Here is a 56,276-nt window from a genome sequence, read left to right as displayed (position 1 = left end):
GACAGGAGGTAGTCCCGTCGCCCTGGGTCGCCCCGCCTGCGCCCTCACCGTGAGCGGGCCGGATTGCCCACTACCTCCTGTCCTTAGGGACAGATCCCCTGGACATCCGGGAGGGCGCCCGGGTGGATCGGGAGATTTTCACGATCAACCAGGAGTTCGGGGCTAGCACGGTTGCACGGCCGCTCGGGGGATGCTGTCCTGTTCGGGGATCGGGGGAGGAGGTGGCGGCCGATGGAGGCCTTGGCGGGGACAGTCGGGCGGCCTCGATTGACGGCGTTGCTGGACGAGGGTGTGCAGCGCCGGCTGCTGTCAGTGGTGGCTGATGCCGGGTTCGGGAAGTCCACTCTGCTGAGCTCGTGGGCCGCCGAACGCCCCTGCGCGTGGCACACCGTCCGCGCGGAGGACGGTTCGCTGGCCGCCATGGTGTCGGCCCTGGTGACTGCCCTCCGTCGCCAGGTCCCCGCGCTCGAGTCCATCCCGGCCGAGCTGCAGAGCCCACGCGGCCCGGACGCCGACGCCGAGCAAGAGACCCGAGCCCTCGCGTACGCCGCTCTCCTCGCCGACGCCCTCACCGAGAACCTCGATGACGACCTCATCCTCGTCCTCGACGACCTGCACGAGCTGGACCCCGCCGCGCCCGCGACCAAGCTGATCGAGGGCCTGGTCCGCATCGCGCCATCGAGCCTGCACCTGGTCGTCGCCTCCCGCAGTCCCATGCCCTTCGGCATCGACCGGCTCCGCGGCCGTGGTCAGGTCCTCGAGATCGACGCGACCGCCCTAGCCTTCACAGTCGCCGAGACTCGCGACGTACTGGAACGTGTGCTGGGCGAAGGCACCGAGGAGCTGGCCGAGCCGCTGCAATCCGCGGTCCAGGGCTGGCCGGCCGCCGTACGCCTTGCGGTGGAAGCACTCCGGACTGCGCCGGCCGAGGAGCGCGGCACGCGGTTGCGCCGGGCGCTGCGATCGGACGGCCCGCTGTACGACTACCTGGCCGAGGAGGTCTTCGCCGCCGAACCTCCAGCGGTACGTCGGTTGGTCGCGGCAGTCGCTGTACTCCCACGGTTCGGATCTGCCCTCTGCAAGGCGATCGGCCTCACCGACAGCGCAGAGACCCTGCAGCAGCTCCGCATGCGCGGACTACTCGTCTCAACCGGTGATGCGGATGGCTACGAGCTCAACCCGCTGGTGAAGAACTTCGCCAACGACAGGCTGACCGTGGACCGCCGTGAGATGGCAGAACTCTCACTGCAAGCCGGCCGCTGGTTCGAGTCGGTCGGAGAACACAGAGACGCGCTCGCCTGCTATCAAGCCGTCGAACCGGCCAAAGCGGCCCGCATGCTCGCGGACCGTGGACATGGCATGGTCAGTGGCGGGCTGGCCGAGATCGTGGTCGCTGCGGTCGCATCGCTCCCGTCCGAGCTGCGTGACGCCGCCATGGACCAGTTGGAAGGTGAAGCCCGCCAGGTGTTGGGGGACTGGCAGGGCGCCGTGGAGTGCTTCGACCGCATCATCGAGCCCGACGGCGAGATCCCGGTCGCGATCGCCTGGCGCCTTGGCCTGATCCATCACCTGCGCGGTCAGACCGATGTAGCGATCGCCATGTATCAGCGCGGCCGGATCGACGGGCAGCAGCCGACAGACGAGGCACTGCTGCAGGCCTGGTGGGCCGGTGCGCACTGGCTGCGCGGCGAGTTCGATGAGTGCCGCGCACTGATCTCTGCCGCTCAAGAGTCGGCCAAGATGTCCGGAGACGACAGAGCGCTGGCCATCGTGCACACCGTCCTCGCGATGCTCGCCGCAGTGGACAGCGACCCACGCGGCAACTCCTCGCACTATCTACGCGCGCTCGAGCATGCCGAACGTGCGGGCGACCTGCTGCAAGCCATCCGCATCCGCGTCAATCGTGGGTCGCACCACATTGCCGAGGGCGACTACGGACCCGGACTGAAGGAGCTGGACGTCGCCATCGAGCTCGCCGATCGCGCCGGCTTCGCAGTGTTCCGCGCACTCGCTCTCAACAACCGTGGCGAGGCGCTACTGAGGTTGGGCCGACTGGACGAGGCAATCGGCGAACTGGAGGCGTCGCGAGCGCTCTACCAAAAGCTGGAGTCCAAACGCGTCGCCCAGCCGCTGTCCGTCCTCGGTGAGGTCTATCGGCAGCGTGGTGACCGCGCGATGGCACGGGCCTGTTTCGAGGAAGCCATCGCGATGGGTGAGGAGACCAAGGACATGCAGTCCCTAGTGCCGTCGCTGGCCGGACTGGCGCGCGTACTGGCGGTCGAGGAACCGCAGCGGGCCGCGAAGATGGCCGAGATGGCGGGACAAGCAGTTGCCTATGGCCCCGTTCTCGGACGCTCCGGCGCACTCGTCGCGCTCGGCTGGGTCACGTTGCAGGCCGGCAACCTGACTGAGGCCGCATCGGCCGCGGACGAGGCAGCCGCGCTCTGCCGGAAGCGCCGCGACCGCGCCGGTCTGGCTGACGCCCTGGAGCTGTACGCCGCGGCCGGAGGTGGCGAGGTCCTCCACGAGGTCCTGAACATCCGCAGCGCGCTGGGCGACCAGCTCGGCGAGGCGCGCGCCCAGCTGATGCTCGCCGGCCGCACCCAAGGCGCCGAAGGCCGTGACCTGGCACTGCGCGCACACCAGCAGTTCTTGGCCGCCGGCGCGACCCGGTACGCCGCAGCCGCACTCGCAGCCACCGACGAGACCGGCCCGGCTCCCGTCCGCATCGAGTGTCTGGGCGGCTTCCGCGTGCTCCGCAACGGCAAGGTGGTTCAGCTCGGCGAGTGGCCGTCCAAGAAGGCACGCGACCTGCTGAAGATCCTCATCGCCCGCCGCTGCCGGCCGGTCGCCCGCGTGCAGCTCCTCGACCTGCTCTGGCCCGATCAGGACGAGTCGGTCGCGTCACCCCGACTCTCCGTCGCCCTGTCGACAGTGCGCTCCGTACTCGACCCGGAGAAGAAGTACCCGGCCGACAACTTCGTCGGCGCGGACCGGGCCACCATCTGGCTCGACGGCGATCAAACCGCCGTGGATGTCGAGCTGTTCCTGCACGACGCGCGAGAGGGCCTCAACACCAGCGATCTCCGGTTGCTCCGGACGGCCGAGGCGGCGTACTCCGGTGACTTCCTGGAGGAGGACGTGTACGCCGACTGGGCCGCAGGGATGCGTGAAGAGGCGCGGGCGCTCTACGTCCGGGTGGCGCGCGTACTGGCCGAGCGGGGTCGGCGTGACCCCGATGCGGCCGCCGGATACCTGCTGCGGATCCTGCAGCGGGACCAGTACGACGAGCGCGCGCACCTCGGCCTGGTGGCTGCGTTCCAAGCCAGTGGTGCACACGGTGAAGCCCGGCGGGCGTACCGCACTTACGTGCAGCGGATGGCCGAGCTGGAGGTAGAGCCGGCGCCCTATCCAGCGGTGCCGGCCCGGCTTTAAGACTTTCTGAAGGTGCCGCCGCAGCATCTGATCATGACAGCGCCGGTGCACAACCCCGAGGTGGTTCGAGAGTTCGGGACGACAGATCATTCCGGTCGCGACTACCGCACCGAACCGGGTACTCCGATCAGGGCGTCCCTGGCCGGTGTGGTGGTGCAACTCCAGGCCGGACGGGTAGCGGTCGAGTCGAACGCGATCTGGCATCTGTACGACGGCCTGTCCGAGCTGGTGGTCAGTCAGGGGGAGACCGTGGAAACGGGGGACCGGCTCGGGGTGGCAGCGGGTACGCATCTGCACTACGAGGAACGGGTGGCGCCGTACCGGGCCGGTGACCACCGCAGTCCGCAGTTCGATCTGCACACCAACGCCCGGATGCGGGTAATGGCGCCGGACGGGTCGGCCGAGGAGGGAGCGGCCGAGCCGTCCGGCGCTACCGTTGAGCCGTGATCAAGACCGCGCGCCTGACCATCCTGCCGTTGCGGGTGGAGCACGCGACCGAAATGGTCCACGTCCTGGCCGATCCGGCCCTCTACACCTTCACCGGTGGTGAACCGCCGACCGTCGAAGCACTGGAGGCTCGTTACCGCCGTCAGCTAGCTGGTCCGGGCCGTCCGGACGAGCAGTGGCTCAACTGGGTGATCCGCCACGAGGACGAGCTCATCGGGTACGTGCAAGCGACAGTCACCGGTAGTACGGCGGAGATCGCTTGGGTGATCGGCACCGCCTGGCAGGGCCATGGCTGTGCAAAAGAGGCCGCAGTGGGACTGGTCGCCTGGCTGCACGAGCAAGGGGTCGAGCGGATCATCGCGCACGTCCACCCCGACCACACTGCGTCAGCGGCCGTCACCGCGGCCGCCGGTCTGACCCGGACCGATCACCTGGACGACGGCGAGTACCTCTGGAGTACAGAACAGGCCCGGCCGTAATCGGCCGGGCCTGCTCACGCTACTGGGTTCAGACGGGGCGAACGTTCTCCGCCTGCAGGCCCTTCGGGCCCTGCGCTACGTCGAACTCGACCTTCTGGTTCTCCTCGAGGGAGCGGAAGCCGTCCGTCGCGATCGCCGAGTAGTGCACGAACACGTCGGCGCCGCCGCCGTCCTGGGTGATGAAGCCGAAGCCCTTTTCGCCGTTGAACCACTTCACTGTTCCGCTGGCCATGATCTGCTCCTTCTGTGGGGCCTACGAGCCCGGCGGATGCCGGGTCCCGGGTTGCCGCAACCAGCCCTCCCAGATCGGACCAACGGTCCTGATATGAGAAAAACGCCCGCCGGATGTACAAATCCGCGGGCGCTTCAAAAACGAACGTGGAACTGCAAAACTGCAACCGCGGAAACCCTAGCACGCTCAGTCGGCCAGCAACCACCCACCGCCACGCTGTGTGTCGTAGTCGTCCGGTGTCCCGGACCAAGTGGCCAGGCATCCCGGCCGGCCACACTCACAGGCGAACGCGTACGGCGGCAGCTCGGCCAGCCCGATATCCGCCTGCCACAACCTCCCTTGCCGGCACGCGGCCAGGTTCTCGTACTGGCGCTGCCGCGCAAGCTCCTCACCCTCTTCGAGGCCCTGCAACGGACCCAGCGCATCCTCGACCGCATGAGTGATCGCTGCCCAGTCAGGATCGGCTGGCACCTCGATGACTGCCCGCCCGCGCTCGACCGCTTCACGTCGTACCAAATCAGCCAGTACGGCGTCCCGCGCCAACAGCCCTTCTAGTCGAGCCCGGCCCTCTGGATCCTCCGCCCGGGCCAGCCGCTCCTCGCGGGCACGTCTGGTCTGCTCCGCATCCGGAACCAACCACACCGCGGCCGGGATCTCGTCAGCCATCGACGGGAACAGCTGTGGTCCCTCCACCAGCGCAGGTACGTCGCCCAGCCCGCGCTCCCGCACATCCGCAGCCACCAACTCCAGCCGCGTCCGCGCGATCTCCACGAACGAAGCCGCAGCAGCCGCCGGACCCGCAGCCAGCTCCTCGGCCAACGGCCGCAGTGGTGGCATCCGTCCGACGTGCGCGTAGGTCCACAGATCAATCGCCTGCAGCGGCAAATCCTTCCGCCGCGCGAGCCCCCGCGCAATCGTCGACTTCCCCGCCCCCGGGGCCCCGCCAATCCACACCATCGCCGGCCAACTCATCTGCCCATCCTGCCAACACGCAAGGTCCAGAACGGGCGAGCGTTTGCCGGGGGTGTGATCTTGACCGCATTTAGGCTCCCGCCTACTGTATGCGGTATACCAAGCCTGCTCGGAAGGCGGTACCTTCATGAAGGTTGCTGTTCTCGGCGCCGGGGCGATCGGCGCGTACGTCGGCGCCGCGTTGCATCGCGGTGGGACCGAGGTGCATCTGATCGCCCGCGGCGCCCAGCTGGACGCGATCCGGACGAACGGCGTCCGCGTGCTCAGCCCGCGCGGTGACTTCGACGCGCGGACACCGGCCACCGACGACCCCGCCGAGGTTGGCCCGGTCGACTACGTCTTCCTCGGCCTGAAGGCGAACTCCTACGCGAGCGCCGGCCCGCTGATCGAACCGCTCCTGCACGACCGCACAGTCGTCGTGGCAGCGCAGAACGGCATCCCCTGGTGGTACTTCCACGGCCTCAAAGGTCCGTACGAAGGCCGCCGGATCGAGTCCGTCGATCCCGGCGGTTCGGTGACGCAGGTCCTGGATCTCGATCGGGCCGTCGGCTGCGTCGTCTACTGCTCGACCGAGTTGGAAGGCCCAGGCGTCGTACGGCATCTCGAAGGCACCCGGTTCTCGATCGGTGAACCGGGCGGCGGAGTCACAGCTCGGTGTACGGCGTTCAGCGACGCGATGATCGCCGGTGGGTTGAAGTGCCCGGTGGAGACGGATATCCGCAACGACATATGGATCAAGCTGCTCGGCAACGCCGCCTTCAATCCGATCAGTGCGCTGGCCCGCGCCACGATGGTGGAGATCGCCACGCATCAGGGCACCCGTGCGATGGTCCGGCTGATGATGGAGGAGTCATTGCAGATCGCCGCCGCGGTCGGTTCTCACCCGGAGATCTCCGTCGACAAGCGGATCAACGGCGCCGAGCGGGTCGGTGAGCACAAGACGTCGATGCTCCAGGACCTGGAGAAGGACAAGCCGCTCGAGCTCGACGTCATCCTCGCCGCGGTCGTCGAGCTGGCCGACCTCACCGGCACCAAGGCGCCCACCCTGCGTGCGGTCCACGCCGTCGCCGACCTCCTGTCCACCAAGATCGGCGCCCCTCCGGCAGTTGCGACCACCTGAGCCAGGTGGGTCCGGCCACAGCGACGTCGGACCCACCTGTTCCAACGACAGCCCACTCGCGTCGATCGCGCGGTGTTGACGTCAACATGTCTACACTGCGGGACACAGGCGAGGAGGGGACGATGCCCGCGGAGGATGCAGTACGACGGCGCCGAGGCGCGTCGATGGCCGATGTGGCCCGCTTGGCCGGAGTGTCAGGTCAGACCGTGTCACGCGTGGCCAACGACCGGAACAACGTCGACGCCGTCACCCGGGACCGGGTCCGGGCCGCCATGCGCGAGCTCGGCTACCGGCCGAACAGTGCCGCCCGCGCGCTCCGCAACGGCGAGTACCGCAGCATCGGCGTGATCGTCTTCGAGCTCTCCACCTTCGGTACGACGCGCACCCTCGATGCGATCGCCACCGCGGCCACCATCAGCGGCTACGCGATCAACCTGGTGCCCGTGCTCGATGTCAGCCAGCAGGCCGTGACGAACGCGTTCACCCGGCTGGGGGAGCAGGCCGTGGACGGCGTGATCATCCTGATCGAGGCGCACACGCTGGACTCGGCCGGCGTGCAGCTACCGGACGGACTGCCTGTCGTGGTGGTCGACTCCAGTGCGCACTACGACTACCCGATTGTCGACACCGACCAGGCCCAGGGTGCCCGGCTGGCCACGGAACACCTGCTGGAGCTGGGCCATGACACGGTCTGGCATCTCGGCGGCCCACCGACCTCGTTCGCGGCTCAGCGTCGGCGCCGTTCCTGGGAAGAGACTCTGACCGAGCACGGCCGCGACGTACCACCAGTGCTGGACGGCGACTGGACCGCCAGCTCAGGCTACGAAGCCGGCTGCCGCCTGGCCGCCGACGACAAGGTCACCGCCGTCTTCGTCGCCAACGACCAGATGGCTCTCGGCCTGCTCCGCGCCCTGCATGAGCACGGCCGCGCGGTGCCGGACGACGTCAGCGTGGTCGGCTTCGACGACATGGAAGAGGCGGCCCATTTCTGGCCGCCTCTCACCACCGTCCGGCAGACCTTCGCCGAGGTAGGCCGGATGAGCGTCGACTCCCTGATCGCCGAGATCCGGGCCGGCGAACACCACAACTCCCCGGTCGCCGTCCCCACCGAACTCATCGTCCGCCGCAGCACATCCGCACCACGTAAGAACTAAACAGCCACAGCCAGCACTGCGCGCATCAGCTCGGCGGTCTCGGTCGGGGTCTTGCCGACGCGTACGCCGGCTGCCTCGAGAGCCTCCTGTTTAGCGACAGCCGTGCCCGAGGAGCCGGAGACGATGGCGCCGGCGTGGCCCATCGTCTTGCCCTCGGGAGCGGTGAAGCCGGCGACGTAGCCGACGACGGGCTTGGTCACGTTCTCCCTGATGAACGCGGCCGCACGCTCCTCCGCGTCACCACCGATCTCACCGATCATCACAATGGCGTCGGTGTCGGGGTCGTCCTGGAACGCCTGCAGGGCGTCGATGTGTGTCGTACCGATGATCGGGTCACCGCCGATACCGATCGCGGTGGAGAATCCGAAGTCCCGCAGTTCGTACATCATCTGGTACGTCAGCGTTCCTGACTTGGAGACCAGGCCGATCCGGCCGGGGCCCGCGATGTCGGCGGGGATGATGCCGGCGTTGGCGCGACCAGGGCTGATGATGCCGGGACAGTTCGGGCCGATGACGCGCGTACCGGCGGCTTGGGCGTGCGCGAAGAACGCGGCGGTGTCGTGCACCGGCACGCCTTCGGTGATCACGACAACGAGCGGTACGCCAGCATCCACGGCCTCGATCACGGCACCGCGGGTGAAGCGCGGCGGGACGAAGACCACGGACACGTCGGCCTGGGCGGACTTGACCGCGTCGGCGCAGGAGTCGTAGACGGGGATCGAACGCTTCGCGAAGTCGACCGACTGGCCGCCCTTGCCCGGCGTCACGCCGCCGACGATATTGGTGCCGGCGGCAAGCATCCGGCTGGTGTGCTTCTGTCCCTCGGATCCCGTCATCCCTTGGACGATGACCCGGCTCTGCTCGGTCAGGAAGATTGCCATCTCACGCCTCTCAGTTCTGGGCGGCCAGCTCGGCCGCACGGGCCGCCGCGCCGTCCATCGTGTCCACCACGGTCACCAGCGGATGGTTGGCCTGGGCAAGGATCCTGCGGCCCTCGTCGACGTTGTTGCCGTCCAGCCGGACCACCAGCGGCTTGTCGGCCTGATCACCCAGCAGCGCGAGCGCCTGGACGATGCCGTTCGAGACCGCGTCGCAGGCGGTGATCCCGCCGAACACGTTCACGAACACACTGCGCACCTGGGCGTCGGACAGGATGACACCGAGCCCGTTCGCCATCACCTCGGCCGACGCGCCACCCCCGATGTCCAGGAAGTTCGCGGGCTTCACGCCGTACGGCGAGCCCGCGTACGCGACCACGTCGAGTGTCGACATCACCAGCCCGGCGCCGTTCCCGATGATGCCGACCGAGCCGTCGAGCTTGACGTAGTTGAGGCCCTTCTCCTGCGCGGCCGCCTCCAACGGATCGCCGGCCGCCTTGTCGTCGAACGCCGCGTGATCCGGATGCCGGTACGACGCGTTGTCGTCCAGCGTCACCTTGCCGTCGAGGGCTTCCAGCGAACCGTCCGCGAGTTTGACCAGCGGATTCACCTCGACCAGTGACGCGTCCTCGGCGATGAACACGTCCCACAGCCGGCGTACGACGTCCTCCGCACCGGCCGGGAATCCGGCCGCGGTCACGATCTCGGCGGCCTTGGCCTCGTCGACGCCGACGGCCGGATCGATGGCGACCTGGGCGATCGCGTCCGGGTTGGTGTGCGCGACCTCCTCGATCTCGACGCCGCCCTCGGTGCTGGCGATACACAGGTACGAGCGGTTAGCCCGGTCGATCAGGAACGAGAAGTAGTACTCCTCGGTGATCTCCGCGGCCGGCGCGAGCAGGACCCGGTGCACGGTGTGGCCCTTGATGTCCATGCCGAGGATGTCCTTCGCCCGTGCGACTGCCTCGACGGGGGAGGCCGCGAGCTTCACGCCGCCGGCCTTGCCCCGGCCGCCGGTCTTCACCTGCGCCTTCACCACCACCCGGCCACCGAGTTCCTCGGCAGCGGCGGCGGCATCGTCCGGGTCCTCGATCGCCCGGCCGAGCGTCACCGGAACGCCGTGCCGGGCGAAGAGTTCTTTGGCTTGGTACTCCATCAGGTCCACAGGAAGCCTCCCTCACAGTTGTGACGACTGTATGCGGTATGCAATCTCGTCACAAGAGGGTGCCAGGTCTGGACAGCGGGAGCGTGGCGGAGTACCACAGACTTCATACGGTATGCAGTAGTCAGGAGGCGCGCTATGAATCACGTGATGCCCCGAGATGTCCGTGACGTCTACGGCCGGCGCTACCGGATCGGCGAGGACGCGCGGGAACTGACCGGTCATTCCCGGCGCTGGCAACTGTGGGCCGCGTGGGCCTGCATGGTTGCCATCAGCCCATTGCAGTACTCGTTCGGCACCGCAGCGTTAGGCCTTGGGTCCGACCGCGGCTGGGGTTCGGCGCAGACAATGTGGCTGCTCGCCCTGTTCGTCGCGTGTCAAGCTCTGGTCGCGATCCCCGCCGCCTGGGCCCATCGCGGACGACGGGCAACGCCGACGCAGCTCGTTGTCCTCGGCGGTGTGCTGGCCGCGATCGGTCTCGCGACGCTCGCTCACGGACACAGCTACGTCACCGTCGTGGCCGGCTACGCCCTACTCGGCGGGACCGGCGCCGGTCTCGTGTACGCCGCCTGCATCACCACGTCGGCGCGGTGGTTTCCGGATCGGCGGACCGCCACGATCGGGTTCGTCACCGGTGGCTTCGCGGTGGGCGCCGTACCGAGCATCGCATTGTTGACAATCTTCCAATCCGACCAGCGGATTGTCTTCGACCTGACCGCGTTGATCGCGCTGTTGGTGATCCTGGTCGCCGGAGGCTTGTTGAAGGATCCGCCGCGGCACTGGTGGCCCGCGGACATCGACGCGCAGGCCTGGGCGATCGACCGCAAGCTGAACCGCAGCATCCCGCACAACCTCCCGGCGGTTCGGCACTACCGACCGGGCGAGGCGATGCGGACCGGCGCACTCCCGCTGATGTGGCTGATGCTGGCAATCAGTACGGCGCTGTCGCTCTTCGGTATCGCCTTCGTCGTGAACTACGCCGTCACCGCGGAGCTGAGTCTCGCGGTAGCCGGGTTCGCGGCCGGATTGCTTGCCGCAGTCAACGGTCTTGGTCGCTCATTCGCCGGCACGCTCTCGGATCGATTCGGCCGGCGTCGCGTGCTCGCCGCCGTACTGATGGTCGAGGGCTTCATGCATGTCGGGCTCGTCGTGGCGGGTGAAGCGGGTGCCGGGTGGGCGTTCGTGGTGTGCGCGATGTTCGCCGGACTCGGCGGCGGTGCGTTCTACGCGATCATGGCCAACCTCGTCCTGGAGTTCTTCGGCGAGAACAGCCTGCTGCAGAACCAGGCGATCCTCTACTCGGCGAAGGCCGTCGGCGGACTCGTCGGCATCGGCGTCGCTGCATCGCTGATAGCGGTGATCGGCTACCGGCCGCTGTTCCTCGGCGCCGGACTACTCGGCGTACTCACCGCCCTGAGTGTGCGGCTGCTCAAACAACCAGGACGACCGGCGCTACCGGTCCGCCCGCAACTCGGTACGCCGGTCGCGGGGCCGGGCGAGTGAGCCCGGGAGAGGCCGGGGTCTGGCCGAGCGCTTACGTCCGCAGACCTCGCCCCGACCCGTGCGTGATGGAGCTCGTGTCCCGGCTCGCCCGCGAACCGTGGACCGATCGTCCGGCGAGTGTCCATCCGGTGTTAGGCGCGATCGCCAGGGCCGCCCATGACCACTGCAGTCCAGCAGGCCGTCGCGCTCTGTTGCCGTTGGCGCCGAGCTTCCTCGGCACCGCACGGCCTGGCTTCGATCAGTCGGCCAGGTTGGTCGCTCTCTGTGTCTCGACCGCGCTGACCGCAGCCGAGTTGACGAGCGACGAGCGGACCCGCCTCGCGATGGCTCATCAGATCGCGATGCACCTGCTCACCGGCCAGGACGAGCCCGCCGGCGCGGCCCGTTGGTGGCTTCCGGCGCTGGGACGATTCGGGTGGAGCGAGCCGTTCTACCGGAACTTCGTGGCCACCGAACACGCCGCCGAGGCTGTCGCGGTCACCGCGAGGGTCGGCGACGACGTCGGGCTGCGGGGGCTGGTGAAGCAGTGTCTGGCCGTGTCCGGCGCGGCCGGGGTCGAGTTGCTGGGAGATCGTTTGCACGGTTGACTCGATGCATGCCTGCTCCCGTGCGGTTGGCCGTGATCGGTGCCGCGCACTCCCACGTCCGGTACGCGCTGGACGAGGTTCCCCTGCGCCCCGACCTCACCTTGGTCGCCGTCGCGGATCCGGAGCACGCCACCGCGACCCGGTACGCCGATGAGTTCGGCGTACCGGCGTACGACGACCACCGGCGGCTGCTCGACGACCTGCACCCGGACGTGGTCATGATCGCCGGCATCTACGCCGAGCGCGCCGAGGCCATCGTCGACGCCCTCCACGCCGGCGCGCACGTGCTCGCCGACAAGCCGCTCTGCACGACCCTCGACGAACTCGACGCGATCGAGACTGCCCAGCGCGAGACCGGGCGAGTTGTCTCGCTGCTCCTCGAGAAGCGGAACTATCCCGAGACCCTCGCCGCCCGCGCCCTGCTGGCCGACGGTTCGCTGGGGGAGTTGGTCCAGGTCGCCTCGACCGGTCCGCACAAGCTCAACCGGCCGACCCGGCCGGACTGGTTCCTCACCCGCAAGGGGTACGGCGGGATCCTCGGCGATCTCGCAGTTCACGACATCGACCTCGTCCTGCTGCTGTCGGGTGCGACCGAGGGGACCGTCGCCGGGGTCGCAGACCAGACCGACCCCGAGTTCGCGCTGCACGGCGCGCTCCTGCTCCGAGCCGGCGCGGTCACCGCGACCATCGAAGTCAACTGGCTGACGCCCGCGGCCTCGCCGTACCACGGTGACTACCGGATGCGGCTCACCGGCACGGAGGGCACCGCGGAGTTGTTCTGGGCGCAGAAGAAGTTGCTTGCAGCAACCACTGATCGACCACCGTGGCAGGTGGACCTCCCGCCCGGCGGGCGACCAGCGGCCGAGGCGCTCGACGCATTGGCGGCGGGACTCGAGCCCGAGACCAGTACGGCGGCCGGCTTTGCCGCGACACGGGTCGCGCTGCTCGCGCAGGAGAGCGCCGACGCCGGCGGTGCAGTGCTTCCGTGGCAACTGAGAGGACGGTCCGGATGAAGTTCGCAGTAGTGGGTGCCGGAGTCATCGGTGCGACCCATGCTCGCCTGATCACGTCTCTGCCGGAAGGCTCGGAGCTGGTCGCGGTCGTGGACGTTGAGGGGGACCGGGCCGAAGCGCTGACCGGCAAACACGGCGGCGAGCCGATGACGGATCTGGCGAAGGCCTGTGCGCGGCCGGATATCGACGCGGTCAGCATCTGCCTGCCCAGCGGCCTGCACGCCGACGCGGCCATCACCGCGCTCGAGGCCGGGAAGCACGTCATCGTGGAGAAGCCGCTCGATGTGACACTCGCCGCAGCCGACCGGTTCATCGACGCGGAGCAGCGGACCGGGATGACGGTCGCGGTGATCAGTCAGCGCAGGTTCCAGCAGGCGCCGGCCTTCGTGCACCAGGCCGTAGCGGACGGCCGGTTGGGCCGCATCACCACCGGCATTGCCGAGTCGGCATTCTGGCGTTCGCAGGAGTACTACGACTCCGGCGGTTGGCGTGGCACGGTCGAGCTCGACGGCGGCGGAGCGCTGATGAACCAAGGCATCCACGTCGTCGACCTGCTGCTGTGGATGCTCGGTGAGCCTGTCGAGGTGCAGGCGTACAGCGACCGGCTCGCGCATGAGCGGATCGACGTCGAGGACACGGTTGCGGCGACTGTGCGGTTCCGCAGCGGTGCGATCGGGTCGATCGTCGCGACGACTTCGGCGTACCCGGGCCGTCCGGTCCGGCTGTCCGTGTACGGCGACCAAGGCAGCGCGGTGATCGAGCAGGACGACCTGGTCGCGTTCGACGTTGCGGACGGCGGAACAGCGACCGGTGCGCACGGCGGCGGGGACGGACAGCCCGCCGGCGAGGCGAGCGTGACCCAGTCGGTCGCCGACGCGCACCTCGCGCAGTACGTCGACTTCATCGAGGCGGTCCGGGATAGCCGGCCACCGGCGATCACGACCCTCGACGCACGGCGCGCGCTTGAGGTCGTGCTCGGGGTCTACGAATCCGCGCGGACCGGCGGTCCGGTCCAGCTGACCGGGAGAGCGTGACGTGCGCATCGGCATCATCGGCACCGAGAACTCGCACGTCGACCACATCATCGATTACCTGAACGTTGAGAAGAGCGCTGGCGAGACCCGCGTCGTCGCCATCAGCGGCGGCGCAAGTGAACGCAATGAGAAGCTCCGCGCAACCGGGCAACTCGAGCGGATCGTCGACAATCCGACGGACCTGCTGGGCCTGGTCGACGCGGTGATCATCACCGACCGACACGGCGGTCTGCACCGGGAGCACGCCGTACCGTTCCTGGCCGAGGGTCTGCCGGTGTTCGTGGACAAGCCACTCGCGTGCACCGAGGAGGACGCCCGGGCGATCGTTGCCGCAGCGCGCGAACACGATGCGCCGCTGACGTCATCCTCGGCAGTCCGCTGGGTGCCGGACACCGACCTACTAGCTGCAGAGGCCACCTCGATCGGTGCTCCTCAGGTGGTGGTCACCACCGGTCCGGCGGATCCGAACAGCCCGTACGGCGGCATCTACTTCTACGGCATCCACCCGGTCGACGTCGCACTCAGACTCGTACCCGGTGCCATCGGTCCCGTGCACGTCGACCGGGTCGCGGACACCGTCGTCGCCACGACCGACGTCGGCGGAGTCCGGATCGTGGTCCAACTCGTACTGCCGGGACCGGACGGACAGGTCCCGTTCCACGGCATGGTCGTCGGCCGGCAAGGTCTCGCCGCCCGCCGGCTCACCCTCGGATCGTCGTACGTCGAACCCGGCCTGCGCGCGTTCCTCGAGATGGCGAGGACCCGCCAGCCGCCGATCGAGTACGACGACCTGATCCGGCCGATGCAGTTCCTCGACCCCGTCGTCGCCGCACTCCGCTGACCCTGAACCGACACCCAAAAGGCCCCGCAGACACCGTCTGCGGGGCCTTCGCTTTGACGGAGTGCGATGCCGTTTCGTCAACGCCACAAGGGACTTCAACCCTCTTGGTTCCGAGCTCTGGACAAGGCCCCGGCGTTGGGTTAAGACTACGACTACACCATACGGTATGCAATCTACATAAGCCGAAGTCTCGGCCCCCTCCGAGGAGATGACTGCAGATGGCGCAGACAGTGTCGGAATCCCAACCAGTCGCTGAGGTGAAGGAGCCCGCGACGATCTCAGGTGGTCACCTGGTCGCGAAGGCCTTGAAGGCCGAGGGAATCGATGTGATCTTCACGCTCTGTGGCGGCCACATCATCGACATCTACGACGGCTGCGTCGACGAGGGCATCGCCGTGGTCGACGTCCGGCACGAGCAGGTCGCGGCGCACGCCGCGGACGGGTACGCGCGGGTCACGGGCAAGCCCGGCTGCGCGGTCGTCACCGCCGGCCCGGGGACGACCGATGCCGTCACCGGCGTCGCGAACGCGTTCCGCGCCGAGAGCCCGATGCTGCTGATCGGCGGTCAGGGTGCGCTGAACCAGCACAAGATGGGGTCCCTGCAGGACCTGCCGCACGTCGACATGATGACGCCGATCACCAAGTTCGCCGCGACCGTGCCGCACACGGCACGGGCCGCGGACATGGTGTCGATGGCATTCCGCGAGTGCTACAACGGCGCGCCCGGCCCGTCGTTCCTGGAGATCCCGCGCGACATCCTCGACAACTCGGTCCCGGTCGACTCGGCGACGATCCCGGAGGCCGGCCGGTACCGCGCATCCACCAAGAGCATCGGCGACCCGGCGGGCATCGAGGCGCTGGCCGAGCTGCTCGTGCGGGCGGAGAAGCCCGTCGTACTGCTCGGCAGCCAGGTCTGGACCTCACGCGGCAGCGACGCGGCGACCGAGTTCGTCCGCACACTCGACATCCCCGCGTTCATGAACGGTTCGGCCCGCGGCACGCTGCCGCCCGGCGACCCGCACCACTTCCACCTGTCCCGGCGGTACGGGTTCAACAACGCCGACCTGATCCTCATCGTCGGTACGCCGTTCGACTTCCGGATGGGCTACGGCCGCCGGCTGCCGGAGAGCGCGACCGTGGTCCAGATCGACATGGACTACCGGACCGTCGGCAAGAACCGCGACATCGATCTCGGTCTGGTCGGTGATCCCGGTGCAATCCTGGCCGCGGTCACCCAGGCGGCGAGCGGCCGGCTGCAGAAGACGGATCGCAAGGCCTGGTTCGCGGAACTCCGGTCCGAGGAGGATGCGGCGTACCAGAAGCGGCTGCCGAAGCAGCTGTCGGACGCGAACCCGATCCACCCGCTCCGGCTCGCGCACGAGATCAACGAGTTCCTCACCGAGGACTCGATCTACATCGGCGACGGCGGCGACATCGTCACGTTCTCCGGTGGCGTCGTACAGCCGAAGTCGCCCGGCCACTGGATGGACCCGGGACCGCTCGGCACGCTCGGTGTCGGCATCCCGTTCGTGCTCGCCGCGAAGTACGCGCGGCCGGACAAGGAAGTGGTCGCACTCTTCGGTGACGGCGCGTTCTCGCTGACCGGCTGGGACTTCGAGACGCTGGTCCGCTTCAAGCTCCCCTTCGTCGGTGTCGTCGGCAACAACTCGTCGATGAATCAGATCCGGTACGGCCAGGAGGTCAAGTACGGCCAGGATCGCGGCCGGATCGGCAACACGCTCGGAGACGTCCCGTACGACCAATTCGCCAAGATGCTCGGCGGGTACGGCGAGGAGGTCCGCGACCCGAAGGACATCGGGCCGGCCATGCAGCGAGCGCGCGAGTCCGGGCTGCCGTCGCTGATCAACGTCTGGGTCGACCCGGACGCGTACGCCCCCGGAACCATGAACCAGACCATGTACAAGTAAGGGGACCCGTCATGACCAAGGCCCTCGAGGGTGTCCGTGTACTCGACATGACCCATGTCCAGTCCGGGCCGTCCTGCACCCAGATCCTTGCCTGGCTCGGCGCCGACGTGATCAAGCTCGAGGCACCGACCGGCGACATCACCCGCCAGCAGCTGCGCGACCTCCCGGACGTCGACAGCCTCTACTTCACGATGCTGAACTGCAACAAGCGCAGCATCACGCTGAACATGAAATCCGAGCGGGGCAAGGAGATCTTCACCGACCTGGTGAAGAACTCCGACATCCTGGTCGAGAACTTCGCCCCCGGTGCGATCGACCGGATGGGCTTCACCTGGGACCGGCTCGAGCTGATCAACCCCGGCCTGATCTACGCCTCGATCAAGGGCTTCGGCCCGGGCCGGTACGAGGACTTCAAGGCCTACGAGGTGGTCGCCCAGGCAATGGGCGGCGCGATGAGTACGACGGGCTTCGAAGACGGCCCGCCAACCGCGACCGGCGCGCAGATCGGCGACTCCGGCACCGGGATCCACTTGGTCGCCGGCATCCTCGCCGCGCTCTTCCAGCGGACCAGCTCCGGCAAGGGCCAGCGGGTCACGGTAGCGATGCAGGAAGCCGTACTCAACCTGAGCCGGGTCAAGCTGCGGGACCAGCAGCGGCTCACGCACGGACCGTTGCCTGAGTACCCGAACGAGCACTTCGGTGACGAGGTACCGCGGTCCGGGAACGCGTCCGGCGGTGGCCAGCCCGGTTGGGCGCTGAGGTGCGCACCTGGTGGGCTGAACGACTACATCTACGTGATCGTCCAGCCGCCTGGCTGGGCCCCGATCGCTCAGTTGATCGGGAAGCCGGAACTGGCCGACGATCCGGACTGGTCGAGCCCGGCCGCGCGGTTGGACAAGCTCGACAAGATGTTCGCGCTGATCGAGCAGTGGACCGAGCAGCACACGAAGTTCGAGGTGATGGACAAGCTCAACGCCCTGAACGTGCCGTGCGGTCCGATCATGTCCACCCGCGAGCTGATCGAGGACGAGACGCTGGCCGAGCTCGGCGCTGTGGTCGAGGTGAAGCACCCGCAGCGCGGCAAGTTCAAGACCGTCGGCTGCCCGATCAAGCTGTCCGACTCTCCGGTCGAGGTCGAGACCTCACCCGGACTCGGTGAGCACAACTCCGTCATCTACGGCGCGCTCGGCATCGACACCGCCGAGCTCGAGGAACTCAAAGCCAGTGGCGTGATCTGAAGTGGAGCCCAGTGCAATGACTTATGACAAGGAAGCCGTCCGGACCATCCTCGACCAGGCGCTGGCGGACGGCCGCACCTCGCTGAGCGCACCCGAGGCCAAGCAGGTCGCGGACGCGTACGGAATCCCGACGCCGGGTGAGGGGCTGGCCACGACCGCCGAGGGTGCCGCCGGTCTCGCGGCCGAGATCGGCTTCCCCGTCGTCCTCAAGATCGTCTCGCCGGACATCCTGCATAAGACCGACGCCGGCGGCGTGGTGGTCGGGGTCGACTCGGCGGAGGCCGCGCAGAAGGCCTTCGGGACGATTGTCGACAATGCGAGGGTCTACAAGGCCGACGCCGAGATCGTCGGCGTCCAGGTGCAGAAGATGCTCGTCACCGGCGGCGACGTCCAGGAGGTCATCGTCGGTGCGGTCACCGATCCGACCTTCGGCAAGGTGGTCGCGTTCGGGCTGGGCGGCGTCCTGGTCGAGGTGCTCAAGGACGTCACCTTCCGCCTCGCACCGCTGACGGCCGACGAGGCCCGGGCCATGGTCGACGGGATCAACGCGCACGAGATGCTCGAGGGTGTCCGCGGCGCCAAGCCGGTCGACAAGGACGCGATCGGCGACCTGATCAAGCGGCTGTCGGACCTGGTCACCGACTTCCCGCAGTTCGCCGAAGTCGACCTGAACCCGGTGCTGGCCGGGCCGGACGGATCCACCGCGGTGGACTTCCGGATCATCGTGGACGCCGAGGCCGGCAAGCCGGTCGAGCGGTACAGCCAGGAAGAGATCCTGACCGCGATGACGCGGATCATGAAGCCGCGCGCGGTGGCCGTGATCGGGGCCTCGAACGAGACCGGCAAGATCGGCAACTCGGTGATGAAGAACCTCGTCAACGGCGGGTACGCCGGGGACATCTACCCGGTCAACCCCAAGGGTGGGGAGGTCCTCGGGCTGAAGGCGTTCCCGTCGATCACCGATATTCCGGGTGACGTGGACGTGGCGGTGTTCGCCGTACCGGCCAAGTTCGTCGCCGGGGCGCTCGAGCAGTGTGGGGAGAAGGGGGTCGCGGGCGCGATCCTGATCCCGTCCGGGTTCGCCGAGACCGGTGAGCAGGAGTTGCAGGACGAGGTCGTTGCCATCGCCAAGAAACACAACGTGCGGATCCTGGGCCCGAACATCTACGGTTACTACTACCTGCCGGAGAGCCTCTGCGCGACGTTCTGCACGCCGTACGACGTCCGCGGTTCTGTTGCCCTGTCGTCGCAGTCCGGCGGGATCGGGATGGCGATCCTCGGGTTCAGCCGGTCCAGCCGGATGGGCGTCTCCGCGATCGTTGGGGTAGGCAACAAGGCCGACATCGACGAGGATGACCTCCTGACGTTCTTCGAGAACGACGACAACACCAACCTGATCGCCATGCACCTCGAGGATTTGAAGGACGGCCGGGCGTTCGCCGAGACGGCGGCCCGGGTGTCGAAGCACAAGCCGGTCGTCGTGCTGAAGGCCGGCCGGACCGACCTGGGCGCGCGGGCCGCCAGTTCGCACACCGGCGCCCTGGCCGGCAACGACAAGGTGTACGACGACATCCTCAAGCAGAGCGGGGTGGTCCGGGCGCCAGGGCTGAACGAGATGCTCCAGTACGCCCGCGGCATCCCGCTGCTGCCGACGCCGAAGGGCGAGAACGTCGTGATCATCACGGGCGCGGGCGGTTCCGGCGTACTGCTCTCGGACGCCTGTGTGGATGCCGGCCTGACCCTGATGGATATCCCGGCCGACCTGGACGCGGCGTTCCGGAAGTTCATCCCGCCGTTCGGTGCCGCCGGCAACCCGGTCGACATCACCGGTGGCGAGCCGCCGGCGACGTACCGGAACACGATCGCGCTCGGTCTGTCCGACGAGCGGATCCACGCGTTGATCCTGGGCTACTGGCACACGATCGTGACGCCGCCGATGGTGTTCGCGAAGCTGGTCTCCGAGGTGGTCGAGGAGTTCCGGGCCAAGGGCATCGACAAGCCCGTCGTCGCGTCGCTGTCCGGTGACGTCGAGGTCGAGGAAGCCAGTCAGTACCTGTTCGACCACGGCGTGGTCGCGTACCCGTACACCACCGAGACGCCCGTCCAGGTGCTCGGTGCGAAGTATCGCTGGGCCCGCAACGCGGGTCCGCTCGGTTCCTGACGAGGAGGTTCGATCAGCGGGGGCATGTCCATCCAGCGAGTTGGCGTCGAATAAAGGAGTCCGCCTTGGACGTCACGAGCAAGACCTCAGAAGTACCCGAAGAGCCGGCCGCCGCGGCCGTGACCGAGAAGGTCTGGAAAGCGGGCAGGCTCGAACCGATGCCGATCCGGAAGCTTCCGGACGCTCCGCCCTCGATGCACATCCTCGGCCCGACCGTGTTCCTGGTCGCGCTGGGCGTCGGGATGGGGGAGTCGTACATGTGGCCCCGGCTCGTCCTGGTGTTCGGGCCGGACATCCGCTGGTTGTTCATGGTCGGCGTCACGCTGCAGGCGTTCGTCCTGCTGGAGATGGCCCGGTACGCGATGGCGACCGGGGAGAGCATCTTCTTCGGCGCGGCGCGGATCTTCAAGCCGATGATGTGGTTCTTCTACGTCGCGGCGATCCTGATCTATATGTGGCCGGGCCATCTGTCCGCGGGCGCGGCCGCCTTCGAAGAGATCACTGGCATACCTTGGCAGGTCACCGCGTGCGTGGCTCTGGTGTTCGTCGGTGTGCTGTTCAGTCTGTTGTCGGTGATCTACAACTTCCTGGAGAAACTGCTCGGCCTGCTGATCGGCTTCCTGGTCGTCGGTACGTCGGTGATCGCGGCGATCGTCGGCAATTTCGACGACCTCGGTCAGACCTTGTCGGGGATGTTCGCGATCGGCTACTTCCCGGACAAGGCGATGACCGCGGCCTGGTTCCCGATCGTGGTCGGTTCGATCGCGTTCGCCGGACCGTCCGGGATGCAGCAGATGTGGTACACGCTGCAGCTGCGGGACAGCGGCGCCGCGATGGGTTCGCACATCCCGAAGATCCGTGGTCTGCGCTCGGCGGGTGAGGCCGAGGCGATGCCGTCGCGCGGTTTCATGTTCGACACCGAGGACGCCGGCGAAATGGCCAAGTGGAAGGGCTGGCGCAAGTGGGTCACGTTCGACGCGATCCTGCTCTTCTGGGGTATCACCATGCTGGTCACGATCTCGTTCACCGTGCTGGCCATGTCGGCGGCCCGGCAGAATCCGAACGTTGCCTCACTGATCGAAGGTGGCGACCGAGAAGCCGCGCTGAAAGCGATGTCGGACGCGTTCGCCTCGGCCGGCAGTCCGATTCTGGGCACGTTGTTCTTCGCCTTCATCGCACTGATCGGCCTGAACGCGACTCTGGGTCTGTTCGACTCGTTCTCCCGCGGCCAGGCGGACATGACGTACTACTTCGTCCCGGGCGCCAAACGGTTCTCGATGTCGAGGCTGTACGCCGGGTTCCTCTGGGGCGTGATCACGTTCGGCATCCTGATCCTCCTGTTCGGACCGGCAGACGGGCCGGCGGGGATCCTGGACATTCTCGCGTTCTTGTCCACGTTCGCGATGGGTGCCTACTGCATCGTGTTGCTCCTGGTGAACAACAAGCTGCTGCCCAAACCGATCCGGCCGGGACCGATCCGCAACGTCATCATCGGGTTCGGTGCGGTGTTCTACCTGGGCATGCTGTTCTACTGCCTGGTCCGCTTCGGAGTGGTCGTGGATTGAGATGACAGACCTGAAGCAGCTCGCGGAGTTCTCTGTCCCGGCCCTCAGCGTGGGTGCCGCGGCCGGGCTCATCGCCGGTGGACTGGCCGCGTTCGTCGGTCAGCCTGCCGGATGGGCCGTGGTCACAGGCCTCGGCCTGGGCGTCCCACTGATGCTCTTCGGCGCCGGGTACGCCGTACTGGTTGCGTTGGGCAAAGTCCCCGCCGGGGTGTTCGCGCCGGCGGCGGTCTACTGGGTGATCGGGTTCCCGCTCGCCCTGATGGTGCACGCGGTCGTGACCGAATGGGTGGTCGCCGGTACGCCGGGACTTCCGCCGGATCCGTGGAAGTTCCTCGCGTTCCGGGCCCTGGTCAGCATGGGCTTCGCGATCGGCTTCCTCTGGATGCATGAACAGATCGGGCGTCACTGGTGGCCACGGATCCTCGATCGCAATGTCTACGCGCGCCGTACGGTGGAGCAGTACGTCCACCTCGCGTCCGCGCTGGAGGCCCGCAAAGCCGCCACCGGCCGCGGCCGCAAGAAGCGCGTCGCCTGACCCTGTCCGACGCGGCCTAACCCTGTCCGACGCGGCCTGACGGCTGTCTGACGTTCGAGGGGATATCCCATCCTGTTGCCGCTTCTCCCCTGCTGTAACGAGGGGAGAAGGGGCAACTCGACGGGATATCCCCTCGAGTTGTAGGTGGGGGGCAGGACGTGCGGGTGGGTCAGGTGGTACGGCGGCGACGGCGGGGGGCTGCCTCGGGTTCGGGGGCTGCTGCGGGCTCGGCTGCGGCCTGGAGGTCGTGGTAGGCCTTGCGGGTGTGCTCGGTGTGCTCGCGCATGATCTGCGCGGCCTTGTCCTCGTCGCCTTCGCTGATCGCCTTCACCAGCCGGTTGTGCTCGCGCCACGAAGCGGCGCCACGGACGGGCGCGACCGGGGTGTAGTACCAGCGGACGCGACGGTCCACCTGGGCCGCGAAGTCGACCAAGAACCTGTTGCCGGACATCTGCGTGATCAGGCTGTGCAGTTCGCCGTTCGTCCGGACCGTCGCGTCGATGTCGCCGGCCTCCTGGTACGCCGTGCCGACCTTGCACAGCTCCCGCAGCTTCGCCACATCGTCCTTGGACGCGTGCCTCGCCGCGAGGCGCGCCGACTCCGACTCCAGTGCCGCGCGGGCTGCGAGCAGTTGGTCGACCTCGTCCTCCGCCGGCACGTGCACCATCGCACCGAACCCAGGCCTCAGGTCCACCCAGCCCTCGTTGTTGAGCCGCTGAAGCGCCTCACGCACCGGCTGCCGGGAGACACCGAGGAGACCCGCCAGCTCGACCTCCACGAGGTGCCGGCCGCGCTCGAGCGTGCCGTCGATGATCATCTCGGTCAGGGCCTCGTAGACGGACTCGCGCAACGGCGTCGGCCGCTTCACATGCCGCACACCGGCCGGTTCGGCCGCTCCTGGCCCTGCGCTGATGGTCGTCATGAGGTCCCTTCCCCTTCGCCCAGCTGGAGATACAGCATGGCACTTGGTAGACAGTCTACCAAGTGCCGAGCCATTGGCCGGGCCTTCGGCCCCTTGACGTGCACGGTCTGCCGTGGTCAGGCGGCAGACTCGTCTGCGTGCTGTGCTTCTGCATCGGCGGTCAGTCTGGCGAGTTCGGCGTCCAGGTCGACCGGGTTGTCGAGTTCGTGCTGCAGCTCCGGGGCATCCGGGAACTGCGGGCGAGCCGCCAGAGCGCCGAACCTACGGGTGAAGATCATTGCGAGCCTCTCTCTGAATTCTGCCTTCTGTATACATTCAACCAGCCGTACTCGCCGGTTATGCCCGCGTCTCACGTGATCCGGGTTACGTACGGCGTGATCCGCCTTACACCCGGGTCGAGTACGAATGCGCACCGGCGCCGGCCAGTCGCCCTCCGTCCACGATCAGGTACTCGTCCCGGATCGGCGTACCGGCGAAGAAGGACTCGAGGATCTCCCGAGTGCCCGCGGCGTACCGGGTCTGGGCCGACAGGGACGAGCCGGAGATGTGCGGCGTCATGCCGTGGTGCGGCATGGTCCGCCACGGGTGGTCGGCCGGCGCGGGCTGCGGGTACCAGACGTCACCGGCGTACCCGGCCAACTGACCGCTCTCCAGCGCTCGCACGATCGCATCCCGGTCGGCGATCTTCGCGCGGGCAGTGTTGATCAGATAGGTGCCACGCTTCATGCCGGCGAGCAGTTTCTCGCCGAAGAGGCCCTCGGTCTCCGGGTGCAGCGGCGCGTTGATCGTGACCACGTCGCAGTGCGGGACCAGGTCGGCCGCGCTCGGGTGGAAGGTGAGGTTGAGGTCGCGCTCGATCGACTCCGGCAGCCGATGCCGGTCGGTGTAGTGCAGGTTCACGTCGAACGGCGCGAGCCGGCGCAGTACCGCGGTCCCGATCCGGCCGGCCGCGACCGTGCCGACGTGCATGCCCTCGAGGTCGTACGAACGGGCCACGCAGTCCGCGATGTTCCAGCCGCCATCCAATACCGTTTGGTATGCCGGGAGGTAGTTGCGGACGAGTCCGAGGATCATCATCACCACGTGCTCGGCAACGCTGATGCTGTTGGAGAATGTGACCTCGGCAACGGTCATGCGCTGCTTGATCGCCGCGTCCAGGTCGACATGGTCGGAGCCGATGCCGGCGGTGATCGCGAGCTTGAGCTTCGGCGCCTTCGCGATCCGTTCGGCGGTCAGGTACGCGGGCCAGAACGGTTGCGAGATCACCACATCGGTGTCGGGCAGCTCGCGGTCCAGCACCGAGTCGGCGCCTTCCTTGTCAGAGGTGACGACGAGCGTGTGCCCCTGGTTCTCCAGGAAGTCGCGCAGCCCGAGCTCACCGGAGACGCTGCCGAGCAGAGTGCCCGGCATGAAGTCGATCGCCTTCGGGGAGGGTGCCGTTTGGCCGCCCGGATAGCTCGCGATGACCGGGATGTCGTCGCGTGCGTAGGAGGTCGGGTAGCCATCGGTAGGGTCGTCGTACAGCACGCACAGGATCTTTGCCATGAGATGGAATCTCCTTGTTTTGAAGGGAGTTCCACCGTCGCGCTGTTACGGTCCGGGGGTCAAAGACTTGCTCGCTATGTCGAGATAGCCAGAACCCATCAGATGTACGTCGAGCAATTGATCCAGCGCATCGTGGACACCGGCCTGCCGGGCGACGTCGAGGAGTGCGCGAGCGAGCACGGGCTCGGGGCTGCGGGCCGCGATCACCAGACCGACCCGCGGCCCGTGGGCAGGGCTCTTCAGCGGTACGACGCGCATCCCGTCGGGCACCCCGAACATGTGCAGCCATGCATGCGAGATCACGGTCGACCAATGGTTGCCGTGCAGGTGGCTGTAGAGGCCTGAGACCGTGTCGCTCTCGATCGACGGCGTTGCGGTGACGCCGTCGTCGGTGAAGTAGCCGTTCATGATCCGGCGGTTGCGCATGTCGGGGGAGAGCAGGCACAGCGGCAGTCCGGCGACCTGCGCCCACGTTGCCACCGGCAACTCGGCGAGCTCGGAGTGCTCTGGAGTGAGGAGCAGGTAGCGCTCTTCGTACAGCGGTGTCTTGCGAACGTTGCCGAGGGTGTCGTCGTCGAGATAGGTCATCGCGACATCGAGGTCGAACTCGGCCAGCTTCTGGGTGATGTCCCGCGACGACAGCGATTCGAGGGTGACCCGGGCGTTGGCGTGCCGTTCGCAAAACGGCGTGGTGAGCAGGGAGACGACAGGCATCGCGGTCGGGATCGCGCCGAGCCGCAGCGTCCCGGTCAGGCCACCTCGCAGTACCGACAACTCATGCCGAAGGGCGTCCTGCTCGGAGAGGATCCGCTGGGCCCACAGCAGCACGCGTTCACCTTCGGGCGTGAGCCCTTCGAACCGGCGACCGCGACGCACGATCGGTACGTCGAGTTCCTGTTCGAGCTTGCGGATCGCGGCAGACAAGGACGGCTGGGACACGTAGCAGGCGTCGGCGGCGCGGGCGAAGTGCTTCTCCCGGGCGAGGGCGACGAGGTACTCCAGTTGGCGGAGCAGCATCAGCAGGCGCCGGATGGTGTGCAGTCGTCTGTATACATAAACCAACTGTAGTGAGCGTCGTGAAATGTCGGTAGGGCTCGGTAGCGTCAGCGATGTCCTGTGATGTGGATCACAGCATGTCTCTCCGGACGGCCCTCACTCGACGGATGGGCAGAGAGACTCTCGTGGCGAAGGAGCAGTGATGGAGAAGGTTGTCTCGAAGGACGGCACCGAGATCGCGTACGACACCTACGGCAGTGGCCCGGGGTTGGTGCTCGTGGCCGGTGGATTCACCGACCGGTCGCGTTATGTGGAGGACGCCGAAGCGCTCGCGTCGGCATTCACGGTGGTGAACTACGACCGGCGTGGCCGTGGGGACTCCGGCGACACGTTGCCGTACGCGGTCGAGCGCGAGTGGGAGGACCTGGAGGCGGTGCGGTCGGCGACCGACGCCCGCTTCGCGCTCGCGTACTCGTCCGGGTCGATGGTGCTGCTGCAGGCTCAGTTGCCGTTCGAGAAGCAGGCGGTGATGGAGCCACCGTTCCGCGTCGAGGGTGCACCGCCGGCGCCGGAGCGGTACCTCGAGCGGCTGCAGGAGTTCGTCGCGGCCGGGAACCCCGGCGGTGCGGCCGAGCTGTTCATGGTCGAAGCGGTCGGGCAGCCGAAGGAGATGGTCGACCAGATCCGGCAGACGCCGATGTGGGCCGGGATGGAGGCCATCGCGCATACCCTCGCGTACGACGCGCTGCAGTTGGGGGACAGCGCCGTACCGACTGCGCTGTTGGCGTCCACCGAGGTGGAGACGTTGGCGCTGTTCAGCAACACGAGTCCGTCGTGGTTGCAAGAGTCGGCCCGGCAGACCGCGGCTGCGCTGCCGCACGGGAAGGTGGAGGGTCACGACGGGACCTTCCACACGATCCCGTCCGACACACTCGCCCGGGTGCTCGCGGACTACTTCATCCGAAGCTGACGAGCTCCAGGTAGTAGTCGAGGAGGTCGCTGTCGCCGGCCACCTCGACACTGCCGGTCAGTTTGGTGACAGGCTCGCGGACGGTGACGGCCGCGGGCTCATCGCTGTGCCGCCAGCCGATCACGCCGCCGCTCGGGTCGGAGCCCGGGGCAGGGGTTTGACATCAGTTCGGCAGGCGCATGGGCATCAGGATGTACGCCGAATCCGCGGACGGACTGTCGTCGGGGGAGCGGAGGCCGGTGAGGTTCGCCGGTTTGGTCGGCAGGGTGAAGGCGAAGTGGGCGATCGGCGCACCCAACGAGGCGAGCCCGTCCAGGAGATAGCCGGCGTTGAATCCAGTCTCGATCGGCTCACCGGTGAGCGTGATCTCGACCGACTCGGACGCCTGTGCTTCCTCGCCACTCCCGGCGTCCAGCGTCGCCGTACCGTCCGCGAAGGTGAGGCGGACCGGCGCCGTCCGCTCGGCGACCAGTGCCACCCGTTTGGCGGCTTCGACGAGAGCGGCCGTGTCCACGGTCACCGTGCTGGTGATCGCACTCTCTGCCGGGATCAGGCTGCGGACCTTGGGAAAGTCGCCGTCGATCAGCCGGCTCGTCGCCCGCCGGCCACCACCCTCGAACCCGATCAACCCGTCCCCAGCGTTCGTGGAACCGAGCGCGAGGGTCAGCTCGTCACCGGCCATCGTCTTGGCCACGTCGTGCAGCATCCGGGCCGGAACCAACGCGTTCGCCTGGACGTTCGGATCGACCGGCTCCCAGGGGAATGTTCGTACGGCGAGACGGTAGCGGTCCGTTGCGAGCAAGGAGATGCTCGTCCCGCGGATCTCCACCTTGATCCCGGTGAACACGGGCAGGGTGTCGTCCCGGCCGGACGCGCTCACCACCTGCGCGACGGCACGGGCGAAGACGTCACCGTCGACCACGCCGCTCGCCGAGGGCAGCTCCGGCAACGCCGGATACTCCTCCAGCGGCAGGGTGTGCAGGACGAATCTCGAACTCCCGCTGGTGACCTGCAGCCGGGCCGCGTCGCCGCTCAGATCCACCGAATCCCTCGGCATACTGCGGCAGATGTCCGACAACAGCCGGCCCGACACCAGGAAGCGTCCCTCGTCCGCCACCTCGGCCGGCACGCTCACCTGCGCCGAACTCTCGTAGTCGAACCCGGAGAACGTCACCTGACCGTCCCCGGCCTCGATCACCATCCCCGCCAAGACCGGCACGACCGGCCGACTCGGCAGCCCCTTGGCTACCCACCCGACGGCCTCGGCCAGCACCTCACGACCAACCCGAACCTTCATCCGTATTCCTCCCCAACGAGAAGTACGACTCAACCACTGCCCACCGACAATTCCTATCGGCTACTTGATGTTGATCACGGCCTTGCCGCGGACTTGACCATCGAGCAGGTAGCGGATCGCCTGCGGCGCCTCGGCGAGCGGGAAGGATCGGTCGACGGCCGGGGTGACCTTGCCCGCCTCGATCAGGTCGGTGAGGGCGAGCAGATCCACGTGGTTCTCGGAGTTCACGAAGGTCCGCAACCGCTGCCCGACGAACGAGGACAGGAACACTGCCCGCAGTTGGCGGTCGTATCCGCCCAGCCAGCGTCCACCGGTCTCGCCGCCGGTGATGACGAGCGTCCCCTTCTTTGTGAGTGCCTGCCGCAATCGGCCCAGCGTCGAGTTCCCGCCGATGTCGATGATGACGTCGTACGGGCCGCTCGCGACGAAGTCGTCCTGCCGGTAGTCGAGGACCTTGTCGGCGCCGAGAGTACGGACGAAGTCGGCCTTGGCGGCGCTGCACACGGCCGTGACGTGTCCGCCGAATGCCTTGGCCAGCTGGACCGCATAGCTCCCGACACCCCCGGATGCTCCGATGATCAGCACCCGCTGGCCCGAGCTGACCTCGCCGTGGTCGCGGACCGCCTGTAGTGCGGTGAGGCCTGAGACCGGTGCGGCCGCCGCTTGCTCGAACGTGAGGTTGGCCGGCTTCGGAGCCAGCTTCCGCTCCAAGGCCCGCGCGTACTCGGCGTACGTCCCGATGCCGAACCCGTACACCTCGTCGCCGGGGGTGAACCGGGTGACGTTCGCTCCGACTGAAGTCACGACGCCGGCAACGTCCATGCCGATCACCGGGTCCTTCGGCGCGCGTACGCCGTACCCGGCCAGGCGGACCGGGTACGGCAGGCCGGCCATCAGGTGCCAGACCCCACGGTCGACCCCGGCGGCGCGGACCTGGACCACCACCTCGTCGGCGGCCGGTTCGGGTGTGGCGATGTCGCGGAGCTCGAGTACGTCGGCCTCGCCGTACGTGTCGCGCGTGATTGCCTGCATGATCTCCCCCTGGTGTACTTACAGCGTAAGCTTACGTTGTAAGCTACGCCTGGTCCGACGGTCCGTCTATACGGGGGAAGCGATGACAGCAAGGCGTGAGCCACTGAATCGGGAGCGTGTTCTGCGGGCCGCGATCGCGCTGGCCGACCGGGACGGGCTGGAGGCGCTGACGATGCGCCGGCTCGGCCAGGAGGTCGGGGTGGAGGCGATGTCGCTGTACAACCACGTGAAGAACAAGAACGACATCCTCGACGGCATCGTGGACCTGGTGCTGGGGGACATCGACGTACCGCCCACCGGCACGCACTGGAAGGTGGCGATGCGGCGCCGGTCGATCTCCGCGCACGAGGTGCTGGTGGCGCATCCATGGGCGGCGGTGCAGATCATGTCGCGGTTCAACATCGGTCCGGGGATGACGCGGTACCTGGACGCGACGCTGGGGCGGCTGCGGGAGAGCGGGTTCTCGGTGGAGAGCGCGCTGGACGCGTGGCACACGCTGGACAGTCACCTGTATGGCTTCACACTGCAGCAGCTCAACCTGCCGTTCGCGGCGGACGAGGCGCCGCGGGTGTCGAGTCACGTGCTGGGTGGGCTGGCCATGGACGAGTTCCCGCATGTGGTCGAGGTGATCACGCACGTGATGCAGTCCGGCCGCGTCGAGTCCTTCGAGTACGGCCTGGACCTCATCCTCGACGGACTCGAGGCGAGCCTTCCCCAAAGCTGATGCGCTGGAGTTGATTGGCCTGCCCACGGCTCAACACGACAGCAGACAGAGCACCCGGTACGACGTGACTCGGCTCCTTCTTGAGTAGCTCAGGCCAGCGCCGGAGGTGGGTGGCCATACTGCCCGCGCGTACGACCCGCCCGCGGACCCACTGGCCGTCACGCGCCACATCACCCGGTACGTCGAGCAGCACGAGGTGCAGGGGTAGTCCGGCCCGTTTGGCTCGCCACCCGAGCAGTCGTCGTACCCACGGGCGGGTGGCGCAGTCATGCACGACCATCGGGCCGCTGTCTGACCGCATTGCCCTCAGGACACTGGCGTAGTACGCCAAATGCACGAGCGGACGCCACCACGAGTACGGCAACACCCCGAGGACCGGCATCCACCGATTCCGGATCCGCTCCGAGTCGAACACCCGCACCGTGCTGTCGCTTGGGAACAGCCGTCGTAGCAAGGTGCTCTTCCCCGATCCCGGCACCCCAGCCACCACAACCACAGAGTCGCCGGAGTACGCCAACTCCCGCGTCCGAGGTTGCACGTCAACGTCATCAGCCAGCCTCAAACCCGCAGCATCCTTTCGCCACTCGCCAGTACAGATAAAACGGACGAGGACGCGTGGTTGCCCCGAGAGAACGCTGAGAAGTCGGTAGGAAGTCCCTGAGAGGAGCGTCGCGAATCTGGCTCCGGGTTGTTCCCATAACTGCGGAAGACCTATACGGTGACGGAAAGTAGGCGGTATAGACCGCGGTAGGTGTACGGGGGATGGCCGGGTTCGACTCCTGGCGGCACCACAATTCCGCCCCGTTCGGGGGTGGATGCAAGGGGGAAGTATGTCCAACTCGAAGAGCCGCCTCGTGGCGGCAGGATCCGCGTTCACGCTGGCCGCCACCGCTGTCGGCATCTCGGTGCTCGGTGGTGGTGCGGCTGATGCCGGCGTCACCGGCGCCACCGGCCAGACCGCTACGGCGATCACCTATCCGCTGGTCCGCAACTCGGTGGCCGAGAGCCAGGTGGTCAACTACAGCCTCGGCGAGAGCGACCTGCAGAAGGCGTTCGTCGCGAAGATGCTTGCGGTCCCGGCGAACGGGGTCGACACGTCGGCCAAGCTGAAGGACGGCGTGGTGGCCGAGGTCGATCTCGCTCCCGCGGTACAGAGCAAGCTGAACAAGACAGGACCGGTGTACCTGAAGCACTGGGGCACCGTGCACCGCAACGTGATCGGCGCAGCCGACGCCGAACTCGCCACGACGTCCACGCAGTCGCCGCTCGGCGACGGCGCGCTCAACCTGCACACCTCGTCCGCGACCGACAAGGTGGCCTTCGGCAACGAGGTCGATTTCGCGGGCCAGGACGTGAAGGACCTCGGCACGGTCGGCTTCTCGGTCTATACGACCGGCGAGAACAATGCCCTGGGCAACAACATGCCGAGCATCATCTTCGAGGTCGACCCGAACGTGACCGCGGTGGTATCGAACTACTCGTCGCTGGTCTACGTACCGGCCAACGGCGCCGCCAACGAGTGGACGACCTTCAACGCCACGACTGACCCGGGCAAGCACTGGGGTCTGACCGGCACAGCCTTCAACGGAACGGCGTGCTCGATCAACGGTGCCAGGTGCACCTGGACCGAGATCCTCGCCTACCTGGGCGACGGCGGCGACGACGCCAAGGTCCTCACGGCAAGCGTCAGCAAGGGCCGCGACTACGCGTTCTCCGGAGCGGTCGACGCCTTGAAGTTCGGCGGCAAAACCTACGACTTCGAATCCGCCGGCGTCTCCGCCAACTAGCACCCAGCCCTACACCACGCACCACCCGATCGCCCGGGTTCCTCAGGGGCAGCCCGGGCGATCGCCACCGCCCGATCCGAGCCATCGCGAAGCTCGACGGCCGAGGCCGACTACTCCGGTTGACTGCAGTTGCTGAGGACTCGCACCACGGGTAGCCCCACGCGGGAGGCGGTCTGCAGAGTCGCCTCGGAGGCAACTCGTGGTTGACCTGCGGCTTAATGGCGCGCCCGGCAGGATTCGAACCTGCGACCAACGGATTAGAAGTCCGACGCTCTATCCAGCTGAGCTACGGGCGCTTGGCAGGGGAAAGTGTCTCAGATGGGCGGGTGAACCCGCCTCTGGGTTGCTGGGTGGGTCGCTCGCACCGGGGCGAAAATACAGGGTTGTCGTTCCATCCCGGTAACGCTGAGTGGGTGGTTCTGCCGCCGGGTGGGCTCCCCAACTAGGCTGCGGGCATGAGTTACCCCTCACCAGGCCCGGCCGGCCAGCCGCAACCCGCGGCGGGGCCGGCGTACCCGCCCGGCGGCCCGTACCCGCAGCCGAACGTGCTGGGGAACCATCCGGTCCCCGGTCAGCGGCGGAATCAGGGCATCCTGATCGGCATCGTGATCGCGGTGGTGTTCGCGATCGCTGGCCTGGTGATCTTCGGCATCGTGGCCAAGTCGACCGGCGCGGGCGGCTTCACCTGGGGGCTGGTGTTCGCGTTCGTCCCCGTCATCCCGGTGATCGCGCTGTATCTGTGGCTGGATCGTTACGAGCCGGAACCGACCAAGTACATCTTGTTCGCGCTCTGCTGGGGTGCCTTCATCGCGACCCTGGCCGCGATCTTCATCAACACCGAAGTGTCGCACCGGCTGGCCGAGACCGGCGTCGGCGGCGACCGGTCGGCCGTGTTCGTCGCGCCGCCGGTGGAGGAGTTCGCCAAGGGATCCGTGATCCTGCTGCTGGCACTGGTCCGGCGCAAGGAGTTCGACGGCATCATCGACGGTCTCGTGTACGCCGGAATGGTGGGCGTCGGGTTCGCCTTCACCGAGAACATCCTCTACTACGGGCGCATCTTCAACACGCTCTCCGAGGAGTCCGGGAGCGACGCCGGCCTGCGGGGCGCGTTCGTACTGTTCGTCATCCGCGGATTGATCTCACCGTTCGCGCATCCGCTCTTCACGTCATTCACAGCCATCGGAATCGGCGTCGCCATACGACATCGAAGTACGGTCGTTCGCTTCCTCGCGCCCATCGTCGGGTATCTGGGCGCGGTGCTGGCCCACGGACTCTGGAACGGGGGCGCCAGCTGGGCCGGGGGCGGCGGCTTCATCACCGTCTACCTGTTCCTGATGGTGCCGATCTTCATCGGCATGGTCGTGTTCGCGCTGGTGATGCGGTCTCGCGAGGGACAGATGATCGCGTCGAGGCTGTACGACTATGTGCGCTTCGGCTGGCTGGTCCCACAAGACGTACCGCTGATAGCGACGCTGCGCGGGCGCAAGGCGCTGCGGCAGAACGCTAAGCGGTACGGCGCTCAGGCCGAAGCGGCCGCGAAGGCGTTCCAGCAGAACGCGACCGAGCTGGCGTACCTGCGGGACAAGATCGTCCGCCAGGTGATCGGGCCGGACGCGCTGGAGACCGAGAAGAAGCTGCTCGACGAACTGCGGGCGCGGCGGGCGAGTGTGCCTTTCCCGCCAATGCCGGCGTTCGCACAGGCGGCGCCACAGTTCCAGGGTGCGCCGGGGCCGATGCCCGGTGGACCTATGCAGGGTGGGCAGATGCCCGGTGGTCCGGGTCCTGGTGGTCAGGCGCAGGGTGGGCCTGGTGCCGGTGGGCCGGTTCAGGGGCAGGGACCGGGTGGGCCTGCGGGCGGCTATCCCGGTGCAGGACAGGAGGGATACCCACGTCCACAGGAGGGTTATCCGCCGGCTCAGCCGGGGTATCCGTCGGGTCAACCCGGTTACTCAGGGGGCCAGCCCGGTTACCCACCGGGACCCCCTGGTCAGCAAGGACCGCCGGGGGGATACGGTCCGTATCCACCCTCGCAGTGACTGCCACCCGTCCACGCCGCCAAACGGGGATGACGATGACTTTGCTTCTGCGCTGTCCGACCGGGCACTCTGTGCTCGTGGGCGGACGCCGTGGCTGACATCAGGTCAGCTGGTGAAGGTTCGGAACCGAGGGTTCCGAGCCAGGATCAGCCTGCCCAGGAGCTGGCGAACCTGATCGCCCAGTCGGACGCCCGCGCCGATGCCAAAGGCAAGGGCTTCTGGCGGCGCCGGCGGCGGAGGAACACCGCTCCTGACCCTGCGCCGGAGTCTGCGGAGAGTACGCCGGAGTCCGGGAACGGCCGGGAGTCGGGTGGCGCGTCTGGGGCTGCTGGTACGTCGGGATCGTCGAGCGCGCCTGAATCCACCGAGACTGCCGAGGCCGCTGGTACGCCGTCGTCCGCGGACACACCGCGCTCCGGCGGCCCGTCCGCCAACGGTTCGTCCACCGACAAGTCGTCAACCGACGGATTGTCTGCCGGCGAGACGTCCGGCGAGGGGTCGCAGTCCGACGGGAAGCTGGCCGCGGACGGATCTCGGTCGGGCGAGGAGTTGTCTGGCGCGGGGTCGCAGTCCGGCGGGAAGCTTGCCGCGGAGGGATCTCGGTCGGGCGAGGAGTCGTCTGGCGACGGATCTCAGCTTGATGGGTCGTCGTCGGCTAATGGGTCGCCGTCTGGCGGGCAGTCGTCCGCTAACGGGGCGCAGCCTGATGGGCAGTCGAGCGTCGACGGAGCGCGGTCTGACGGGCGGTCGTACGCCGATGGAGCGCCGTCCGACGAGAAGGTGGGCGCGGACGGGGTGCCAGCCGATGGGGCGGCTACTGGGGCGTCGACGGATGGGCAGTCGGCTGAGGTTAACGAGACGACTGAGTCCGAGGGTGGCACCGGGCGGCCTGAGGTGACTGAGGTTGAGGCCGAGTCCGGCGCGGGGGCTGGTGCGTCCGGCTCGGAGGGCTCAGGCTCGACGGATGGGGAGAGCTCGGGCTCGGCGGACGGCGCGTCGACTGACGCTGCGTCTGGGAGTGACGACGTGACGCCGGAGTCCGCGGAGGCGGGGTCTGGCGAGGAGAGCGTCGTACCGGCTGAGGATGCGGCGCCGGCTGAGCGGCCGCGGCCGACTGTTGGAGTCGTTTACGAGCCGGATGAGTCTCCGGATGGGTTCCCGCTCGAATACGGGAACATCATCGTCGGCCTGCCCAAAACAGCTGATAAGTCTGCGGCTGACGGTGCCGCGGACGAGCCTGGTGAGGCTTCTGAGGCCCGGGACGACGAATCCGCGGCAGACCCCGCAGTTGAGGTCGAGCCCGCGGCAGATGGCCCATCTGACGACGCTGAGGCCCCGACAGACGAGCCGCCCGTCGCCGCCGAGGCATCCACGCAGGCCGATGACGACGACGAGTCCGCGAAACTGACGGACGAGCAGGCCGCGAAAGAGGCAGGCGAGCAGTCCGGGGATCAACCGGGTGGACAGCCTGACGTGCAGTCGGGCGAGCGAGCTGGAGATGTCGCGGGTGAGTCGGCCGGTGACGTGCAGGACAAGCAGGCCGAAGGTAGCAAGTCGGGCTCCCGGAAGCGCGGGAAGCATGCGACGGCTCCCGCGGTCGTGGAAGCGGCCCCCGAGGAAGCTGGCGACGGCTCTGAGGAGGGTGCTGCTGACAGCTCCGAGGAAGGGGCTGCTGGAATCACCTCGGTCGACTCAGATGAGGCTGTCTCGGACGCGGGTGCGGAGGAAGACAGCGCGCAGGTAGACGCCGCGAACGACGCCGCCGGGCAGGAAGCTGCTGGGCAGGAACCCGCCGGGCAGGAAGACGGTGCGCAGGAAGACGGTGCGCAGGGCTCGGAGGATGGTGCTGAAGGCGCCACCTCGGAAGCCTCGGCGGAGGACACCCCTGGTGAGCCTGCGGATGGGCAGTTGGCGGACGCGCAGGAGGCCGGAGCGGAGGACCAGGCTGAGTCCTCCTCGGCCGAAGGCGCTGCGGACAGCTCTCCAGAGAACTCAGACGGGACCGCGGGTACGTCGTCAGATGACTCGAATGACGCTGGGGATGCCTCGTCGGGCTCGGTGGATGAGGGTGCGGAGGCTTCCTCGGAGGGCTCGGGTGGGGCTGGGGGCGATGCCTCGGGATCGGGTGAGGGCGGCTCTGGCTCCGGGGACGGGGCTGGGGATGAGGTTGTTGAGGAGTTGACGGCGGAGCAGCTGGCTGAGCGGTTGGCGGCTGAGCAGGCTGCTATGGCTTTGATTACTGCGCTGATGAAGTTGCGGGGCGCTCTGGCTGGTAGTCGGTTGCCGTTGGATGTGGTGGGGGCTGACGAGGCTCGGCAGTCGCAGAAGGCGATGTTGGATCAGCTGGACGACTACCTGCTGCCTCGGCTTGTGCAGCTGGAAGCCCCGGTGCTGGCTGTCGTCGGTGGCTCCACCGGTGCGGGCAAGTCCACGCTCGTGAACACCATCATCGGCACGGTCGTCAGCGAACCCGGTGTGCTGCGCCCGACCACTCGCTCGCCGGTGCTGATTCATCACCCGGACGACGCGGACTGGTTCGTCGGCGATCGGGTCCTCCCGGACATGGCGCGGACCAGCGCCGAGAGCCCGGGTGGGATGGAGGATGCGGGCCAGCTGCGGTTGGTTGCGGCTGACACCGTTCCCCGTGGGCTCGCGATCCTGGACGCGCCCGACATCGACTCCGTCGTCGAGGCGAACCGTGACCTCGCCACCCAGCTGCTGGCCGCGGCCGACCTCTGGCTGTTCGTCACCACGGCTGCCCGCTACTCCGATGCCGTCCCGTGGGACTTCCTGCAGAGCGCCTCGGACCGCAGTACGGCGGTAGCTGTCGTCCTCGACCGTGCTCCGGGCGAGACGATCGACGACATCACCGGTCACCTCGCCCAGATGCTGCTCGAGCGTGGGCTCGGTGACTCGCCGCTGTTCTCGATCCAGGAGACGGTTGTCGATGGCAACGGAATGCTGCCGGCCGAGACCGTTGCCTCGATCAAGGACTGGCTGATCGACCTGGCCGCCGACGCGGAGGCCCGGGCGGCCGTCGTCCGCCGGACCCTGCAGGGCGCGGTCAGCTCGATGGTGAAGAAGACGGCGCCGTTCGCGACTGCCGTCCGGGCGCAGGCGGAGACCGCGATCGAACTTCGGTCGACGGCAGAATCGGCGTACGACCAAGCTGTGCAGGACATCGCCAAGGCGACCCAGGACGGGACGATGCTGCGTGGCGAGGTGCTCGCTCGCTGGCAGGAGTTCGTCGGGACGGGTGAGCTGCTGAAGGGTCTGCAGACCAACGCCGGCCGCCTGCGCGACAAGGTGAAGAACTCGGTCGGCAACAAACCCGCCGAGACGCGGGACGTGAACGACGCGATCGAGTCCGGCCTGGAGTCGCTCCTGCGCGAGCACGCAGCGGCCGCCGCCGAACGCGCCGAGAAGGCCTGGCAGTCGAACGCTCCCGGACGTCAGATGCTCGCGGTCGGTGGACCTGAGCTCGGGGCGATGTCCGAGGAGTTCGCTGCCGGCGCCGGACGCACGGTCCGCGAATGGCAGGCGTTCGTGGTCGAGTTGGTCCGTAGCGAAGGCGCGGACAAGCGGTCGACCGCGCGCATCCTGGAGTACGGCGTGAACGGGCTGGGCCTCTCGCTGATGGTCGCGATCTTCGCGAGCGGAGCGGGCATCCCGAAGGCGGCCGAGGCGAGCGCCGGGATCGGGAGCGCGGCGGTCGGGCAGAAGTTGCTGGAGGCTGTCTTCGGCGACACGGCAGTGCGTACCCTGGTCGAGAAGGCGCGTGAAGACCTTGACGGTAAGGTTCATGCCCTGATGGATGCCGAATTCGCCCGCTATCTGGCTGTCCTTGACCAGCATCCGGTCGACGCTGAGACGGCCAGGCAACTGACGGAGGCCGCGCGCGCGGTGGAGGACTGCACGTGACGGAAACAGTGGATGCGGTTGAAACCCCGGTGCGGGGCGCGACCGATGTCCTGAAGAAGATCGACGCACTCGGCGCCGCGGCCAAGGCCGGCGAGGGCCGACTGGATCCGGTCGCCCTGACCGAGGCCAACCAGATCGTGGAGCGATCCGCGCAACGTCTGCGGATGTCCGGCGAACTGACCGTGGTCGCACTGGCCGGTGCGACCGGCTCGGGTAAGTCGTCGTTGTTCAACGCATTGACAGGTCTCGACCTGGCCGCGATCGGCACCCGGCGGCCGACCAGCTCGATGCCGTTGGCCTGTGTCTGGGGTGAGGAGCCCGCCGGTGAGGTCCTGAGCTGGCTGGGCATCCCGCGCCGGCACCAGGTGCAGCATCGCAGCTCCCTGGAGGAGGCGCAGTCCGAAGACCTGGACGGCCTGATCCTGCTGGATCTGCCGGACCATGACTCGACCGAGGTCGAGCACCGCCTGATCGTCGACCGGCTCGTGGAGCTGGTCGACATGCTCGTGTGGGTGGTGGATCCGCAGAAGTACGCCGACGCCGCGCTGCACAATCGGTACATCAAACCGTTCGCCTCGCATTCGGGGGTGATGGTGTTTGCGCTGAACCACATCGACAAGCTGACTCCGGATCAGCGCAAGAGCTGCCTCAACGACCTGGACCGGTTGCTCAAGACCGACGGCCTGAAGTCGCCGACGGTGGTCGCGACCTCCGCGGTAAGCGGTGACGGACTGGACGAGCTGCGATCCCTGCTGGTGAAGCGGGTCAGCAACAAGCGCTCCGCCCGCGAACGTCTCTCCGCGGATGTCGACCGGGTCTCGGACCGGATGGCCAACCAGTGCGGCGATGCGAAGACCCCGGAGATCGCCCAGAGCGACATCACCGAGCTCGTCGACGCACTCTCCGACGCAAGCGGCCTGCCTGTGGTGGTTGACGCCGTACGGCGTTCCTACCTGCAGCGCACGCGGGCCGCGACGGGGTGGCCGCTGACCAAGTGGCTCGGGCGATTCCGGCCGGATCCGTTGCGTCGGCTGCACGTCGACCAGGTCTCGCGTCAACAGGGCAAGGCGTTGCGGAAGTCCGCGTCCACCGAGGTTGCGATCGCGCGTACTTCGTTGCCTGCGGCAACACCTGTGCAGCGGGCCCGGATGGACACCGCCGTCCGCACGATCACCACGAAGGCCGCAGAGGGTTTGTCGCGTCCGTGGGCTGACTCGGTGCGCTCGGCGATCCGTCGCCGGGAGGAGTCGCTCGGCGACGAGCTCGACCAGGCAGTCGCGCGGACCGACCTCGGGACGAGCAACAACCCCGGCTGGTGGAGTGCGGCCAAGATCGTCCAGTGGCTGCTGTTCCTGGTGACGCTTGGCGGTGCCGCCTGGTTGGTGGCGCTGCTCGTGGCGCGCATCGCCGGGATGGATGACCCGCCGCTGCCGGAGTGGGGCGGGATCCCGTACGCGTGGATCATGCTCGTCGGCGGTGCCGTCCTCGGGCTCGCGGTCTCCTTCGGCTGCCGCGTCCTCGCGACCAATGGAGCCGCGCGGCGCTCCCGCCTGGTGGCGACCGCGCTCCGGGCCGAGCTGGAGAAAGTTGCCGACAGCCACGTTGTGTCCCCGGCCCGGGACGAGCTCGACGCCTACACCACCTGCCGCGACAGCCTCGCCACCGCGCGCAGCTGACCACCCGTTGACCGGAACCCCTCCGGACGGATCCCGTCCGGAGGCCGGCAACCACAGGCAGCATGGCCAAAGGGTGCGCGCCGTCGGCAGGCCAAGTGGAGCTCGACTCAGAGCTCGGCGTCGGGGGCGTACTGGGTCATGGAGATCTTGGCGGCTTCGGCGAGATCCTCGTCGGAGGTCGTGCCGGAGGAGCGGACTGTCTCGATCCAGGCGCGGACCGAGGCCTCGTTGAACTTGATGACCTCGGGGGAGTCGGCCATCGCGACCGGGTCGACGTCCTCGGGCAGCTCGCCGTTGATGTACAGCGCGAGCGCCATCACCCCGCCGTCCCAGCCGGGGCCGACCCAGAGCGCGCCGGAACCGCCGGGAGCCGGCGGCTCGCTCATCGAGTGCTCCAGCTCGAGCTCGGTCGTCGCGCCGGAGGCGGGGGTGAGACGAAGCTCGAGAAGACTCGTGGGTCCGCCGAAGGTGACGCGGAATCGCTTGGGTGGTTCGCATTCCAGCACTTCGCCGCCCGCGTTGCCCTGCAACTGGAAGCTGCCGCCGACCTTGAGATCCCCGGTCACGGGCATGAACCAGCGCTTCATCCGCTCCGGATCCGTGAGCGCGTCCCACAGTTCTTCCGGCTCGGCGCGGTAGGTACGACGCATCCGCACGGTCGCGGTCTCGCCGGTGCGGGTGACTTCGCGCTGGACCGCGTTGATGTGCTCGAGGATGTCGATCACTGGTGCATCCCTCTCCTGCTCGGCTGCTGGGGTGGAGCCCAGAATGCCGGTCAGTGCTTATATAAGTCAATACTGAGATACTCATGCCGCCTCCGACTCCTGGACCTCGGCGGTCAGGGGGAGCGGGGCCGCACTGTACTCATCGGCGGGGTACGGCGAAGCCGGCTCGGGGACCGCGGTGAGCGCACCAGGGGATCCGGCCGCACGCACGGGAGCTTTGGCGAAGGTCGTCGTACCCCGGTTGAGGTCGTGGCCGACAGAGAACGCTTCGAGGATGACGCGGCTGTGGGTCTGGCCGGCGTCGTCGGTCCACTCGTGGGTCCGCAGCCTGCCGGTGACGATGACCGGTTGGCCCAGATGCACCGAATCGAAAGCGTTCTGGGCCAGCGTGCGCCAGCACTCGACGCTGAACCAGGTCGTCGGTTTGTCGACGAACGTGTTGAGATTGCGGTCGAACTGCCGGGGCGTCGAGCCGAGCCGGAACGACACATGCGCGTAATCCCCTCGGATCTGCTTGAAATCCGGCTCGCTGCCGACCCAGCCCAGCACTGTCACGTAGGTCTCGCCGAGGCTCATGATGGCCACCTTCTGTCTGATCGCGAATTCCGCTGTCACCCGAGAACATGCACGGATCGCACCCCGCTCGCCGGGCCGACTTCGGATCTGTGGACAACCGGTTGGGATCTGCTGGGGCCGAGCACATAGGCTGTGGGATATGGCGGAATTCATCTACACGCTTCGCAACGTCCGGAAGGCGCATGGCGACAAGGTCGTTCTCGACAACGTCACGCTGAACTTCCTCACCGGCGCGAAGATCGGCGTGGTCGGGCCCAACGGCACCGGTAAGTCCTCGCTGTTCAAGATCATGGCGGGGCTCGACCAGCCCTCCAACGGTGAGGCCCGGCTGGCCGAGGACGCGACGGTCGGGATCCTGCTGCAGGAGCCGCCGCTGACCGAGGGCAAGACGGTGCTGGAGAACGTCGAGGAGGGCGTCGGCGACACCAAGCAGAAGCTCGACCGCTTCAACGAGATCTCCGCCGAGCTGGCCGATCCGGATGCGGACTACGACACGCTGCTGGCCGAGATGGGGGACCTGCAGACCGAGCTCGACCACCGCAATGCCTGGGACATCGACGCTCAGCTGGAGCAGGCGATGGACGCGCTGCGGTGCCCGCCGCCGGACGCGATCGTCGACAAGCTCTCCGGTGGTGAGCGCCGCCGGGTCGCGCTGTGCAAGCTGCTGCTGGCGCAGCCCGATCTGCTGCTGCTCGACGAGCCCACCAACCACCTGGACGCCGAGTCCGTGCAGTGGCTGGAGGCGCACCTGCAGAAGTACCCGGGCGCCGTCCTGGCGATCACCCACGACCGGTACTTCCTGGACAACGTCGCCGAGTGGATCCTGGAGCTCGACCGCGGCCGCACGTACGGGTACGAGGGGAACTACTCCAAGTACCTCGAGACCAAGCAGGAGCGGCTCGTCGTCGAAGGCCGAAAGGACGCCAAGCGGCAGAAGATCCTGGAGCGCGAGCTCGAGTGGGTCCGGTCGAACGCGAAGGGCCGCCAGTCCAAGAGCAAGGCGCGGCTGCAGCGGTACGAGGAGCTCGCCGCCGAGGCGGAGCGCGCCAAGAAGCTGGACATCGACGAGATCAACATCCCGCCGGGTCCGCGCCTGGGCGGCACAGTGCTCGAGGTCTCCAAGCTGGTGAAGGGCTTCGGCGACCGCAAGCTGATCGACGGCCTGAGCTTCTCGCTGCCGCGGGCCGGCATTGTCGGTGTCGTCGGCCCGAACGGTGTCGGAAAGTCGACGCTGTTCCGGATGATCGTCGGCGAGGAGACGCCGGATGCGGGCACGCTGAAGCTCGGCGACACGGTCAAGGTCTCGTACGTCGACCAGTCCCGCGGCGGCCTGGACCCGAAGAAGACGGTCTGGCAGCAGGTGTCCGACGAGCTCGACTACATCAAGGTCGCGAACTTCGAGATGCCGAGCCGGGCGTACGTCGCCTCGTTCGGTTTCAAGGGGCCGGACCAGCAGAAGCCGACCGGCGTACTGTCCGGCGGTGAGCGCAACCGGCTGAACCTGGCACTGACGCTGAAGATGGGCGGCAACCTGCTGCTCCTCGACGAGCCGACCAACGACCTGGACGTGGAGACTCTGCAGTCGCTCGAAGACGCGCTGCTGGAGTTCCCCGGCTGTGCCGTGGTCGTCTCCCACGACCGGTGGTTCCTGGACCGCGTCGCCACCCACATCCTGGCCTGGGAAGGCAGCGAGCAGGACCCGGCCAAGTGGTTCTGGTTCGAAGGCAACTTCGCGTCCTACGAGGCCAACAAGGTCGAGCGTCTCGGCCCCGAGGCCGCGCGTCCGCACCGCGTCACCTACCGCAAGCTCACCCGCGACTGAGCGGTCTAAGCGACCGAGCGATCTAAGCGATCCACGTAAAGGCCCCAGCTCCGCCACCGGAGCTGGGGCCTTTCACCTGCCCAATACTTTGCCCTTGCGCTAACTATTGATCCAGGCAATACTTAGCCTCATGGCACAGTATTCGGCAGAGGTGGACGGCGTCTTCGTGGCGCTCGCCGACCCGACCCGGCGCAGCGTGATCCGGCGACTCGGCCGTGGGCCGACGAGCGTGGGCGACCTCGCGGCCGGGTTCACGATGACCCTGCCGTCGTTCATGAAGCACGTCCGGACGCTGGAGTCGAACGGCCTGATCCGCACGGTCAAGGTCGGCCGGGTGCGGACCTGTGAGCTGAATCGCGAGCGACTGGCGCTCGTGGACGACTGGCTCGCCGAGCAGCGGCGGATCTGGACCGACCGCACTGACCGGCTGGAGCGTTTCGTCACCGAATCCGTGGAGGAAGAATCGTGAGTCGTTTTGATCCGGAGTTCGATCTGACCGTGGAGCGCGTCATTCGAGCGCCTCGGGAGACTGTCTGGAAGGCGTGGACCGACCCGGGGAGGTTCGCGCAGTGGTGGGTGCCCTCGCCGGCGGTGTGCCGGGTCGAGCGGCTGGACATTCGTCCGGGCGGCGCGATGGTGACGCTGATGAGCGATGACGGGACGCGCTTCGTTCCGCACCTGGACGCGGTCGTGCTGGTGGCCGACGAGCTGGAGCGGATCGTGTTCAGCAACGCGATCGACAGCAATTGGCGGCCCGTGGCGGCCAACCCGATCGCGATGGCGGCGGAGGTCACGCTGGCCGATCACGCGGACGGGACCGACTACCGGATCGTCGTCCGGCATCCCGATTCCGAGACTCGGGCCCGGCATGCGGAGCTCGGGTTCGCCGATGGCTGGGGCTCGGTCACCAAGCAACTCGCCGAGGTCGCCGAGGGCGAGGTAGCGCTGTGAAGCTGGTGCTGACGGAGTTCGTGACGCTGGATGGGGTGAGCCAAGGGCCGGGGTCGCCGACCGAGGACACGAGCGACGGGTTCACCCGTGGCGGCTGGCTGGTGCCGTTCGTCGACGAGGCGTTCGTACGGCGGACCTCTGAGTGGCTCCAGCTCGCGGACGGCCTGCTGTTCGGCCGACGTACGTACGACGCCTTCGCCCGGGACTGGCCGCAGATCACCGACCCCGACGATCCGTTCACCGAGCGAATGAACTCGCTACCGAAGTACGTCGTGAGCAGCACCCTGGATGAAGGCAGCTGGCATCCCACGACCGTTCTCCGAACCCTCGATGCTGTTGAAGAGTTGAAGAAGCAGGCGGGTAACGAGCTGCAGATCCAGGGTAGTGCGCGGCTCGGCGACGCGTTGCTGCGGGCCGGTCTGGTGGATCTGGTCCGGCTGGTGATTGCGCCGACGGTGATCGGCGCGGGACGGCGCTTGTTCGAGCACCCGGGTGACACCGCGGGACTGCGGCTGGCGAGCCAGGAGGCGACGCCGAGCGGTCTGCTGCTGCTCGAGTACGAGACCGTCGGCGCCGCTCCGGTAGCGGAGTACGAAGGCGTCAGCGCGTTTGTGTGAGGTGGTCGTCGAGCACGCGCTCGATGACCGGAAAGTCCTTGGTGATCAAGGCTTTCCAGAGGGTCCAGCCGCGGGCTCGGGCCCAGGTCGCCGCGTCCTGCGAGACCGCCGTACGGAAGGTTTCGCGGGACGAGCCGGCGAAGAACGTGTAGGCGATGACGAGATCGCAGGCCGGGTCGCCGACGCCGGAAGTGCCGAAGTCGATGACGGCGGAGAGCCGGCCGTTCTGGACCAGTAGGTTGCCGCTGGCGATGTCGCCATGGAACCAGACCGGTGGCCGGTCCCAGGAGGTCGCAAGCGCGGCGTCCCAGACCTCGCGGGCCAGGTTGGTGTCGATCTGGCCCTCGAGTTCGGCGAGGGCGGCCACGGTCTCGTCGTGGTAGTGCGAGGGTGGCGCGCCCCGATAGAACGAGTGGGCGCCGGCGAGCGGCCCGTCCGTGGCGTCGACGCTCTGCAGGGCGAGGATGAACTCGGCGATCGAGCGCGCGAAGTCATCGAGGTCGGCAACGCTCTCCATTGACGCGGTCTCGCCGTCGATCCAGCGGCGGATCGCCCACGGGTACGGGTAGCCCTCGCCCGGTGCGCCCTTCGCCACTGCCTCGGGAATCTCCACCGGCAAAGAAGGCGCCAAGACCGGAAGCCACTGGTGTTCCTTATCGATCGCTGCCGTATAGCCCTCGGCGGTTGGCAGGCGCGCGGTCAGATCCCTGCCCAGGCGGTACGTGCGGTTGTCCCAGCCGTCGATCTTGACCGGTGTCACCGGCAGCTCGGCCCACTGCGGGAACTGCTGGGCGAGCAGGCGCTGTACCAAGGCAGCGTCGATCCCGGCACGACCATCATGAAAATCCGTCACGGCAGAAGGTTCACGGATCCGGGCGCCGGCCTCAAACCCTTTAGCTCCCGGCTTCAGCGACGGAGTCCTTGAGGAACTCCGAGATCGTCTCCAGCTCCGCGACCGAGCGGCGCGCCAGTACGCCGTACATCCGGGCGCCCTGCTCGGCGTACAGCGGGACCAGCTTCTGCTGGATCGCCTCCAGGGACGGCGTGACGACGACCTTGCGGCGATCGTCCGGGTCGGCCTCGCGGGTGATGAAACCGTGCGATTCCAGCCGGTCGATGACGCCGGTGACCGTGCCGGAGGTCAGGCCGGTGTGCTCGGCGAGCTGGCGCGGGGTGAGCGGCCCGTACGCCTGCAGCAGCGTCATGAATTGGGAGTCGCTCGCGCCCAGGCCCACCTTCGCGGACACCGCGTGGTTGTAGAGCACCACCTCGGCGATGAACCGGATCATCCGCTGCTGGATCTCGCCGGCGAGCTCTTCTCGGGAACTGGTCATGGTTCACCTCAGCATAGGGCTTGCATTTCTCTCGGATCTCCAAGATACTCGGAATACCGAGATACTTGAACAACCGAGATACATGGAGCTGGCGATGAAGGTATTGGTGATCGGTGGCGGGACCGGTGGGCTCGCGTTGGCGCACGGTCTGAAGCGAGCGGGGATCGGCGTGACCGTGTTCGAGCGGGACGCGCTGCGCACGGACGGCCTGCACGGCTATCGGGTCGGCATCGACCCCGATGGGAGCCGGGCGCTGAATGCGCTGCTGCCGAAAGAGCTGTACGACACGTTCGTGGCGACCAAGGCTCGCGACCCGAAGTACTTCAACATGCTGACCGAGGACCTCAAGGAGGTCCTGGCGATGGAGATCCCGGCATCGACCGATCCGGTCGAGAGCGAGAAGTCGATCAGCCGGATGACGTTGCGCCAGGTCCTGCTGACAGGCCTCGACGACGTGGTCGAGTTCGGCAAGGAGTTCACCCGCTTCGAGCAGCACGGCGACCAGGTGACGGCGTACTTCGCGGACGGTACGCACGCCACCGGTGATCTGCTCGTCGCCGCCGACGGCTCCGGATCACGCGTACGGCGTCAGTACCTGCCGGAAGCCAAGACCGAGGAGACCGGGATCATCGCGATCGCCGGGAAGCTCCCGATCACCGCCGAGAGCGCGAAACTCGTGTCGCCTAAGGTGTTCGAAGGGATCACGATCGTCTCCGCGCCACGAGGACTCGCCTGCATCCTGCACGTGATGGAGTTCCAGTGGGATCGCGACGGCCAGGTCAAGGCCGGGATCGGTGGCAACACCGAGGAGCTGATCCGGCGCTGGCCAGGCCTGCAGTTCGACAACACCCGCGACTACATGAACTGGGGCTTGTCGGCGACCAAGGACAAGCTGCCGGCGAACATCATGGAGCTACGCGGTCAGGACCTGATCGACGCGGCCCTCGAGCTGACGCCGGGCTGGCATCCGAACCTGCGCCGCCTGTTCGAGCTGACCGATCCGGGCACTTGCTTCCCGGTGAACATCTGGACCTCGGTCCCGGTCGAGCCCTGGGAGACGACGAACGTCACCCTGCTCGGTGACGCGATTCACACCATGACGCCCGGTCGTGGCGTGGGCGCGAACACGGCCTTGCGGGATGCGGTGAACCTCTGTCGCAAGCTGATCGACGTACGCGATGGCCGGGAGGAGTTGCTTCCCGCGGTGCATGAGTACGAGGCGAAGATGATCGAGTACGGCTTCGACGCGGTGCTGAAGTCGCGGGCCCAGATGACGTCCGACGACCCGGTGCACAAGCCGGTGATCGGCCGGCTGGCTTTGGCCGGGATGCGTACGGCGATGCGCACCGTCAACCACGTACCACCGCTGAAGCGGCGGATGCGCGACTCGATGATGGCCTACCGCGGCGCGAACCGGGATGAGCTGACGCTCGAGATCACGTCAGCCCAACCCAGCCGATGATCGATCAGTGCTGCCCGATGTGCTCGGAGACGGCGTCGAACACGCGCCCGACGGCAGCGAAGTCGTCCGGTGTCGCCAGGTCGACGAGGTTCTCCCGAACTCCTTCGACGTGGTACGGCGCGGCCTGCTCGAGCAGCGCGAATCCGGGCTCGGTCAGCTCGGCCCAGACGCCGCGCTTGTCGCTCGTGCACGACGTACGCCGGACCAGGTCGGCGGCCTCGAGCCGGCCGACGGTGTGGGTCAGCCGGGAGCGGCTCTGGTGCAGCCGGTCGGCCAGATCGGCCATCCGGAGCCGCCGGTCCGGCGATTCCGACAGCCGGACCAGGATCTCGTAGTCGTTGATTCCAATGCCGAACCGGCGAAGGTCGTCGTCCAGCGTGGCCATCAGGCGTGCGGTCCCCAGCAGGTAGGCCCGCCAGGCCACCTGCTGCTCGGCGTCGAGCCACCGGGTCTCAGTCGTCGTCGTCACGGCACCAGTGTACCGGGAATGTAGTTGACTTTTAAACTGTTAATGCCTACTGTCGTCGCCAGAGGTTGAAATTTTAACTGACTACCTCCGGCTGCGTCGCCCCCGACCAGTAGACAGACATTCCCGAGAGGAACTCATGAGCGAGACCGTTACCACCGGCACCACCCCGACCAGCACGATCCCCGGTCTGGTCGCCGGTACCTATGCGATCGACACGGCGCACACCGAGATCGGCTTCACCGTCCGGCACCTGATGACCAAGGTCCGCGGCACCTTCCAGGAGTTCGGCGGCGAGATCGTCGTCAAGGACTCCCTCGAGGAGTCGGCCGCGAGCGTGACCGTCGAGCTGGGCTCCGTCCACACGCGCAGCGAGCAGCGCGACGGGCACCTGCGCTCCGGTGACTTCTTCGACGCCGAGAACAGCCCGAAGATGACGTTCGCCAGCACCGCCCTCAAGCCGGAGGGTGACGACTACGTCCTCGCCGGCGAGCTGACCATCAAGAACGTGACCAAGCCGATCGAGCTCGCGGTCGAGTTCCTCGGCGTGGACCAGAACGCCTACGGCCAGAAGATCATCGGCTTCGAGGCTTCGGCGTCGATCAGCCGCAAGGACTGGGGCATCGACTTCAACGTGCCGCTCGAGGGTGGCAAGCTGCTGATCGGTGACAAGGTGGACATCCACCTCGACGTCCAGGCCGCGCTGCAGGTCTGATCGCAGTACACACAAGGAACCCCGCACCAGGTGGTGCGGGGTTCCTTCATGCCTGGACCATTCGTTCGGCCAGGTCCGCATAGAGCTTGCCCAGTGCTGCCGGGTCGCCGCGGTGCGGTGTGTACCACCGGGCCACATCGATGGAGAGCGACAGTACGGCGAGAGTCGTGCCAGGCAGATCGCTGACCGCAAAACTGCCATCGCGTACGCCGTCAGCCAGCACCTGCTCGATCTGCGCGGAAATGGCCCGCCGGATCGTCGCCACCTCGGCCAGGTGGTCCGGCGTCAGAGCGGCCAGCTCGTACTGCACGACGCGAGCAATCGTGTGGTGCTCGGCATGCCAGGCCGTGAAGGCCGCGACGAGTGAGCGGAGCCGGTCTGCCGGAGTCGGGCCGCTGTCGGCCGATCGCAGTACCTCGAGGGCTGCTTTGTGGCCGTACAGACTGATCTCGAAGAGCAGGCGTTCCTTGGACGGGTAGTGCACGTACAGCGCGGCCGGACTCATCCCAGCGCGGGACGCGATGTCGCGGGTCGTGGTGGCCTGGAAACCGCGCTCGGCGAACGCGTCGACCGCGCCGGTCAGCAGCCGGCGGGCCGCGGCCGGCTGGACATGCTCCCAAACCAGGAGACTGGTGACTGCGGACACGTTGACACCATGCACCGAACGAGTGAAGCTAAGCAAGCGCTTAGCCAGAGATCTCACTACTCGGGGGAGGCCCCTATGGAGCGCGTCATCTTCAACGAGGATCACCACGCATTCCGGGCCAGTGCCAAGGAGTACTGCGACCGCTCGCTGGTGCCGCGGATGGAGCAGTTCCTCGAAGAGAAGACGATCGACCGGGCTGCCTGGCTCGAGGCCGGCAAGCAGGGTTTCCTCGGCCTGGACGTGCCGGAGGAGTACGGCGGTTCCAGCGTCGGCGACTACCGCTTCAACCAGGTGTTCGCCGAGGAGGTCTCGAAGGTCTCCGCGTCGCTGTCGAGCTGCTTCGGCATCCACTTCGACTGCGTCGCGCCGTACTTCGTCGACCTCGGCACCGAGGAGCAGAAGCAGCGCTGGCTGCCGAAGTTCTGCTCCGGTGAGTACGTCGCCGCGATCGCGATGACCGAGCCTTCGGGTGGATCCGACCTCGCCGCGCTCAAGACCACCGCGAAGAAGGCCGACGGCGGCTGGGTGCTGAACGGCTCGAAGACCTTCATCACCAACGGCGACATGGCCGATCTGGTCATCGTCGCCGCCCGGACCAGCCCGGAGAAGGGCGCGAAGGGCATCACGCTGTTCGTGGTCGAGGAGGGTATGGAGGGCTTCTCCCGCGGGCGGAAGCTGGACAAGGTCGGCCAGACCGAGTCCGGTACGTCGGAGCTGTTCTTCGAGGACCTGTTCATCGCCGACGACAACGTGCTCGGCGAGGTCGACCGCGGCTTCATCCACATGATGGAGCGGCTGGCCCAGGAGCGCGTCGGCGCCGCCGTCTCGAACATCGCGCACGCGACCCAGATCCTGGACGAGACCGTCGAGTACGTGAAGCAGCGCAAGGCGTTCGGCCAGTCGGTCGGCTCGTTCCAGTACAACAAGTTCCTGATCGCCGAGCTGGTCACGAAGGCCGAGGTCACCCAGGCGTACGTCGACAACGCGGTGGTCGCGCACGACGAGGACCGGCTGTCCGCCGTGGATGCGGCGAAGGTGAAGTGGTGGAGCGCCCACGTGCAGAACGAGATTCTGGACGCGTGTGTCCAGCTGCACGGCGGCTACGGGTACATGAACGAGTACCGGGTCGCGCGCGCCTGGCGGGACGCCCGGGTGACGAAGATCTGGGCCGGCTCGAACGAGATCATGAAGGAACTCATCGGCCGCGACTTGGGCCTGTGACAAGGCCTAGAGAGGAACAGCTGTGCCTGAAGCAGTGATCGTGTCCACGGCCCGTTCGCCGATCGGCCGCGCGTACAAGGGATCGATGACCACGATCCGGCCGGATGACCTCGCCGTACAGATGATCAAGGCGGCGGTCGACAAGGTCGGGCTGACCGGCGACCAGATCGAGGACCTCGCGCTCGGGTGTGCGGAGCCGCACGACGAGCACGGCGGCAACATGGCCCGCCGGGTGGCGATCCAGCTCGGCTGGGACAACACGCCGGCGACGACGGTCAACCGGTTCTGCGCGTCGTCGACGCAGACCGCGCGGATGGCCTTCCACGCGATCAAGTCCGGGGAGGGCGACATCTTCGTCAGCGCCGGGGTCGAGTGTGTGTCCCGGTACAAGAACTTCGGTTCCGCGGGCGTCGGTGACCCGAGCTCGTTCAACCAGGTCTTCACCGACGCGGTCGCGCGGACCGAGAAGTACGCCGAGACCAACGACATCTGGCACGACCCGCGCGAGGACGGGCAGATCCCGGACGTGTACATCGCGATGGGCCAGACGGCGGAGAACGTGGCCACGCTCAAGGGCATCACCCGGGCCGAGCAGGACGCGTTCGGCGTCCGCTCGCAGAACCTGGCCGAGAAGGCGATCGGCAACGGCTTCTTCGAGCGCGAGATCGTCCCCGTGACGCTGCCGGACGGGACCGTGATCAGCAAGGACGACGGACCGCGGGCGGGGACCACGCTCGAAGGTGTGAGCGGCCTGAAGCCGGTGTTCCGGCCGGACGGCACGGTCACCGCAGGCAACTGCTGCCCGCTGAACGACGGTGCCGCGGCGGTCGTGATCATGAGCGACACCAAGGCCCGCGAGCTCGGTCTCACCCCGCTGGCGCGGATCGTGTCGACCGGCGTCAGCGGTCTGTCGCCGGAGATCATGGGCCTCGGTCCGATCGAGGCGTCGAAGCAGGCGCTGGCCCGGGCCGGGATGAGCATCAACGACATCGACCTGGTCGAGATCAACGAGGCGTTCGCGGTCCAGGTGATCGGCTCGGCGCGCGAGCTCGGCATCGACGAGGACAAGCTGAACGTGCACGGCGGCGCGATCGCGCTCGGGCACCCATTCGGTTCGACCGGTGCGCGGATCATGACCACGCTCGTGAACGGGCTGCAGTTCGAGGACAAGCAGTTCGGGCTCGAGACGATGTGTGTCGGGGGTGGCCAGGGCATGGCCGTCGTACTCGAGCGCCTGAGCTGATGGGCCTCGAGAACCGTACGGCGATCGTCACCGGAGCCTCCCGGGGGATCGGGCTGGCGATCGCGCAGCGCCTGGTGGCCGATGGCGCTCGGGTGGTGATCACCGGCCGCACCCAGGAGACGCTCGACCAGGCGGTCGAGTCCCTCGGTGGTCGGAAGCACGCGCTCGCGGTGGCAGGCAATGCGGCGGACCCCACGCACCGGGGCACGGTCGTGGCTGCAGCGGTGGCGACGTACGGGTCGGTGGATCTGCTGGTGAACAACACCGGCATCAACCCGATCTACGGCAAGCTGCTCGACGTCGACCAGACCGTCGCGGCCAAGATGGTCGACACCAACGTGCTCGCCGCGATCGCGTGGGTGAAGGCCTGCCGCGACGCCTGGATGCGCGAGCACGGTGGCGCGATCGTCAACGTGTCCTCGCTGGCCGGTCTCTCGCCGTCGCCGGGCATCGGCTGGTACGGCGCGACCAAGGCGATGCTGTCCCGGGTCACCCAGGAGTTGGCGGTCGAGCTGGCTCCGGAGATCCGGGTCAACGCGGTGGCTCCGGCGGTGGTGAAGACCAAGTTCGCCGGAGCCCTCTACGAAGGACGTGAGGACAAGGTCGCGTCGACGTACCCCTTGCGTCGGTTGGGCCGGCCGGAGGACGTGGCCTCGCTGGTGTGGTTCCTGCTGTCCGACGAGGCGTCCTGGATCACCGGCCAGACCATCACCATCGACGGCGGCCTCACTCTCAACAACGGAATCGTCTAAGGCCGGCGACCCTGCCACCCGGCCAGCTGGTCGTACGGCGAAGCGGTGTCCGCGACGGGCACGACCGGGCCGAACGGGACATGCCCGCCGCGCTGATCGGCCGGGATGAACTGACGCACGAGCGGCAGGCTGTACTCGGCCAGTGAGTCGTCCAGCAGGTCGGTCCGGTTGGTCGCCTTGGCCAGATCCCACGAGTGCGTGGTGAGCTCGCCGGTGTAGGCAGCGATCGCGGCTGCTCCGGGCACCGTGGCCCAGGGGAGCGTGCAGATCTGCGTGAGCACCGCGTCGTTCGCCAGCGTGCTGTCGACCTTCGTACGGCGTTCCTTCCAGGTGCCCGGGAAGTCGTCGACGCCCTCGGTGACCGTTGGCAGGTCCAACGGGTTGCCGCCGGTGAGGCCGAGCTCGATCCGGCCGACGACCGTCATCAGGTGGCCGAGCAGGGTGCGAACGTCGTACTCCGGGCAGGGGGTCGGCAGGGTGAGTTCGTCGGCGCCGACGGTGTCGATCAGCGCCTGGGTCTGGTCCAGGGCGAGCACGAGCATCGGGCGAGGGTCGTTCGCGAAGTTGTTCATGGAGACAGCTTCGCGGGGTATATGAGACATCCTTTGTCGTATATCTTCGGAGGGTGCGAGCGGACCGGTTGTTGCAGATCATCCTGCTGTTACAGCGGCATCCGCGCCTGAGTGCGCGGGAGCTGGCTGAGCGGCTGGAGGTCTCGACGCGCACTGTCATGCGTGACATGGAGGCGTTGTCGGCGGCCGGCGTACCCGTCTACACCGAGCGCGGCCGCAACGGCGGGTGTGTGTTGCTGCCGGGGTATCGGGCTGATGTGAGTGGGCTGACGCCGCGGGAGGCGCAGGCGTTGTTCGCGTGGTCGGGGCGGGCTGCCTTGTCGGAGGAGCTCGGGCTGCGGGACGCGCTGCAGTCGGCCATGGGGAAGTTGTCGTCGACGTTGCCGCTTGCCCTGCAGGACGATGCTGATGCGTTGTCTGGCGCGATCGTGGTGGATCGGCGGCGGTGGTTCGCTGAGGCCGAAGACCACGGCGCGCTGCCGGTGTTGCGGCAGGCGGTGGTGGCGCAGCGTCGCGTGCGACTGCGGTATGCGTCGGCCAGTGCGGGACTGCAGAGTCGGACGGTCGATCCGTGGGGACTGGTCGAGCAGGCGGGGCGTTGGTACTTGGTCGCAGCCCATCGTGGGGCGGCGCGGATGTATCGGGTGTCGCGCGTCGAGCAGGTGGATGTGCTGGAGGAGACCGCCGTACGGCCGGAGGGGCTGGACGTACGCGCGGAGTGGGAGCGGCTGCGGTCCGGGCTCGAGCAGAACATGCCGGTCGGTGTCGACGTACTGGTGCGGATACGGCCGGACCGGGTCGAGATGGTGCGGCGGATCGCGACACCGATGCTGGCCAAGGGGTCCACCGCGCGCGACGTGCCGAGCGACGACGAGTGGCCGCACGTGCGTCTGCACTTCCGGGTCAGGGAAGCCGCGTGTGGGGTGTTGCTCGGGTTTGCGGGCGATGTCGAGGTGCTGGAGCCGGCTGAGCTGCGGTCCCGGATGTTGGAGCTCGCCGAGGCCGCCGTTGCGGTTTACCGCTGACGCTGGGCGTCGAAGGTCTGGCGGAGGATCGGTCCGTCCTCGTTGCGCCAGTGGAAGCTGGTGGCGGTGAGGTCGCTGAAAGTCCAACTGGTGTTGGCAGTCTGCGACGTCAGGGTGATCGTTTCGTCGGTCGCGTGCGCGATGAACGGCATCACGAACGCGGCCTTCGGACCCATCCAGGTGGAACGGAAGGCCTTCAGTTCAGGGTCGTAGATGCGGATCGACAGGCCCCATTCGCCGTCGCCGTCAGTCGCCCGGGCAGCCCGGCTCGGGGTGATCCAGATGTCGGCGACCGCACGGCCGTCGAGGGCCCAGGCGAAGTGCCATTCGCCTTGGGTCTGCCGGGTGACTTCGCCGTTCTCGTCGTACCAGCGGACGTCGAGATCCCAGCTGCCGATGAGTGGGGCGAAGGGCTGGAACGCTTCGGCGAAGTCCGGGCGGGGTGCGTCGGAGACCATCAAGCCGGCGAGAACCTGAGCGGCTTGGGCACCATCGGTAATCTGCATAAGGCCCATTTACTCCTGACGCCATCCAAGGGTCAAGAGTGAAAGTCGGACGCCCCGCCGCCGGTGACCACGTCGTGTCCCAGCACGATGGCACTTCCGGCGGTCGGGGCGATCAGTCCAACAGCACCGGGCAACTCTAGTGCCAGTCCACCGCACAGCAGAATCACAGGACGCGCGCAGGCGTTGCGATCACGTTGCTGTTGTCCTTTGATAATGCGTGGCGTCTCGAAGACGCCCTGGCTAGGGTCCGGGAGCATGATGAGACGGGTGAAGATCCGGGCGGCGGTCGGGGATGACGCCGAGGGTGTGGCGGCAGTCCGGCGGGCCGTCTATTCGTACAAGAGCATGTCGCCGGCGTCGGCCCGGCACATGATCACCGTGTCCGCGCCGGAGGAGCGGTTCCTCCCGCTGGTCGCCGAGGTCGATGACACCGTCGTCGCCTGGGGCTCGGCCGGGCTGAACGTCTGGACGAGCGAGCCTGGTCAGAGTGATCTGTCGATCTACGTGCATCCCCAACATCGCAAGCAGGGCATCGGTACGGCGCTCGCCGATCGGCTGCACCAGCACCTGACCGAGGTCGGCGCGATCCGGGTACGCGCGTTCGTGCATCCCGACGGCCTCGACTTCGCCCGGAACCTCGGGTACGACGGAACCCGCCGGCTGCACTACGCCGGCGTCGACGTCCGGTCGCTGCCACCGCAACCGCAGACCCCGGAGGGCATCGAGCTCGTCACGTTGGACCAGGTCGATCCGCGGCAGGCGTACACCGCCGACTCGATCGCGTCACTGGACGAGCCGAGTGACTCGCCGCTGGACGCGATCGCGTACGACCGTTGGCTGGAGGAGACCTGGCAGTCGCCCGGAATGGACAAGGCGCTCAGTGTCGCCGCGATGGCCGGTGACGAGATGGTCTGTTTCACCGTGATCGAGACCGACGGCGACCGGGCCTGGTCGGGCATGACCGGCACGATTCCGTCGTACCGGGGTCGCGGGCTGGCGAAGCTGGTCAAGTCCGTCGCCCTCCGACGGGCCGCCGCGGCCGGGATCACCCACGCCTACACCTCCAACGACGACGAGAACGGGCCGATGCTTGCCATCAACAACTGGCTTGGGTACGAGCGCGTCGAGACCGAGCTCGCGCTACTGCTGACGCTGGCGGGCTAGATGGCGGCAGCGGTCACCGTCGGCTTCGACCGGGTGCAGCACCTCGTCCGGGTCCACGTGATGCTCGGTGGGACGCCGTACCGCTTCCTCGTCGATACCGGGATCGGCCTGACCGTGGTCTCCTCGGCGGTCGCGCGGCGAGCCGTCGAGATCGGGGAGACGTTCACCGGGCGGCGGATGTCGGGGCAGTCAATCGAGACGCCACTGGTGCGGTTGCCGCTGGCCGAGCTCGGTGACTATCGGCTCGACGAGCACGTCGCGGGCGTCGCCGACCTCGGGGCCAGTGGCGGTCCGAACGGGTTCGACGGGATCCTCGGACCCGGCTTCTTCGAGCACCATGCGGTCACGACCGACCCGGACGCGGAGACGCTGACCGTGCAGCCGCGGGAGAGCTTCCAGGCGGACGGTCCGGAAGTGCCCCTCGACGTACGGCGTGAGTCGGTGTCGGCGGATCCGTTCGCCCAGCTGGTGTTGCCGAGCGGGCGGGAGATCTGCGTCGAGGTGGACAGCGGATCGGACAGCCTGATCCTCGACACCAGGTTCGCGGCCGACTGCGAGGTCGAGCTCGATGGTCCGGGCGTGGAGACGCGGACCGGGACCGACGAGACGGGCCACAACTGGACCCGGCACTGGGTCACGATCCCGGGCGATGTGCATCTTGTTGCAGCGCCGGAGACCGCTCAGGCCTCGCCACGGGTCCAGTTCCAGGGCATCATTCATGACGGTTTGGTCGGCGCGAGTTACCTCGACCGCTACCGGATGACCTTCGACGTAACGGGTTCTCGCCTGGTTCTCGCGGCCCGGTCACGCTGAGATCGAGCTGTAATCGGTTTCTCATCTGGTCTGCACCTGAATACGGTTATGGTCCGGGGGACTTGCTGGATGGGGGTTCGCGAGGAGATCGCATGGAGATCAGGGCGGCCGAAACAGGGGATGTAGAAGGCGCGATCGCGTTGCACGAGGCCAACGCGGCGTACCTGGTCGTGACGCGAGGGGCGCTGACTCGCAAGCTGGCGGTGCCGGCGGTTCCGGGGAGCGGAACGTTCGCCGCGGTGGACTCCGGTGAGGTGGTCGGGTGGGCGTCGACCGCGCTGATCGCTGGGTCGGATCCGCTGGACGGGCAGCTACGGGTGCTGGTCCGGCCGGACCACCGGCGCCGGGGCATCGGGGCCAAGTTGCTGGAGGCAACGCATGCCGACCTTCGGGCGGCCGGGGCAACCAGTGCGCGGGTGTTCGCCGATCCCGGGTCGGTGCAGTGGGCGGCGAGCTGGGGCTACCGGCAGACCCGG

At 67.7% G+C, this 56,276-nt stretch carries 55 protein-coding genes and 1 tRNA gene (1 of these 56 cut by a window edge); 34 read left to right on the top strand and 22 right to left on the bottom strand.

From position 1 onward, the window contains the following. The first annotated feature begins 231 nt into the window (after window positions 1-231). The 3 genes from AB0L70_RS28590 to AB0L70_RS28580 are packed head-to-tail and all read left to right on the top strand — an operon-like array spanning window position 232 to window position 4,361. Window positions 232-3,435: a tetratricopeptide repeat protein gene (locus AB0L70_RS28590; RefSeq protein WP_363689469.1), complete on the top strand. Its 3,204-nt coding sequence runs from the start codon at window positions 232-234 to the stop codon at window positions 3,433-3,435. Window positions 3,436-3,468: 33 nt separating this feature from the next. Next, window positions 3,469-3,882, top strand: a complete 414-nt coding sequence (locus AB0L70_RS28585) for a M23 family metallopeptidase (protein WP_363689467.1) — start codon at window positions 3,469-3,471, stop codon at window positions 3,880-3,882. Continuing rightward, a complete protein-coding gene (locus tag AB0L70_RS28580) occupies window positions 3,879-4,361 on the top strand; it encodes a GNAT family N-acetyltransferase (RefSeq protein WP_363689465.1) in 483 nt (160 codons plus the stop codon). The genes AB0L70_RS28585 and AB0L70_RS28580 overlap by 4 nt, the downstream gene beginning before the upstream one ends. A 28-nt stretch (window positions 4,362-4,389) precedes the next feature. Here the strand turns inward: AB0L70_RS28580 and AB0L70_RS28575 are convergent, their stop codons facing one another. Then, complete coding sequence (locus AB0L70_RS28575) at window positions 4,390-4,593, bottom strand: cold-shock protein (protein WP_363689463.1); 204 nt, start codon at window positions 4,591-4,593, stop codon at window positions 4,390-4,392. A gap of 186 nt (window positions 4,594-4,779) precedes the next feature. Further along, entirely contained in the window at window positions 4,780-5,565 is a 786-nt protein-coding gene (locus tag AB0L70_RS28570; RefSeq protein ID WP_363689462.1) for a hypothetical protein, read from the bottom strand. A 127-nt stretch (window positions 5,566-5,692) separates the two neighbouring features. Between AB0L70_RS28570 and AB0L70_RS28565 the strand changes: the two genes are divergently transcribed. Together AB0L70_RS28565 and AB0L70_RS28560 are read left to right on the top strand one after the other, a co-directional pair. Beyond that, window positions 5,693-6,685 (top strand): 2-dehydropantoate 2-reductase, encoded by a 993-nt coding sequence (locus AB0L70_RS28565; RefSeq protein ID WP_363689460.1) that lies wholly within the window; start codon window positions 5,693-5,695, stop codon window positions 6,683-6,685. 122 nt (window positions 6,686-6,807) lie between these two features. Next, entirely contained in the window at window positions 6,808-7,839 is a 1,032-nt protein-coding gene (locus AB0L70_RS28560; RefSeq protein WP_363689458.1) for a LacI family DNA-binding transcriptional regulator, read from the top strand. Here AB0L70_RS28560 and sucD read toward each other — a convergent pair. Continuing rightward, window positions 7,836-8,720, bottom strand: coding sequence for a succinate--CoA ligase subunit alpha (sucD, locus tag AB0L70_RS28555; RefSeq protein ID WP_363689456.1), 885 nt, complete (start codon window positions 8,718-8,720; stop codon window positions 7,836-7,838). The genes AB0L70_RS28560 and sucD overlap by 4 nt on opposite strands. 10 nt (window positions 8,721-8,730) lie before the next feature. Beyond that, entirely contained in the window at window positions 8,731-9,882 is a 1,152-nt protein-coding gene (gene sucC / locus AB0L70_RS28550) for an ADP-forming succinate--CoA ligase subunit beta (protein ID WP_363689454.1), read from the bottom strand. 135 nt (window positions 9,883-10,017) lie between these two features. Here sucC and AB0L70_RS28545 point away from each other — a divergent pair, with 135 nt between their 5' ends. The 10 genes from AB0L70_RS28545 (at window position 10,018) to AB0L70_RS28500 (ending at window position 22,284) form a co-directional block, all read left to right on the top strand. Then, window positions 10,018-11,382, top strand: a complete 1,365-nt coding sequence (locus AB0L70_RS28545; RefSeq protein WP_363689452.1) for an OFA family MFS transporter — start codon at window positions 10,018-10,020, stop codon at window positions 11,380-11,382. Between the two features lie 65 nt (window positions 11,383-11,447). Continuing rightward, window positions 11,448-11,969, top strand: a complete 522-nt coding sequence (locus tag AB0L70_RS28540) for a hypothetical protein (protein WP_363689450.1) — start codon at window positions 11,448-11,450, stop codon at window positions 11,967-11,969. An 8-nt stretch (window positions 11,970-11,977) separates the two neighbouring features. After that, window positions 11,978-12,982, top strand: coding sequence for a Gfo/Idh/MocA family oxidoreductase (locus tag AB0L70_RS28535; protein WP_363689448.1), 1,005 nt, complete (start codon window positions 11,978-11,980; stop codon window positions 12,980-12,982). Then, entirely contained in the window at window positions 12,979-14,016 is a 1,038-nt protein-coding gene (locus tag AB0L70_RS28530; protein ID WP_363689446.1) for a Gfo/Idh/MocA family oxidoreductase, read from the top strand. Before AB0L70_RS28535 ends, AB0L70_RS28530 begins: the two co-directional genes overlap by 4 nt. 1 nt (window position 14,017) lies before the next feature. Further along, on the top strand, window positions 14,018-14,857 hold the full coding sequence (locus tag AB0L70_RS28525) for a Gfo/Idh/MocA family oxidoreductase (RefSeq protein ID WP_363689444.1): 840 nt from the start codon (window positions 14,018-14,020) through the stop codon (window positions 14,855-14,857). Between the two features lie 218 nt (window positions 14,858-15,075). After that, complete coding sequence (locus AB0L70_RS28520; RefSeq protein WP_363689442.1) at window positions 15,076-16,785, top strand: thiamine pyrophosphate-binding protein; 1,710 nt, start codon at window positions 15,076-15,078, stop codon at window positions 16,783-16,785. Window positions 16,786-16,796: 11 nt separating this feature from the next. Beyond that, window positions 16,797-18,023 carry a formyl-CoA transferase gene (gene frc / locus AB0L70_RS28515; RefSeq protein ID WP_363689440.1) on the top strand — a complete coding sequence of 409 codons (1,227 nt, stop codon included), beginning with the start codon at window positions 16,797-16,799 and terminating at the stop codon, window positions 18,021-18,023. A 16-nt stretch (window positions 18,024-18,039) separates the two neighbouring features. Next, complete coding sequence (locus AB0L70_RS28510; RefSeq protein ID WP_363689438.1) at window positions 18,040-20,184, top strand: acetate--CoA ligase family protein; 2,145 nt, start codon at window positions 18,040-18,042, stop codon at window positions 20,182-20,184. Between the two features lie 65 nt (window positions 20,185-20,249). Continuing rightward, window positions 20,250-21,749, top strand: a complete 1,500-nt coding sequence (locus AB0L70_RS28505) for an Nramp family divalent metal transporter (protein ID WP_363689436.1) — start codon at window positions 20,250-20,252, stop codon at window positions 21,747-21,749. A 1-nt stretch (window position 21,750) separates the two neighbouring features. Next, window positions 21,751-22,284, top strand: a complete 534-nt coding sequence (locus AB0L70_RS28500) for a hypothetical protein (RefSeq protein ID WP_363689434.1) — start codon at window positions 21,751-21,753, stop codon at window positions 22,282-22,284. A 169-nt stretch (window positions 22,285-22,453) separates the two neighbouring features. Here the strand turns inward: AB0L70_RS28500 and AB0L70_RS28495 are convergent, their stop codons facing one another. The 4 genes from AB0L70_RS28495 to AB0L70_RS28480 all read right to left on the bottom strand — a co-directional run bounded on the left by AB0L70_RS28495 (window position 22,454) and on the right by AB0L70_RS28480 (window position 25,768). After that, window positions 22,454-23,206: a GntR family transcriptional regulator gene (locus AB0L70_RS28495; RefSeq protein ID WP_363689432.1), complete on the bottom strand. Its 753-nt coding sequence runs from the start codon at window positions 23,204-23,206 to the stop codon at window positions 22,454-22,456. Between the two features lie 116 nt (window positions 23,207-23,322). Next, window positions 23,323-23,484, bottom strand: a complete 162-nt coding sequence (locus AB0L70_RS28490; RefSeq protein WP_363689430.1) for a hypothetical protein — start codon at window positions 23,482-23,484, stop codon at window positions 23,323-23,325. 106 nt (window positions 23,485-23,590) lie between these two features. Further along, window positions 23,591-24,751: an NAD-dependent formate dehydrogenase gene (locus tag AB0L70_RS28485; protein WP_363689428.1), complete on the bottom strand. Its 1,161-nt coding sequence runs from the start codon at window positions 24,749-24,751 to the stop codon at window positions 23,591-23,593. A 45-nt stretch (window positions 24,752-24,796) separates the two neighbouring features. Next, window positions 24,797-25,768 (bottom strand): LysR family transcriptional regulator, encoded by a 972-nt coding sequence (locus tag AB0L70_RS28480; protein WP_363689427.1) that lies wholly within the window; start codon window positions 25,766-25,768, stop codon window positions 24,797-24,799. 181 nt (window positions 25,769-25,949) lie between these two features. Here AB0L70_RS28480 and AB0L70_RS28475 point away from each other — a divergent pair, with 181 nt between their 5' ends. Next, window positions 25,950-26,717 (top strand): alpha/beta hydrolase, encoded by a 768-nt coding sequence (locus AB0L70_RS28475; protein WP_363689425.1) that lies wholly within the window; start codon window positions 25,950-25,952, stop codon window positions 26,715-26,717. Here the strand turns inward: AB0L70_RS28475 and AB0L70_RS28470 are convergent. The 3 genes from AB0L70_RS28470 to AB0L70_RS28460 are packed head-to-tail and all read right to left on the bottom strand — an operon-like array spanning window position 26,704 to window position 29,046. After that, window positions 26,704-26,841: a hypothetical protein gene (locus AB0L70_RS28470; protein ID WP_363689423.1), complete on the bottom strand. Its 138-nt coding sequence runs from the start codon at window positions 26,839-26,841 to the stop codon at window positions 26,704-26,706. The two genes, AB0L70_RS28475 and AB0L70_RS28470, sit on opposite strands and share 14 nt — an antisense overlap. A gap of 39 nt (window positions 26,842-26,880) precedes the next feature. Further along, a complete protein-coding gene (dnaN, locus tag AB0L70_RS28465) occupies window positions 26,881-28,014 on the bottom strand; it encodes a DNA polymerase III subunit beta (RefSeq protein ID WP_363689421.1) in 1,134 nt (377 codons plus the stop codon). A gap of 60 nt (window positions 28,015-28,074) precedes the next feature. Further along, on the bottom strand, window positions 28,075-29,046 hold the full coding sequence (locus tag AB0L70_RS28460; protein ID WP_363689419.1) for an NAD(P)-dependent alcohol dehydrogenase: 972 nt from the start codon (window positions 29,044-29,046) through the stop codon (window positions 28,075-28,077). 82 nt (window positions 29,047-29,128) lie between these two features. Here AB0L70_RS28460 and AB0L70_RS28455 point away from each other — a divergent pair, with 82 nt between their 5' ends. Continuing rightward, entirely contained in the window at window positions 29,129-29,770 is a 642-nt protein-coding gene (locus AB0L70_RS28455; RefSeq protein ID WP_363689417.1) for a TetR/AcrR family transcriptional regulator C-terminal domain-containing protein, read from the top strand. Here the strand turns inward: AB0L70_RS28455 and AB0L70_RS28450 are convergent. Beyond that, on the bottom strand, window positions 29,730-30,308 hold the full coding sequence (locus AB0L70_RS28450) for an AAA family ATPase (protein WP_363689415.1): 579 nt from the start codon (window positions 30,306-30,308) through the stop codon (window positions 29,730-29,732). The two genes, AB0L70_RS28455 and AB0L70_RS28450, sit on opposite strands and share 41 nt — an antisense overlap. A 292-nt stretch (window positions 30,309-30,600) precedes the next feature. Between AB0L70_RS28450 and AB0L70_RS28445 the strand changes: the two genes are divergently transcribed. Continuing rightward, the gene (locus AB0L70_RS28445; RefSeq protein ID WP_363689413.1) at window positions 30,601-31,557 is read left to right on the top strand and encodes a hypothetical protein; all 957 of its coding nucleotides are present in this window, start codon (window positions 30,601-30,603) and stop codon (window positions 31,555-31,557) included. Between the two features lie 219 nt (window positions 31,558-31,776). Here AB0L70_RS28445 and AB0L70_RS28440 read toward each other — a convergent pair. Continuing rightward, window positions 31,777-31,853, bottom strand: a tRNA-Arg gene (locus AB0L70_RS28440). 159 nt (window positions 31,854-32,012) lie between these two features. On the opposite strand from AB0L70_RS28440, the gene AB0L70_RS28435 reads away from it, so the two are divergent. Further along, the gene (locus tag AB0L70_RS28435; protein ID WP_363689411.1) at window positions 32,013-33,593 is read left to right on the top strand and encodes a PrsW family intramembrane metalloprotease; all 1,581 of its coding nucleotides are present in this window, start codon (window positions 32,013-32,015) and stop codon (window positions 33,591-33,593) included. A gap of 146 nt (window positions 33,594-33,739) precedes the next feature. Here AB0L70_RS28435 and AB0L70_RS28430 read toward each other — a convergent pair whose 3' ends face one another. Then, window positions 33,740-34,039 carry a hypothetical protein gene (locus AB0L70_RS28430; protein WP_363689409.1) on the bottom strand — a complete coding sequence of 100 codons (300 nt, stop codon included), beginning with the start codon at window positions 34,037-34,039 and terminating at the stop codon, window positions 33,740-33,742. A gap of 448 nt (window positions 34,040-34,487) precedes the next feature. On the opposite strand from AB0L70_RS28430, the gene AB0L70_RS28425 reads away from it, so the two are divergent. Beyond that, complete coding sequence (locus AB0L70_RS28425) at window positions 34,488-37,514, top strand: dynamin family protein (protein WP_363689407.1); 3,027 nt, start codon at window positions 34,488-34,490, stop codon at window positions 37,512-37,514. Further along, window positions 37,511-39,190 (top strand): GTPase, encoded by a 1,680-nt coding sequence (locus tag AB0L70_RS28420; protein ID WP_363689405.1) that lies wholly within the window; start codon window positions 37,511-37,513, stop codon window positions 39,188-39,190. Before AB0L70_RS28425 ends, AB0L70_RS28420 begins: the two co-directional genes overlap by 4 nt. Window positions 39,191-39,297: 107 nt before the next feature. Here AB0L70_RS28420 and AB0L70_RS28415 read toward each other — a convergent pair whose 3' ends face one another. Beyond that, the gene (locus AB0L70_RS28415) at window positions 39,298-39,915 is read right to left on the bottom strand and encodes an SRPBCC family protein (protein WP_363689403.1); all 618 of its coding nucleotides are present in this window, start codon (window positions 39,913-39,915) and stop codon (window positions 39,298-39,300) included. 81 nt (window positions 39,916-39,996) lie between these two features. Next, complete coding sequence (locus AB0L70_RS28410) at window positions 39,997-40,491, bottom strand: single-stranded DNA-binding protein (RefSeq protein ID WP_363689401.1); 495 nt, start codon at window positions 40,489-40,491, stop codon at window positions 39,997-39,999. A 139-nt stretch (window positions 40,492-40,630) separates the two neighbouring features. Here AB0L70_RS28410 and ettA point away from each other — a divergent pair, with 139 nt between their 5' ends. The 4 genes from ettA (at window position 40,631) to AB0L70_RS28390 (ending at window position 43,881) form a co-directional block, all read left to right on the top strand. Next, window positions 40,631-42,313 (top strand): energy-dependent translational throttle protein EttA, encoded by a 1,683-nt coding sequence (gene ettA / locus AB0L70_RS28405; protein WP_363689399.1) that lies wholly within the window; start codon window positions 40,631-40,633, stop codon window positions 42,311-42,313. A 130-nt stretch (window positions 42,314-42,443) separates the two neighbouring features. Beyond that, window positions 42,444-42,782, top strand: coding sequence for a metalloregulator ArsR/SmtB family transcription factor (locus AB0L70_RS28400; protein ID WP_363689397.1), 339 nt, complete (start codon window positions 42,444-42,446; stop codon window positions 42,780-42,782). Next, the gene (locus AB0L70_RS28395; RefSeq protein WP_363689395.1) at window positions 42,779-43,264 is read left to right on the top strand and encodes an SRPBCC domain-containing protein; all 486 of its coding nucleotides are present in this window, start codon (window positions 42,779-42,781) and stop codon (window positions 43,262-43,264) included. The genes AB0L70_RS28400 and AB0L70_RS28395 overlap by 4 nt, the downstream gene beginning before the upstream one ends. Further along, complete coding sequence (locus AB0L70_RS28390) at window positions 43,261-43,881, top strand: dihydrofolate reductase family protein (RefSeq protein WP_363689393.1); 621 nt, start codon at window positions 43,261-43,263, stop codon at window positions 43,879-43,881. The genes AB0L70_RS28395 and AB0L70_RS28390 overlap by 4 nt, the downstream gene beginning before the upstream one ends. Here AB0L70_RS28390 and AB0L70_RS28385 read toward each other — a convergent pair. After that, window positions 43,865-44,734: an aminoglycoside phosphotransferase family protein gene (locus AB0L70_RS28385; RefSeq protein ID WP_363689391.1), complete on the bottom strand. Its 870-nt coding sequence runs from the start codon at window positions 44,732-44,734 to the stop codon at window positions 43,865-43,867. The genes AB0L70_RS28390 and AB0L70_RS28385 overlap by 17 nt on opposite strands. A 40-nt stretch (window positions 44,735-44,774) precedes the next feature. Beyond that, entirely contained in the window at window positions 44,775-45,215 is a 441-nt protein-coding gene (locus tag AB0L70_RS28380) for a MarR family transcriptional regulator (protein ID WP_363689389.1), read from the bottom strand. A gap of 94 nt (window positions 45,216-45,309) precedes the next feature. On the opposite strand from AB0L70_RS28380, the gene AB0L70_RS28375 reads away from it, so the two are divergent. After that, window positions 45,310-46,677 carry an NAD(P)/FAD-dependent oxidoreductase gene (locus tag AB0L70_RS28375; protein WP_363689387.1) on the top strand — a complete coding sequence of 456 codons (1,368 nt, stop codon included), beginning with the start codon at window positions 45,310-45,312 and terminating at the stop codon, window positions 46,675-46,677. A 4-nt stretch (window positions 46,678-46,681) separates the two neighbouring features. On the opposite strand, the gene AB0L70_RS28370 is transcribed toward AB0L70_RS28375, so the two are convergent. Further along, entirely contained in the window at window positions 46,682-47,146 is a 465-nt protein-coding gene (locus AB0L70_RS28370; RefSeq protein WP_363689385.1) for a MarR family transcriptional regulator, read from the bottom strand. A 136-nt stretch (window positions 47,147-47,282) separates the two neighbouring features. Between AB0L70_RS28370 and AB0L70_RS28365 the strand changes: the two genes are divergently transcribed. Beyond that, a complete protein-coding gene (locus tag AB0L70_RS28365) occupies window positions 47,283-47,858 on the top strand; it encodes a YceI family protein (RefSeq protein ID WP_363689383.1) in 576 nt (191 codons plus the stop codon). 46 nt (window positions 47,859-47,904) lie between these two features. On the opposite strand, the gene AB0L70_RS28360 is transcribed toward AB0L70_RS28365, so the two are convergent. After that, entirely contained in the window at window positions 47,905-48,504 is a 600-nt protein-coding gene (locus AB0L70_RS28360) for a TetR/AcrR family transcriptional regulator (RefSeq protein WP_363689381.1), read from the bottom strand. 75 nt (window positions 48,505-48,579) lie between these two features. Here AB0L70_RS28360 and AB0L70_RS28355 point away from each other — a divergent pair, with 75 nt between their 5' ends. The 3 genes from AB0L70_RS28355 to AB0L70_RS28345 are packed head-to-tail and all read left to right on the top strand — an operon-like array spanning window position 48,580 to window position 51,720. Further along, the gene (locus tag AB0L70_RS28355; RefSeq protein ID WP_363689379.1) at window positions 48,580-49,725 is read left to right on the top strand and encodes an acyl-CoA dehydrogenase family protein; all 1,146 of its coding nucleotides are present in this window, start codon (window positions 48,580-48,582) and stop codon (window positions 49,723-49,725) included. 22 nt (window positions 49,726-49,747) lie between these two features. Then, a complete protein-coding gene (locus AB0L70_RS28350) occupies window positions 49,748-50,968 on the top strand; it encodes an acetyl-CoA C-acetyltransferase (protein WP_363689377.1) in 1,221 nt (406 codons plus the stop codon). Further along, entirely contained in the window at window positions 50,968-51,720 is a 753-nt protein-coding gene (locus AB0L70_RS28345; RefSeq protein ID WP_363689375.1) for an SDR family oxidoreductase, read from the top strand. Before AB0L70_RS28350 ends, AB0L70_RS28345 begins: the two co-directional genes overlap by 1 nt. Here the strand turns inward: AB0L70_RS28345 and AB0L70_RS28340 are convergent. After that, window positions 51,717-52,292, bottom strand: a complete 576-nt coding sequence (locus AB0L70_RS28340) for a TIGR03086 family metal-binding protein (RefSeq protein ID WP_363689373.1) — start codon at window positions 52,290-52,292, stop codon at window positions 51,717-51,719. The two genes, AB0L70_RS28345 and AB0L70_RS28340, sit on opposite strands and share 4 nt — an antisense overlap. 53 nt (window positions 52,293-52,345) lie before the next feature. On the opposite strand from AB0L70_RS28340, the gene AB0L70_RS28335 reads away from it, so the two are divergent. Next, on the top strand, window positions 52,346-53,317 hold the full coding sequence (locus tag AB0L70_RS28335) for a YafY family protein (protein ID WP_363689371.1): 972 nt from the start codon (window positions 52,346-52,348) through the stop codon (window positions 53,315-53,317). Here the strand turns inward: AB0L70_RS28335 and AB0L70_RS28330 are convergent. Continuing rightward, on the bottom strand, window positions 53,308-53,823 hold the full coding sequence (locus AB0L70_RS28330; protein ID WP_363689369.1) for a hypothetical protein: 516 nt from the start codon (window positions 53,821-53,823) through the stop codon (window positions 53,308-53,310). The genes AB0L70_RS28335 and AB0L70_RS28330 overlap by 10 nt on opposite strands. Before the next feature lie 255 nt (window positions 53,824-54,078). Here AB0L70_RS28330 and AB0L70_RS28325 point away from each other — a divergent pair, with 255 nt between their 5' ends. The 3 genes from AB0L70_RS28325 to AB0L70_RS28315 all read left to right on the top strand — a co-directional run. After that, window positions 54,079-54,987, top strand: coding sequence for a GNAT family N-acetyltransferase (locus AB0L70_RS28325; protein ID WP_363689367.1), 909 nt, complete (start codon window positions 54,079-54,081; stop codon window positions 54,985-54,987). Further along, the gene (locus AB0L70_RS28320; RefSeq protein ID WP_363689365.1) at window positions 54,988-55,800 is read left to right on the top strand and encodes a retropepsin-like aspartic protease; all 813 of its coding nucleotides are present in this window, start codon (window positions 54,988-54,990) and stop codon (window positions 55,798-55,800) included. 92 nt (window positions 55,801-55,892) lie between these two features. Then, window positions 55,893-56,276: the 5' end (the start) of a GNAT family N-acetyltransferase gene (locus AB0L70_RS28315; RefSeq protein ID WP_363689363.1), read on the top strand. It continues 501 nt past the right edge of the window; 384 of the gene's 885 nt are visible here — the first part of the coding sequence; its start codon is at window positions 55,893-55,895; the stop codon falls past the right edge of the window.

Origin of the sequence: Kribbella sp. NPDC051952 (assembly GCF_040680855.1) — a bacterium.
Taxonomy (GTDB): domain Bacteria; phylum Actinomycetota; class Actinomycetes; order Propionibacteriales; family Kribbellaceae; genus Kribbella.
This window is presented reverse-complemented; position numbering and strand designations above follow the sequence as displayed.

Bases quoted from the DNA above. Each gene is read 5' to 3' on its own strand.
- AB0L70_RS28575 (WP_363689463.1), bottom strand. From the start codon at position 4,593: ATGGCCAGCGGAACAGTGAAGTGGTTCAACGGCGAAAAGGGCTTCGGC.
- AB0L70_RS28475 (WP_363689425.1), top strand. From the start codon at position 25,950: ATGGAGAAGGTTGTCTCGAAGGACGGCACCGAGATCGCGTACGACACC.
- AB0L70_RS28545 (WP_363689452.1), top strand. From the start codon at position 10,018: ATGAATCACGTGATGCCCCGAGATGTCCGTGACGTCTACGGCCGGCGC.
- AB0L70_RS28560 (WP_363689458.1), top strand. From the start codon at position 6,808: ATGCCCGCGGAGGATGCAGTACGACGGCGCCGAGGCGCGTCGATGGCC.
- AB0L70_RS28490 (WP_363689430.1), bottom strand. From the start codon at position 23,484: ATGATCTTCACCCGTAGGTTCGGCGCTCTGGCGGCTCGCCCGCAGTTC.
- AB0L70_RS28330 (WP_363689369.1), bottom strand. From the start codon at position 53,823: ATGCAGATTACCGATGGTGCCCAAGCCGCTCAGGTTCTCGCCGGCTTG.
- AB0L70_RS28530 (WP_363689446.1), top strand. From the start codon at position 12,979: ATGAAGTTCGCAGTAGTGGGTGCCGGAGTCATCGGTGCGACCCATGCT.
- frc (WP_363689440.1), top strand. From the start codon at position 16,797: ATGACCAAGGCCCTCGAGGGTGTCCGTGTACTCGACATGACCCATGTC.
- AB0L70_RS28540 (WP_363689450.1), top strand. From the start codon at position 11,448: ATGGAGCTCGTGTCCCGGCTCGCCCGCGAACCGTGGACCGATCGTCCG.
- AB0L70_RS28355 (WP_363689379.1), top strand. From the start codon at position 48,580: ATGGAGCGCGTCATCTTCAACGAGGATCACCACGCATTCCGGGCCAGT.
- AB0L70_RS28365 (WP_363689383.1), top strand. From the start codon at position 47,283: ATGAGCGAGACCGTTACCACCGGCACCACCCCGACCAGCACGATCCCC.
- AB0L70_RS28320 (WP_363689365.1), top strand. From the start codon at position 54,988: ATGGCGGCAGCGGTCACCGTCGGCTTCGACCGGGTGCAGCACCTCGTC.
- AB0L70_RS28520 (WP_363689442.1), top strand. From the start codon at position 15,076: ATGGCGCAGACAGTGTCGGAATCCCAACCAGTCGCTGAGGTGAAGGAG.
- AB0L70_RS28570 (WP_363689462.1), bottom strand. From the start codon at position 5,565: ATGAGTTGGCCGGCGATGGTGTGGATTGGCGGGGCCCCGGGGGCGGGG.
- AB0L70_RS28375 (WP_363689387.1), top strand. From the start codon at position 45,310: ATGAAGGTATTGGTGATCGGTGGCGGGACCGGTGGGCTCGCGTTGGCG.
- AB0L70_RS28445 (WP_363689413.1), top strand. From the start codon at position 30,601: ATGTCCAACTCGAAGAGCCGCCTCGTGGCGGCAGGATCCGCGTTCACG.
- AB0L70_RS28510 (WP_363689438.1), top strand. From the start codon at position 18,040: ATGACTTATGACAAGGAAGCCGTCCGGACCATCCTCGACCAGGCGCTG.
- sucD (WP_363689456.1), bottom strand. From the start codon at position 8,720: ATGGCAATCTTCCTGACCGAGCAGAGCCGGGTCATCGTCCAAGGGATG.
- ettA (WP_363689399.1), top strand. From the start codon at position 40,631: ATGGCGGAATTCATCTACACGCTTCGCAACGTCCGGAAGGCGCATGGC.
- dnaN (WP_363689421.1), bottom strand. From the start codon at position 28,014: ATGAAGGTTCGGGTTGGTCGTGAGGTGCTGGCCGAGGCCGTCGGGTGG.
- AB0L70_RS28460 (WP_363689419.1), bottom strand. From the start codon at position 29,046: ATGCAGGCAATCACGCGCGACACGTACGGCGAGGCCGACGTACTCGAG.
- AB0L70_RS28455 (WP_363689417.1), top strand. From the start codon at position 29,129: ATGACAGCAAGGCGTGAGCCACTGAATCGGGAGCGTGTTCTGCGGGCC.
- AB0L70_RS28535 (WP_363689448.1), top strand. From the start codon at position 11,978: ATGCCTGCTCCCGTGCGGTTGGCCGTGATCGGTGCCGCGCACTCCCAC.
- AB0L70_RS28400 (WP_363689397.1), top strand. From the start codon at position 42,444: ATGGCACAGTATTCGGCAGAGGTGGACGGCGTCTTCGTGGCGCTCGCC.
- AB0L70_RS28500 (WP_363689434.1), top strand. From the start codon at position 21,751: ATGACAGACCTGAAGCAGCTCGCGGAGTTCTCTGTCCCGGCCCTCAGC.
- AB0L70_RS28495 (WP_363689432.1), bottom strand. From the start codon at position 23,206: ATGACGACCATCAGCGCAGGGCCAGGAGCGGCCGAACCGGCCGGTGTG.
- AB0L70_RS28325 (WP_363689367.1), top strand. From the start codon at position 54,079: ATGATGAGACGGGTGAAGATCCGGGCGGCGGTCGGGGATGACGCCGAG.
- AB0L70_RS28590 (WP_363689469.1), top strand. From the start codon at position 232: ATGGAGGCCTTGGCGGGGACAGTCGGGCGGCCTCGATTGACGGCGTTG.
- AB0L70_RS28565 (WP_363689460.1), top strand. From the start codon at position 5,693: ATGAAGGTTGCTGTTCTCGGCGCCGGGGCGATCGGCGCGTACGTCGGC.
- AB0L70_RS28585 (WP_363689467.1), top strand. From the start codon at position 3,469: ATGACAGCGCCGGTGCACAACCCCGAGGTGGTTCGAGAGTTCGGGACG.
- AB0L70_RS28380 (WP_363689389.1), bottom strand. From the start codon at position 45,215: ATGACCAGTTCCCGAGAAGAGCTCGCCGGCGAGATCCAGCAGCGGATG.
- AB0L70_RS28485 (WP_363689428.1), bottom strand. From the start codon at position 24,751: ATGGCAAAGATCCTGTGCGTGCTGTACGACGACCCTACCGATGGCTAC.
- AB0L70_RS28480 (WP_363689427.1), bottom strand. From the start codon at position 25,768: ATGCTGCTCCGCCAACTGGAGTACCTCGTCGCCCTCGCCCGGGAGAAG.
- AB0L70_RS28345 (WP_363689375.1), top strand. From the start codon at position 50,968: ATGGGCCTCGAGAACCGTACGGCGATCGTCACCGGAGCCTCCCGGGGG.
- AB0L70_RS28410 (WP_363689401.1), bottom strand. From the start codon at position 40,491: ATGAGCCTCGGCGAGACCTACGTGACAGTGCTGGGCTGGGTCGGCAGC.
- AB0L70_RS28340 (WP_363689373.1), bottom strand. From the start codon at position 52,292: ATGAACAACTTCGCGAACGACCCTCGCCCGATGCTCGTGCTCGCCCTG.
- AB0L70_RS28435 (WP_363689411.1), top strand. From the start codon at position 32,013: ATGAGTTACCCCTCACCAGGCCCGGCCGGCCAGCCGCAACCCGCGGCG.